Source organism: Paenactinomyces guangxiensis (assembly GCF_016055185.1).
Lineage (GTDB): Bacteria > Bacillota > Bacilli > Thermoactinomycetales > Thermoactinomycetaceae > Paenactinomyces > Paenactinomyces guangxiensis.
On sequence record NZ_JAECVR010000004.1, the window covers coordinates 172,621 to 219,322 of the forward strand.

Sequence of the window (46,702 nt, forward strand, 5' to 3'; positions counted from 1 at the left end):
GTTTTAATATGTCCTGTTAATCAGTGAATAAGTGTCTAAAAAAAATATCTGATTGAATAATTTGTAAAAAATACTCCTTTTCTTCCAGTTGTTGACAGTGTATACTACTAATAATAACAGGGATATTCGAACAAATGTACTCTTTTTTATCCAGGAGAGCGGGTCAGATAAAGGAGGAGGGTCCCCCTTGTGGAGATGGATGTTAAAGGAGAAGATGGAAGCGGTCAGACGGAAAATGGAGGAAGCGGCAAAGGTTTTGGGATTGGGTCACCCAAAAGTATACCAGTTAAGCCGTGAATTGGATCAACTTCATAACCAGTGGGAAAAGGAATGTGCCCGGAGAAAATCAGAGAAAATCTACCGCATTCATCCCCATGCTTCACAGACGAAAGAAAGGGCGCAGATCAAAATGTATAACGTCGGTTGAACAGGCACAGGCCGCTTGTTAACTGCCCGGGTTGTATCCCAAACCTGTTCCCCTGTATACTATATATAGAAAAGGAAGGTGACAGAGGATGATCACAATCACTGAACGGGCAGCTTTAAAAGTAAAGGACATGCTGGCCGAGCAGGATCAACCGGACAAACTATACCTCCGCGTCGGTGTGCAACACGGAGGTTGCAGCGGATTCTCATATAGCATGGGCTTTGATGACGAGAAAAAAGAATCAGATACTGAACTCCATCTTCATGGTGTCAAAGTTCTATTAGATAAAGAAAGCCAGCCATTGTTAAACGGTACGGTCATTGACTATAAGGAGTCCATGATGGGTGGCGGATTCAGCATCGAAAACCCCAACGCAACCGTCACCTGCGGCTGCGGATCTTCCTTCCGAACGGCAACAGCTGCCGGAAAACCGGAAGATTGTTAAGGTTTTTGAGTGATAGATATCAAGAGGTAGCGCAGGGTTCATGATCCTTCGTTTTAACGATTCAACTTGCGATTAGCGGCTAATCCCGCCTCCCGTGGGCTGGTCATCAACCATGGAGGCGGGATTTATTATGTGCAAAACCGGAGTGGGAACTGAAGAAAGATGAACCGGATACAGCTTAAAGCATCCGGGCTTTATTTGAACAACACTTTCACCTTCCGTAAAACTCTAAGGCCGGGCCGACCATGGCTCCACGGTTCCAACAGTATAATGTGATTTACCGGATTCAATTGCCTTTAGAACACCCTGGCTGATTTCTTGATTGGTTAACCAGCGGGATTTGTTATTCTCCAAAATAAATCCTAAAACCACTTCATGATACTGAATGTTGGGGTAAGCTGTAAAACGCGCTCTTCTGTGATTTTCCGTCTTCTGTTGCGAGGGATCAGCCGCCCTGCTGCCAAGCACATGATAGAACCTGCAGGGAGATGTCTTTCTTCCGGCTATCTCTGCGATCAAACAGGGTGCCTCGGGGGAGGTTTGATGAACCCAGACGACAGCTAAATCGATCGGGCCATAAAGCCGGATTGCAGATTCCAGGGAAGAACGCAAATGAGCAAGGTTGTGATAGTCGAGAGAAACGGGATGGATGTTGCAATTGGCAGAGCGGGCAGCTGTGACGAGAGAAACTAACCTCTGCTCATTCCTTGCGACTACAGTTACCGAGTGGCTTCTGTCGGCAAGTGCTAACGATACATCTCGTAACATTCCTGTTCCGCCGATGACCAGAGAGTGATGAAATATTTTGATTTCATCCATAAAATCGCCTCCGCTGTAGAATGGATCTGTAAAAAATAGAGATGCCAAAAGTGACGCGGGAGAAAACCTCATGTTAGTAAATCTATTGGTATGATGGTTCTATGAATTTATTATATATTAACATTATTTTCTAATGTCTTGACTAAACAGTTTGGTTAAAGAGGTACTGGCTATGTTTCGACTCATCCAGACACACAGTGCAACCATCAGGTTATGAGCACCATATTTACTCGCTCTTTGTACAAAGCCCGTCTGTTTTGCCAACTGTTCAAGAGAAGAATTGGATAGATGTCTTTGCAGCTCTTTGGCATACAGATGAAGCTCTTGATGAATGGGGGATACTCACTAAAAATGCCATCCTTTCTTAATGTCTTTATAAAGAATAGCGTTTTTTCTAATGCTGTGAGTATTCTATTTTCTTAATTTGATGGCGATGTACAGTGACCCCAAAGAGGGATGATCGGGATATCCTTCTTCGAATCGTTCCATAAACCTTGGTACGCCCCAGGGTATTCAACCATATACTAACCCGACATCCAGATAACGGGGAGTGATGATCTAAATGTATCCATATGTTTATCATCCATCGATTTGGCATCCTGGACCAATGCGGGCCTATACGTTGGGAAAATGGGGAGACTCTGGGGAAGACCCGGATTTGATCCAAGACATCGCCAAGGCGATCAGCGGTCAATACAACGCTATTGCCTGTTACGAGAAATTGTCCCGGTTGGCTCCCACGAAAGAAGAGCGGCGACAGATCATGGAGATTCGTCAAGACGAGATCAACCATTACCGGGAATTTAATCAGATCTACGTCCGTCTGACCGGGCAGCAACCTCAGATCACGGCGGAACCCTGTCCGGATGACTACAAGGAAGGACTGGAATTCGCCCTGAAAGATGAACAGACAACAGTAGATTTTTATTTAGATATCGCCGACAAAGCCCGGGACCCCGCCATCAAAAAAGCGTTCACCCGAGCCGCCCACGACGAACAAAACCATGCCGTCTGGTTCCTTTATTTCTGGACAAAACATTGCTGCTGCAGGTGAAAGCACACGTAATAAAGAACCTCTGTCGTCCGACAGGGGTTCTTTATTACGTGTGCCCGGCATGGGCGTAGTCTGAAAGTCCCGAATGGTGAAGGTAGCAGTAGCCATTAGCTTAAGGCAAGGGTGTCCGCTTGCGAGGCAGAATGAGCAAATCTAGGTCTGAGGAACACGAACCTCATACGAGGCTAACAGCTATTAATTCTGGCATCTTTAGATAAGGAAACCGGAGAGCTTGATCTAACGTCATTTGATCTGGCTGACCCAATCAAACAGTTCTTATTTATGACAGAATGGCAATGGCGTGAAAAAGACCTGGCTGCTAAAAGCAATGGGTGCAAAAACATATTATTTCTTAAATATTAATATTTTAAACAAAAATTAAACAATTTAGTATTTAGAATATAATTTCTATTATGTATAATGTTAATATACACAATTAAAACAATCCTTGATTGGCCTCATTTTTCGTGCAGGGAGGTGAATCCGTTAAGGGAAACGAATAACTATATGGCAAGATATGGTGTTTGACTATTGCACAAGCGGCAAAACAGTATAGGTTAAAGAGGCAGGATTCTTTAGCTTTTCCAGGGGTTTATCCGTTTTCCGTAACGGTTGATATGGGTACCCATTTACATCGCTTAGCCGTCATCATTTTCTTCACATTTGTTGGGGTCAGAATCCTGGGCAGCGGTGAAGTTTATGCTGCTGATGGAGGCGGTTTTAATGTACCCCGGGTCAACGACGATTTCACCAAGGTTAAAGAAGCTCCGGCACCGAAGGCCTCCAATTCCTCGGGAGGTTGGTGGGAAGACGTTAAGAAATGGGTTTATGAAAATATCGGCGGTGGTTCCGATGAAAAGACACCGGAACATACTTCCATCATTGATGCCGCTTCAAAAGTAAAAGCAGATTCTGAATCGTGGACGTTTTGGGATGCTGTTTGGACCAAAACCTTTGGTGGAGACGACTATATGCATGAATATAAGAGCGATTGGGTCAAAGCAAATAAAGTTGTCATTTTAGAAGCAGCAAAAAAATACGATATACCACCCGAATTGTTGGCAGGTGTTGCATATATTGAAGTGGGTGGGTCGCCATTAGCAGAAGATGATGTAGCTTTTATGTGCCGCAGCATGTTCATCTGCTCAGGGAATAAAGATAAAACCTCTTTTGGCTACATGAGCATTCAAGTAGAAACAGCTGCAAAAGCATTGGGATATGACTATTCAAAACTGAGCAATAATCAGAGGGCTGAAATCATCGATTCTCTAAAAGACCCTAAACAAAGTATTTTTATCGCTGCAAAAGTCTTATCCGATTGGAGAGATCACGATTTTCCGGGTGTAAAGGGATCAGAACTGACAGTGGAACAAATAGAAATGCTGGGTGCAAGATATAATGCCGGCCCAAATGTGAAGGGAGGAAACGAGTTTGAGAGCGGTCCGGGCGGATCATATGGCAAGTATATTTCCGGTCGCATCAATGATTTGCGTCAGATGCTAAAATGATGATTGCTGTTAAATGGGGGATTGCCAGGAGCTCTTCTAAAATGAGCTCCCAGACTTTCTTTTTTGTACAATCGGGAGGAAGGGTAAATGGATAAATCGAGAAGTACTTTAAAATTAAGTATAGTTATACTGCTCGTTGTTTTTTCAATATTTTTCATGTTTTTTAGCTTTGTGGCAAATATATACAAATATGAGTGGGCCCATGATCCTCAGCTGGCAAAAATAGCAGATCCGGATGCTTTAGCATCGGCAAAAATATATGCCATTCTCAGTATGATTGCTATTTTGCTTGCATATATCTTAAATCGGAAATCAAAAGTCTTATTGACTGTTTTTATCGCTTTTACGGCTCTGAATCTTTTCAGAATCATTCAATTGTATTTGCTGTAGTCGTTCTGCAAAACCCGGCGGCCTTTTTAAACATTTGATCTGATCTGCGCGGAAAACTTGAACATTGTGAAGCGTTTATGAAAATAATCAAACCCCCGTCTCTGTACTGTGATTCACGACCTAAAGGAGACGGGTTTATTATGGGGAAAATAAGAACAGTCGTATTTACCCTGAAAAGAAGCTCACCTACATCGCTTGAACCCTCTAAATCCATCGCTGATCAAAGTGTCAGTGAACGATGTCAACCCTCAAACAAACCGTTTGAATTTCTATTAAAATACTTTTTTCAAGAGAGGAGTTCGATACTCGTCAGGGATTTTTCGGTCTTCAAAATTGCCCAGTGCTGAAGAAAGAAAGTCAGGGTTCTCTGCCAGGATTTGTTCTCTTAACAAATCGATGGACTCTTCGAAAGAATTTACGAAGTGGATATAAGGAGTGTTGCTTAATTTTGTTTTTCTTAACAGCTCTTTGGCTTGCCCTTGAGGTAGTACCAGTAAAAGAGGGATTTTACGCTCGTTCAACTTCTCCATCGTTTCCTCGATCGTGTAAAATCCGGACTGATCAATATAAGGAACTCCGCTCATATCCAAAATAATCGCATGCAGCTTTTTTTCTTTTTTATTGCTTACTTCTGAAACCATCTCTTCAAACGAATTGGAAAAGCCGAAGAAGAATGGTCCTGTCAGTCGTTTAATAAGTATACTTCCTTCTTTATTCCATGGAATATAAAATTGGTTCGTCCGGGTGTACTGGGTGATAATATCGCCCATTTTCTTTACAAAGAAAAGAGCGGCCAATACCATCCCCATCGCAACAGCTTGCAACAAATCGATAAATACGGTAAGGGCCAGTACCGTCAATTTCACGATCAGGTCTGAACGTGGGACGTGCAGGAGATCTTTAAATCCGCGGTAATCAATAATGCCAATTCCAACGGTGATCAGAATTCCAGCCAGGACAGGCATAGGAATACGACTGGCATAAGGCCCTAAAGCAAGCAAAATGACCAATAGCGTTAAGGCATGGGTAACACCTGATAGACGGGACCGGCCACCTGCTTGAATATTGACAACTGTTCGCATGGTGGCACCCGCTCCCGGAATCCCGCCGATCAGTGCAGCGACAGCATTTCCGATCCCCTGTCCGATCAACTCCCGATTACTCTGGTGCTTTTCCCGTGTGAGTTTGTCGGCTACCACCGATGTCAGCAAAGAGTCAAGCGACCCCAAAGCAGCAAGCGTCAGCGCGGGAATCAGGATCACATTTAAAAGATCCAATGACAGAGAGGGGATTTGCAATCCTGGGAGACCCGCCGGAATCTCACCGATCAGAGGAACCTTCATATCAAACAGAATACTGATCAAAGTTCCGGTGATCAGGGCCACTAAAGTGGAGGGGATTTGTTTGGTGATTTTGGGAAACAGGTATATGATTGCGATAGTGATACCCGCTAAAATAACGGCCTGTAAATTGGCTTTTGGCAACATTTGCGGGAGACTCATAATCACATCCAAAGCATCCGACGACGTGGGAATCCCCATCGATGGATATAATTGGAGCAAAATGATGATCATTCCGATCCCGCTCATAAAACCGGAAATAACCGGATAAGGGATGTACTTGACATATTGGCCGATACGAAGAAGGCCAAAAGCGATTTGAAACAGGCCGGCCAGTAAAAAAACACTGACGACCAGAGCGAGGTTATTTGTGAAGCTGGCAATTACAGTCGCACTGACAACCGTCATCGGACCTGTCGGACCGCTGATTTGGCTTCTTGTTCCTCCGAATATGGCTGCAAACAACCCAAGTCCGATTGCACCATAAAGCCCGGCCTCCGCGCCAAGCCCGGAAGCAACCCCGAATCCTAATGCCAATGGCAATGCTACAACAGCTGCTGTAATACCAGCCAAAATATCTTTCTGTACTGATTTCCTGTCAAATGCAAGACTGATCATGACATCACCTCAAATATTGTAAAATTGATGAACGACAAGCCCGGTTTCCCTTAGATAAAAAAGTGTCCCGCGGCTCAAAGGGGAAAAGCAGTTACAACGTACACGTGGATGCAACCTTAATATCAAAGTAATTTCAAACAGGAATCTGATACTTTAAGTCCCATTGTTTTTATGGTTCTGCTCCTCTTTTCTCTTTTTGGTTTCCGCAAAACTCTTTCAAATAAAACAAATAAAATATAATCCACCCCCCAATGCTACCGGCAGTATTCATTATCACATCATTGATAACTATTCCACTACCTTATCCCAAGTATGCCGATCATATTAATTATTCAATGGAGTTGTAACAATTTGTCATTGTAATAATAATGTATTACTTTTGTTTTTTATAATTTCTAGTAATAATAAAACGGCTGGACCATTAATTAATGCAAAAAAGCCCGTATAAATAATAGCTTCTCAGCTATTACCATTTTTATGTTTAACTTTTTTAGCCAGATGGCCGAGTATCGTCATCGCCCAAAAGAGCCGTTGCCGGAAATATCATCCTAAGATAACTCCTTTCTTACACCTTAGCCAACTGGCTGAGTATCGTCATCTCCTAAAAGAAGAAATACTGTCCGAAATCCCATCATCAGAGATAACCTCCTTTTGGTTTTTTAATGATTCAAAATACAGCTTTGAATATTTGTTGTAATTGACGTCATCCCTTTGTGATAAACACACCTGAGATAATCCGCAAAGAGCTTGCAAATCGTTTTTTTGATCTGAGTGAAGCTTATAAACCTCTGTAAATGCAGCACGGGCTTCCTCATATTTTGATTGGAGAAGAAGAATCTTTGCGAGATAAAGCAATCCTTGGCTATATTTTGCCACATCATCCTGTTTCTTTGCAATCTTTAAAGCCTTCTGTAATATCTTGCCGGAAAGCTGAAAGTCGTATTTCTCAAAATAAACGATCCCGAGCTTGATATAGGCGTCCAGCACTAAGAATTGTCTCCAAGAGATTTTGTCTTTAAGCATGATCGCTGCCTTTAGGCATTTCTCGGCCCAGTGAAGTTTTCCAGCTTTCCTGTAAGTTTCCCCTAATGTTATGTATAACTCAAGCTGTCTCTCATAGTTAAAGTTGATGGTTGCCAGATTGAGCCCTTTTTTGGCATAATAAACGGCCTCATCGTAGAGGTTAATATCCCGTTTCAGTTTCGCTTGTAAGTCATAAATTCCGATAACAGCTTCAATCTGGATATCCGGGGAATTAAGCGGAATTTGTTCAAGGGTTTTGATTGCTTCCTCCGCCCGGCCCAAACCTCGTAAGTAGATTGCCTTATTTGTTAAAAGGTTTATATAATAATGCTGCCGTTCCCCGTTTATATCAAAACAGTTTAACGCTTCTTTGAAATGCCGATCACTAAACTAGAGTTAAGTTAACAGACAAAGAAAAATACTTTGAAAGGGTTGGGATGTCAATGGTTATACCGTTTACTCCACGGTTGCGTAAACCTGGCGTACTCAGCAAAGATCCAAGACACTCATTTGTATTTTTAAATGTTTTAAATGGAAAACCAATCATCCTTCGCTTGGCAGATGTGAATATCAAAACAAAACATAATCAAACCATCATTTCAGGCCGAAGCACGTGACGGTAATGAAAAAAGGAGGGGAAAACGGGATGGAAAACAAAACGGTAAACTTTGTATCGGAATCTCAGGTGGTCAGTTATGTTGTTTATGTGATGGCGAAACTGGGATATTCCCGAAAAAACATCGCCGAAGTTGTTCAGGAGATGAACAATACTTTTGATGTGAAATCAGATGAATTTATCTTTAAAGCAAGCCTTATCACGGGGCAGGAGGACCGCAAACATTTCCTGCCCACCATCTGCCGTGGCGGGGACGGGAGTATGCAAGGGGAATAAAATATAACTTTGCTACCAACGTTCCGTCTATTGCTCCGCGCTTTAGGCGGAACGTTTTTAACAAAAATCTTTGGGGGGATTTTTTTGGGGTTTGTATCAGAAAGGTATGACCGGGAAATAGAACAAAAACGCCGCAAAGTCGCGGAATGGGACGCGAGCGATAAAACAGAAAACAAAAAGTCTGGCATCGGCTGTCTATGCAAGGCAAATCGAAACCTGGCGCAAGGAAATAGCGGAACACGATGAAAAAAAGAATAACCCATCGGGGTGAGGGGTTTTTTGGGGGAAGCCTGATGTTGTTTTTATTGTTGATTACAATGCAGCATGTCAGCCCGGCCTTGCAGTGATGGAAAGTTTGTCGGTGCTTCTTCTAACATCATTTAGCCAGGAAGATTCAGTTGCCATGAAACGCCGAACCGGTCGACAACCCAGCCAAATTTCTTACTAAAGGAATAATCATCTAACGGCATTAGAACAGTACCGCCCTCAGATAAACTGTTATAAAGCCGGTTAAGTTCCTCTTCCGTATCACAGGTGATAAACAGGGAAAACGAAGGTGTAAACGTAAATTCATGCTTAACCACACTATCAGAGCACATCCATTCCTGCCCCTTTAATGAAAAAACAGCTAGCCTGACACTTCCCTGTTCACCTGCTTGTTTACCTTCATGACGGGAAATGCTTATTATTTCTGAGTCCTCAATCAAAGAAGTGTAATAATTCATGGCTTCTTCGGCCTTTCCCTGGAACATTAAAAATGGTGTGACCTTTTTCATTTTGCACAACTCCCTATTTTCAATTTTTTCTTGTATCAATAGTAACACAAATATATGTTCGGTTTGCAGTTTTTTTTAGTAACCTGTCCATTTAAAGATATGAATATACTTAGAAATAACCTCCAATAACATGTCAAAAGGTACTGCCAAGAGACAACTTGGTGACTTATTATAAAATAGAAATATCTTTTTTGCGCCAAAAGAAAACGGATAAGTATACAATGGTCATCCAGATATACGTAAGGAGAGATACAGATGAGAAAACCCCGGATCGGCATGGTCGGACTTGGCAATATTGCGCAAAAAGCTTATTTGCCTATTTTGTCGGTTGAGAGAGACTGGTCATTTGCCGGTGCTTTTTCACCGACAGAAAGCAAGCGGAAAGAAATTTGCAGACGGTATCGTTTAAAAGAGTTTTCCAGCCTGCCTTCTTTAATGGAAGAGTGTGATGCGGTTTTTGTACATAGCTCAACGGCATCCCATTTTGAAGTTGTGTCTGAGCTGTTAAAAAAAGGGAAGGATGTTTATGTGGATAAGCCATTGGCCGCGACCCTGAGCGAAGCGAAAAGACTGGTTGAACTGAGTGAAAAAACAAAGCGGAAGTTAATGGTGGGGTTTAACAGAAGGTTTGCACCCATGTATGTAAAAGCAAAAAAAGCAGTCAATGAGGTTGCATGGATGCGGATTGAGAAACACAGAACTGATCATGTGGGTCCGGCTTCATTTGAATTTACAATGCTGGATGATTATATTCATCTCGTGGATACCGCACGCTGGCTGGGCGGGCAACCGGTACTGTCATTTAACGGCCATGCAGAGATCAATGACCGGGGCCAACTGGTCTATACGCATCATTGTTATCAATTGTCAAATCAGACTCATCTTTTTTCGGCAATGCACAGAAATGCGGGAACAAATCTTGAGCAGATTGAAATTGTTTCCAGGGATCGCATTGTAAGAGTAAAAAATATGGACAGCATGGAGTTGGAAGAACAGGGGGAAATCAATATCATTACACCTTCTGCATGGGAAACAACCTTGAAAAAAAGGGGATTTGAAGGTGCGGTATCTCATTTCATTGACTCAATCACAGGTGATACTCTCCCGGCTGTCGACGGCCTGGAAGCGCTGAAAACCCAGCAAATCGTCAGCGAGATGATTCAGCAGGGATGATCCGGGTCATAAATCCTGTTGCAAAATAGATCTTCCTTTCAACAGATTTGAAAGGAAGATATTAAGTCAAATAAGCATTTCCCCGATCATATGAACGTCCTGATACCCGCATTGCGGACAGTAGACCTGATGGGGACATTTATGAGTAGCGAGATCAAACCACCCGTCGGTCATTTTTAAATCATCGATGGGACGGTAAGGGCTGTAATCGGCAAAAAAATCGAAAATCCGGCCAAAATCGGCGAGCGGGGCTCCGCAATCCGGGCAATTGGCGAGAAAGTTGTCAAATCCGTTACATACAGGACAAGCATATGATTCTTGTTTGTTCATTTCTCATTCACCTGAAACATCCCCCTTTCCGGTTAGCTTGTTAAATTTGCTATAAATCATTCCATTGGAACATAAGAATCTTTTTACAAAAAACCTCATCCGCCGGGACGGATGAGGTTTTTTTGGACTTATTCGGGAGAAGTTTAAAATTTCATATTGGAACTGTGGCCCGGTTGTAATCTGGCGTTCGGGTCCATATATTGTTTGGCGTTGTTGACGGCTGTTGGGGCTTCACCAAAACCGACGGCGATTAGTTTTACCTTGCCGGGGTAGGTGGCGATATCGCCTGCTGCATAAATACCTGGAATATTTGTTTCCATTTTTGAATTTACTTTAATACCCCCGTTGTCAAGTTCCAGCCCCCATTCTTTAATCGGGCCCAGAGATGAGATAAAGCCGAAGCTGACAATGACTGCATCCACATCCAGATCCTCCGTCAACCCGCTTTTTTTGTCGACAATCGTTACCTTCTCAATGCGTTCCTCGCCGTGCAGAGACTCGATCTCGCGCGGAGTGATCACTTTCACAGTGGAATTCATCATTTTCTCCACACTGTGTTCATGGGCGCGGAACTTATCGCGGCGATGGATAATGGTCACGCTTTTGGCGATGGGTTCCAACATTAATGCCCAGTCAACGGCAGAATCGCCGCCTCCGGCAATCAGAACATCCTGGTTTGCAAACTGCTGTTTGTCCGTTACGAAATAATGTAAATTGCTGGATTCAAATTGCTCTGAACCGGGCAGATCCAGTTTGCGCGGTTCAAAAGCGCCACATCCTGCTGTGATAATGACGGATTTACCCAAGTGGGTCTGCTTTTGCGTCACCACTTCAAAGAGCTGTTCTTCTTTTTTATTTACCCGCAGCACTTTTTCATTTAAAAAATACTCAGGTTTAAATAAGCTGGCTTGTTCTACCAGGTTATCCACCAGTTCTTGTGCGGCCACTTTAGGAAATCCGGCCACATCGTAAATATATTTCTCAGGATAGAGGGCAGAAAGTTGCCCCCCCAATTGTGGCATACTTTCAATTACTTTGACCGAGGCTTTGCGCATTCCAGCATAGAACGCAGCGAACAAACCTGTGGGACCGCCGCCGATCACTATAATGTCTGATACTGAGTTGTTATGAATGTGTTCAGCTGTCAATAATCGCACCTCCGGAATATTCGAAAAATGAAAGATATCATTAAAAAGTAAATTTAATATCTATATCATACCCTAATTAAGCAAAAAAGGCGAAAAGGGTTAAAAAATTACCAGCCATCATACACAAAGAAAAAAGGATATGTTGGAAAGAATAGGTTACAATGTGAACAAAAAGTTCTTGCCAAAAGTTCGTGAAAATCATATCATAAACATTGGCATGATACAACAAGGACGTTGGGACTCGGTTGGCTGAGTTTGTGAGATTGTAATCATATTTTGTAACTTTGTAGATGGATGTGATGAAGCATGAGTGTACCGAAAATTGTTATCCTGGGCGCGGGATATGGCGGTTTGATGACAGCAAAAGGCCTGCAAAAAGAGTTGAACTACAACGAAGCCGAAGTCACTCTGGTGAACCAAAACTCGTACCATTACATCACCACCAAACTGCACGAGCCCGCTGCAGGGACTGCTCACCATGATCATGCCCGCATCGCGATCGAAGACGTGATCAACACGAAAAAAATCAAGTTTATCCGGGACCGGGTAACAAGCATCAATTTGCAGCAAAAAGAAGTACAATTGGAAAAAGGCGATGAGCCATTAAAATATGATTATCTGGTGATCGGTTTAGGAAGCGCTCCTGAAACCTTCGGCATTAAGGGATTGCTTGAAAATGCACTGTTCATCCGCAATATTGATAGTGTGCGTATGATTCGCGAGCATATTGAGTACATGTTTGCCCGTTACCCGAGTGAGAAAAAAGAAGAGCTGATTACAATTGTTGTTGGCGGAGCCGGATTTACCGGCATTGAATACGTAGGTGAACTGGTTGACCGCATGCCGGAACTTTGCCGCGAATATGATATCCCGCTGGAAAAGGTACGGATTGTAAACATTGAAGCAGCACCAACAGTCCTTCCCGGCTTTGACAAAGAACTGGTAGACTATGCAGTCAAATATCTGGAAAGCAAGGGAGTTGAGTTCCTCATCAGCACACCGATTGAAGAGTGTACACAAGATGGGGTCATTGTCAAAGGCGGAAAAGAAATAAAAGCATCTACCGTTGTTTGGACCGGCGGTGTGCGTGGAAATAAACTGGTTGAGGATTCCGGTATAGAAACGATGCGCGGCCGTGTGAAAGTAGACGAGTTTCTGCGGGCTCCCGGTTATGACAATGTGTTTGTACTGGGGGACAGCTCGCTGGTCTTCAATGAGGATGGGGAACGCCCTTATCCCCCAACGGCACAAATCGCCACCCAGCAAGGGCAATGCCTGGGGAAAAACCTGGCAGCCCTGATTCGCGGCGGAGAGATGAAGCCGTTTAAATACGAGCCGAAAGGAACGGTTGCTTCTCTCGGTCGCAAGGAAGCAATCGGCGTGGTTGGTAACAAAAAAATGGCTGGCGGAATGGCAGCCTTCATGAAAAAAGTGATCGATCTTCGCTGGCTGTTCTTGCTCGGCGGTGTTTCACTCGTATTACGCAAAGGAAAACTTTAAACGGATCACCCTAAAGGCTCTTCTGTCACAGAAGGGCCTTTTCTTTTGAGTTTTTTATTTTTCGCGATTCTATAATAATAGGAGGATAATAACGATGTTATCGCTTACATCAGTGGAGAAATTGAAATATGAATAAATTGCTTGTTTTTCTAATTAAATGTTTTTATGTATAATAGTCAGAAAATATATATAATAAAGGAGAGACCGACATGTCGATGAGCAGATATCATAAGCAGCTGAAATGCAGTTACTGTAATGGAGACGGCTATGTACAACTGTTACTGGGCGGCTCGGAAACGTGTCATGCGTGTAAGGGAACGGGCAAGAAAGAAATGGAAGAGGATCAAAAATAGATAAAATATTCGTAATTTTATTATAAGTCCCGTGCAAAACGGGACTTACGCTTTACAAGGTGTTTAATGCATCCATGATTTCCGGATGGGAGACACAGGTAAACATTGGAACATCGCGCAGGGTATAGCGGCTTGCTTCTGTTTCACGCAATTCCTGAACCAGGTTTAAGAAATCTTTAGGATCATCAGTTTCAAAAGCAACTACAAATTCCTGGTCATCAATGCCGAAACTGTAGGTGGTGTTTAATTTGACCGAAGGATACTTGCTGCCCACCTGGATATGTTCGTCCATCATCCCCTGGCGTGCCGGGAAAGAAAGCTGATACCAGTCGCGAGTTTTGACAAATGGATAGACAAATAAGTATTTACTGCGGCCCGGAATAATATGTGTACGGGGATTCTGGTGTTCCGGGTCCATTTTATCCACATAGATACTGCGCTTTGTTAAAGACAGGTAGGAGTAAGTGATTTGCAAGTATTTACCAAGCCCTGTTTTCAGCAACTGGCTGGTCATGGCCTGGAAAATTTCCAGCTCGTTTGCAATTCGCCACAACATAAGTTCTGCATCTGCGCGAATCCCTACCAGAGAATAAGAGAGGACAAACATGCCCGGACGGTTCTGGTACTCTTTCACTACGGCGGCAAACTCTTGCTTCCCTTTTTCTTGTTCTGCTTCGCTTAAACGGCGCCAGGCCGGATCTACCTTAAAAAAGGAAAAATTGACAAATTGAGTGGGCAGACTGGGGCGGGGTGCGCTTTCAGCACCGGACTGTGTTCCGGGTCTGCCAAATGGCGGTCTACCTTGTGGACGCATAAAAGTTCCTCCTTTGTTTCAATCCAACCCTTATTTTACCGAAACTGCGAGCCGGGAGGCAAATGACAGACCGGATTGTCGTAAAATTGACTTGAACCAGACAATGTTCACTGTTTTGTAGTTCTTTATCCGTTGACCCGGTGAGGGATTTTCAGTAAAATGAATGTCGGATTTAGAAGAAACCGGAGGCGATGACCCATGAGTCAGCCCCTAATCGTTGCAGCTGTTACGGAGATCAGTCTCCCGCAGTTGATCATTTCCATACCGCTCTTTTTTGTTTTAACGTTTGGGATTGGTTTTATCCTGAATATGATACTTAAAACGACATGGTTGCCGCTTATTTTATATTTTGGCATTGTGATATACTTATTGTTCAGTTTGACTTCTCCTCATGTGACCGATATCACGGTTCTTTTGTCCGGTCTGGCCGGAGCCGTTGGCGGCGGATGGACAATCAAAACGCTTCGGGCAAAAGGTTATCGCATGTTTTAAGATTTTAATGGTGATGTAGTTCACCGGAAAGGAGCCCCTTCGTCTGAAGGGGCTAAACGTATCACTGCAGGAGAAATGGATCGCCCTTAACTGCCTAATCGGCAGTTTTTTTTATGATTGTATTTTGAAACGGCCGGTCAGGATCAGGAGCTCGAAAAATAGAGGGATAGAGAAGGTGGGCTAAAAACTTGATTCCTGTCAGCAAACGGGGTGAGGGGCGGCAATACCATCCTTCTTCAAGGATATGGACACTGGAGTCCCGCGCAAAAGGCTTCCCTTCCCACTCCGGACGCGAAGTGATCAGCTCTTTTTTGACGCGGCGGAGGGGGACACCTGTCCATACAATAAGTGCAAGATCGGGATTTCTGGCTGCCACTTCTCCCCAGTCGGATTGCACGCTCTTCCGCTCCATATCTTCAAAGATATTGACTGCCCCGACGATCCGGCTTACATCTGTCAGCCAATTTTTCCGTCCGGGAGTAAATACCGGCTTGGGCCACCACTCCCAGTAAAGGCGAACGGGCGGGGCTCCGCTGGGAATATGAGCTTGAATCTGTCGCAATTCATCAGTGAACTGCTGAGCGACCCGGCGGGCGTGCTCTTTAAGTCCAAGGGCTTCACCCAGTAACAGGATATCGTCCGCTATTTCCGGGATAGACTTCGGATTTAGGACGATATATTGTAAGCCTGTCTGCTTCAGGCGTTCAATGTTTTTTTCCATCCCTGGAACACTTAAAGAAGCAATGACGAGATCCGGCCGCAAAGATTTGACTTTTTCGATATCTATATCCAGATCGGGACCAAGGCGGGGCCGGCCATCCCATTCAGGAGGCCAGTCCGAATAATCGTCCAATCCTACCACCTGCTCGTCCAGACCGAGAAAATATAATAGTTCTGTATTGCTGGGACAGATGGATACAATTCTTTTCATACAAAGCCTCCCCGGAAGTTTTTTAATACCAGAGCCAATACATCACTAAAGCGATCATAATGCCGAACCAGGCACCCGTAAAAACTTCAATTGGTTGATGACCCAGGATTTCCTTTAACTTTACCCTCGTTTTATCCGATTTTTTATCCGTCAGATGACGAAGTTCATTGAGTAAAACAGCAAAATCCTCCACTAACTGGTTTAAAACCTGCGCCTGCATGCCTGCCTGACGTCGAACCCCGGTTGCGTCATACATCACGATAATACCGAAAATGGTGGCAATTGCAAACGATGATGAGTCCCATCCTTTGGTTAGGCCGATGGAGGTTGCCAGTGAGGTTACGGCTGACGTATGACCGCTTGGCATTCCGCCCGAGTTGATCAGCCAGTTCCAGTCCCATTTCTTAGTGATTGTGTAGTTCCACGGGACTTTTGAAAATTGGGCTAAGGTAATCGCAATCAGGGAGGTCCATAACGGAAAATTAGTCAATAGCTCACCCAACATAAACAAAATGCCATCCTTTCATTCCTGCCTCAAGGAGAGAATCTTTTCGGGCCGTGTCCTTGATTATCACTGTTGTTTGCGGATATATGGTCGGCTAATAGTATGGTTGATAACATAGCGATACGCTAAACTATTTTATTATATCTTATTATGAATCTCATGTTAAATTGGAGCAGATTTCTTCTGTTGACAAGCAGATTATATTAGATTATCATCTAATTAGATGAATCTGAAATTAGATGGTGATTGATTTGCAACTGGAACGATTGATTGCTTTTCATAAGGCGCTTGCGGATCCGGTGCGCATTCGCATCCTGTGTCTGCTTTCTTCAGGACCGTTGCATGGGCAGGCGTTGGCCGGCAAGCTGGGAGTTAAGCCCCCTACGATTACCCATCACATGGGCAAATTGCGTGAAGCGGGGCTGGTCAAGGAAAAAAGAGAAAAGAATACGATTTATTTTCACCTGGATATGCATAGTTTAGAGAGGAAATCACAGGCAACTTTACAGACGATCCTTCATCAGACGAAGGGGTATGATCAAATGGATGAAAATAAACAGAAATATCGTAGAGAGGTACTTAAAAATTTCTTTACGGCTGAAGGGAAATTGAAGAATATACCCGCACAGCGGAAGAAAAAGTTAATTGTGTTTGAAGAGATCTGTAAAGGATTAAAAATGGGTGAAAAATACCCGGAAAAAGTAATCAATGAACATATTAAACAGTACTTTGACGATTACGCGACAATCCGGCGTGAATTGATTGTAAATAAGTATATGTATCGGGAAGACGGATTCTATGAGCTGAATCCGAAAGAAATGTGGTCAGTGATTGAATGAGTGCAGGGACAGATAATACTGTCATATAAAGTTGAAGCACCTGGAAAGGGTGCTTTTTATCATTTTATACATATTTGTCGAAAATTGCATTTAAATGGAAATCGGCAGCAGGAATTTACATTTTCAGCTAGAATAAATGTATCGAACAAGTTGTACATTTTTTGATTGTTATATATCAGAATACTTGCTCAAGTCCGAAGTTAGTGATAGAATTCTATTACTCATTCAAATGATGTCCAAGAGGAGCTATGAAATATATGTGGGATCTACATGACCCATTGCCAGTCCTAAACGAACTTCAATGTCCTCAATGCAACGGTCGTTTTAAGTTTACTAAAAATGATAATGTGAATAAAGGGCTTACATGTCCTTATTGTGGAATGGTAAGCGGGTTTTTAGACTGCATCTGTGAAGAAGCGATTATATACGAGCTTACTCTGGCACGAAAAAAAATGGAGGCCGCCTTGCATAAGGCAAAAAAGCAACGTGTAACTTCAGACTTTTTAAAAACAAAAGAGAATGAGGAATAGCCTTCAGGAACAACCCCTGGTTTGGGCTATCGGAGATAGATAAGAGCGCTATATATTTTGTCGTCAAGCACCTTGCCGAAGTGGCATTTCCGGCAGTTGCACACAGGTTAAATCCGTGCTGGATCATTCGTGTCGGGTCCCGTTGCTTAATGAGAATGAACATTTATTTGACGATGATTTGAACGCTGATTTACGTTGATGACGTGAACCGGCGAAATGTTTATATAAGGATTTTCAGTGACGTTACCCGGGGTCATAGGGAACGTTTTTATATGTTACTATCAAAAAAAATTCTTAAAAATGGCTTTCATATAAAGCAAAATAAATTTAACAACATGTCCGGAACATAAACTCCCCGCTTCCGGTACAAGAGACAGAGACTGCAGGCCCTTCCTCAGCCAGCAGTCTCTTTTACCAGTAGCCGGGGGTCTGCTCCGCTGAGTGAAACAGGAAGCAGTTCCTTTTTATCCGGCTCCTCATAAATCACATCCAGGATATGCTTGAGCACAAGATAAGCACAAAATGGCTCTTTTAAATAATTGTCCGTATAAAACAAGCCGGTTTCAGGACACTGGATAAATGCCTTCGACTCTTCCAGCTCCTGGATCCTCTTTTTAATCACTTGCAGAACCTCCGTTTGATCACTCATCAGTTGACCGTCTTTCCATTTCAAAGTAACGTGATCGTACAACCAGCCTTTGATGGTGAACTCCACCTTGGTCTGTTTCACTGACATGATTTCCTCCTCAAAATACAGGTTCTGAAGTAAACAGGTTCCCTGTGATTTGCTTTTAATTAAGTACGTCATGTTCCTTAGTTTATCCTTCTATTGTTTGAAAATAAAAACTTGAATGTTATGATTAAATCTATAAATGTCGACACTTCATGGAAAAATTCGAGAAAGATTCCGTGGATTTTTCTGAACATGTTTTTGAGGTTTGTGTACAGGCATTTTGGCAAAAAATTTAGTTTACAGCATCCGGTGGATGGAAGAAGCTTACTCCTAAGATTTGGTATATAATATCAGCAAGGGAGGTGTTTTTCATGAAAGTCCCGACTTTTAAACCCAATACAAAATACTCTTATGATGATTATCTGAAGTGGAATGATGACCAAAGATGGGAACTGATTAGCGGAATCCCGTATAATATGGCTCCAGCACCTTCCTCCAGGCATCAGGAAATTTTAGGTAACATCTTCGGTTTATTTTTTAATTATTTAAAGGGAAAAACATGCAAAGCTTATCTGGCACCTTTTGAAGTGCGATTGTCTGAAAACGACTCCGACAGGGAAACCTTTAATGTCGTGCAACCAGATCTGTCGATTATTTGTGACCGGAAAAAAATTGACGAACGGGGCTGCAAGGGACCCCCTGATTTAATCGTGGAAGTTCTCTCCCCCGGTTTATCGGCGAAAAGAGATAAAATATATAAATACGACCTGTATGAAAACTATAAGGTGAAAGAGTACTGGATTGTTGATCCCTATAATGAAAATATTGAAGTGTATATATTGGGAGTAGACCAATTTGATGAAAGACAGGTTTATGCCAGGGGAGATCAATTTAAGGTAAGTATTTTTAAGGATTTAGAAGTAAATTTGGATGATGTGTTCGGGGATGAGCCTTTCGATTTGATTTAATGAGAAAGTCGCAAGTTTGTGGACGGTCCGGGGTGGGAATGGTTAGACTTAAGTAAGCGATATCCTAAAAAAGGAGCTCTGCATCGATGATCAAAAACTTTTTTGCCTCCATGGGATTAGGAGCAGCAAAAGTGGATCTTTTGCTGGATCAACCCGCGATTACAATGGGAGAAAAAGTGACCGGAACAATCGTATTAAAAGGCGGGAGCGCCGAACAGCGGGTGGAAGGATTATCTGTCGATTTCTATTTGGGATCACACTATACGGTTGCGGGCAATCGTGTCGGGGTAAAAGAAAAAATCAAAACAATCCCCATTACGTCTGAGACCTTTACGATAGAGCCGGGGCAGGTTCGGGAATATCCTTTTGTATTTACCTGCCCCAAGTATCTGCCCGTCTCATCGGTTTCTACCCGCTATTATTTTGAAACCCATTTAGAGCTTAAATATGGAGCTGACGCCGAGGACGTTGATTATGTCGATGTTTTGCCGGTGGGACTCTTAAAAAACTTTTTGGATGCACTTCGTGAGCTGGGTCTGGTACACCAGAAAGAAGAATATACGGGTGGAATTGATAAAGAGCAACGCATCAAGTTTCATGCAACCGGCTGGTTAAAAGGGGAGTACGATGAAATCTGGTTTGCTTATCAGCCAGCCCTGATCACTGACGATTTTTTGGAAGTGGAGTATGAGTTGGACAGACGCACCTCATTAGCGGCTCAACCGGATCTGGCTGAGAGAAAAGTATTCCACTGTTTTTTCTATATTGATAATATACTGAAAATGATCTTATGGAAAAAGGCCCGAAGAAGTCACGATAGAAACTCAGACAGAAAAAATATGGCAGTCGTTCAAATAGGCAATTCCGTTGAACCCATTGATCCGAATACCTTTGGGCAGCTGTTTGACATGTTCATGACTGGAGATAAATCGCATTCAAAACATGGGTCCGGAATTGGTCTGGCAATTGTGAAACGAATTGTAGAATTACATCGGGAAAAGATTGAAGCGATTCAAAGGGATGGTTCCATCATCTTCCGACATCATCTGCCTTTGGCAGCAGCCGACAACTTGCGTCATCGTGTTCCGTATGTCGATGGAAACGGGTTTGGAGCTTGGAAAATGTGCAAGATGTAGTGAGGAAGAATGGATATGCCATGTGAAAGGGGGTTGATTTAAGTAACTGGATATTATAGAATGAATTAAATGCTTGAATAACCAGGAATGAATGAAGCGAGTTTTATTTTCGAATGCTGGATTCACATTGGCGGCCGTTGGAGCCATACGGTGAAAGAGAGGCAGGGCTTTCAATGTTTCAGGTTTTCAAAAGTTTAACGCAGCTGTCATTTTGATTCTAAGTTCTTAATTTCATATTTGAAGTACATAATTCACATATCATAAAGAATTATCACTTCATACTAAGGTATTTCTTTATGGTATGTGAAATTTATTTGCTTCGGTAAATATGACAAGCATATTTAGAATGAATATTGGAGGGTATTTTATGACAACGACTGGAACAGTCAAATGGTTTAATCCCGAAAAAGGATTCGGGTTTATTGAGGTAGAAGGCGGAAGCGATGTTTTTGTCCATTTTAGTGCGATCCAGGGGGAAGGGTTCAAATCCCTGGATGAAGGGCAACGCGTTCAGTTTAATGTGGTTCAGGGAAACAGGGGCCCTCAGGCAGAAAATGTAATTAAACTATAATTTTCCGCAAAAAAACTGCTCGTCATCGGGCAGTTTTTTTGTGTCATCGGATTATTTTTAAATATGTTTACTGCAAAAAAAGAGAATAAACAGTTAATACTCATAAAAAGGTTGGTGATGCTATTTGGCGAAAATATATAACTTTTCTAAGCATAAGGAGATTAAAATGGGTAAGACAACAGTTTTTCATGTTGCCAACAATTTTACAAAGAAAGCATCATGTTTTCTTTTCGTTTCTTTGAAAGAACAAATGAAAAATTTAATTGTGGCGGTGAAGATGAAACTTGGTTTAATCGGACTTATTGATCGTCTAACAGATCTTTCTAAGCAAACGAGAACACAGTTGTGGCATTTTTAAATATGTTTATTACTGGAAAGGGAGGAAATCATTTCCGTAGTTCCCTCCCTTTGTTATGCTGTCAGGCATACGGAGTCAGCCCGGTGAACAAGGTGTTCAAAGGGCTAAGATAAAGCTCTGAAAAATCGCTGTACCGTAATTCCATGGTTACAAGACTTGACAGAACCTCCATTTAAACCGGAAACAGTTATTTGCGCAGTACCCTTAGGGCTGCAGCTGCTTTTCTGGCAAAGATGATCGGATTTTCTACCGATTCAAAATGGATATACATCAGTCGCGGTTGTTCAAACAACCAGTGATTATGAAGAGAGGTTACTATAATTCCGCCCCTTCTTAGTGCAGAAATAAAGGGATTGATTTCCTGTTGTAAGATTACTGTTTCACCCAGGTTTAGGGCACGTCCCCGGCGATCGATGGACTCAAATGTGAAAAATGTAGGCAGTACCAGCGGGGATCGGGTACGCTGTCCCAATATGGTAGCACGAATGGGCCGAAATTTTTGAATGAAACAAACCCCGTTGAAGATACTGGGTTGACCATCTACAATCCGGGCAAATTGGTTGCAGAGCCGCTCCAATGCATTCAGTTTAGATAACCTCCTTTCTGTCAATTGCTAAAGATTATGACAGAAAAGAAGTCTTCGGAAATGTATTTGTCCAAGTTAAAAAAATTGTGCTCTGTTTCTTTGAAAAAATCATCAATGGAAAAACTGCTCCGTCAGATGAAAATACCGATGATTCCGTATATTCTATTCTAAAATTTAAAAAGCATATTAATCAGTATCCTACTTCATATTAATGATGAATATGAACATGAAGAGAAGGGGACAGGATGAGTAAACGAAAAATATATGTTTTTATGCTTATTATATTATTATTCTTATTTGTTTGGTCAGCTATTCATCCTGTTAATCGCATGGTCTGGTTTTATGAAATCATTCCGGGTGTTTTATTGACAATTGTACTTGTGGTAACTTACCGTACATTCCCCTTTACTCCCATAACCTATTTTTTTGCTTTTATCGGGATCATTATTATTTTTGCAGGAGCACATTACACGTACGGGAATTTCCCTTTATTTAATGATCTTCGGGATGCCTGGCACTTATCAAGGAATCACTATGACCGGTTGGGCCATTTTTTTCAAGGGGTGGTCCCAACTATTTTCTTCAGGGAAATCATGATTAGAAAAAATGTAGTCCAAAAAAGAGGATGGTTATCATTCATCCTGATCAGCATCAGTTTATCCATCAGTGCGGGATATGAGCTGTTTGAGGTTTCTTATGCTCATATCATGGAAGAAGATATAGATTCATTTTTGGGAACACAAGGTGATCAGTGGGATTCACACTGGGATATGTTATGCGCCTTATTGGGATCATTATTTATTGTAATTTTTTTTAGCAAGTGGCATGATCATTTGATTCAAAAAAGGTCATATCGATTTTAAAAAATAAGATCGAGAAAAATAAATGATTTCTTTAAGACGGACAAGACAAGAACTTACAATTTGATATTTGGCATCGTCCTGCGGCAAACTTTCAAACAACAACAATCCCTCCGCCTTTGGGAATCAGGGGAGGGATTGTTTTATTTACAATAAAAGCTGCAATTATATAGAAAATTATTTTTGTTGATTAGACCGATAGGCACGGAAGAGAAAATAGGCTAATCCGCCCCAGAGCAAAACTGCTCCCAGGAACAACATGATCCATGCACCGACACTCATCTTTTATGCCCCTTTCTGTTTGGACACTTTTTCTTGTGGTTCCATCCCCCGCCAGCTGCCGGCTTGAAGGACAAATCCGGCAAGTATCAATAAGATGACAAGCCCATAGCCAAAAGTAGCCAGAGAGCCCACAGGATAACCGCCATACGGTTTTGTCAGTTCGTCTATAATATTTTGAATCATTACGCCCCCGAGTACCACCGGAACGATAAACCGAAGTGTAATCACCCACCAGGAACCGATCCGGATATCAGATACACTGTTGATATGGCTTTGCAGCGAAGGCAGCTGTTTGGCAAACCAGCCAACTAAGATGACGGATACAAGTGCACTTAACAAGATACCGTAACTGTTGATAAAATGATCCACAATGTCCAGCACGGACAGGCCGCTCTGTGTCGTATACACAACACTGACCAGGAAGCCGCCCCCGCAAACCCAGTTGATAGCCGCTTTACGGCTGAGGCGGAATTTTTGCTGGAAGGCCGAGATGCCGGGCTCCAACAAGGAAATGGCTGACGTAAATCCGGCAAAAATCAGGGAACCAAAGAATAAGGCACCAAATAGCGAATTTAGTCCCGGAAAGGCATTGATAATATTTGGAAATACCACAAATGCCAAAATAATACCGTTAGATACCACTTCCTCAACAGCTACCCCCTGTTGTTGGGCCAAAAATCCGAGGGTCCCAAAAACAGCAATGGCTGCCAGAAACTCAAACCCGCTGTTGGAAAAAGCGGCAATCAAGCCACTATTGGACAAATCGCTGTCTTTTTTCAAGTAGGAAGCATAAGTGATCATAATTGCAAAACCGATGCTTAAAGAGAAGAAAACCTGTCCATATGCCGCAATCCATACAGCAGGGTCCAGGATTTTGCTGAAATCGGGAGTTAAAAGCACATTTAACCCTTTGGCTGCACCGGGCAAGGTGATGGCCCGTAGTGTAATCAAGATCAACATAATAACAAGAACCGGAATCAAAATGCGGTTAGCCATTTCAATTCCTTTTTTGATCCCGCGCCGCATAACCAGGTAAGCCAGAGCCCAAATAATGGCAACCGGGATTAATACTTTCCACTGAATTCCGCCAAAACTCCAGAAATTATCGCTTGTATTAAGATATTGTTTCAAAAAGAATGCTTCTGTATCTTTTCCCCACTGAGTCCCAAAGGAAAAATAGGTATAACTGGTTGCCCAACCAATAATAACCATATAATAAGTGACGATGAAAAAGGCTACAAGAACTTGCCACCAGCCAATCCATTCTAATTTATTTGACAATTTGTGCAATGACCACGGAGCTGAACCCCTGCTTTTATGTCCCATCGCATATTCAAACAGCAATATGGGAATAGCGGCTGTAAAGAGGGCCACCAGGTAAGGGATCAGAAATGCTCCCCCTCCGTTTTCATAGGCGACGTAAGGATAACGCCATATATTTCCGAGACCGACCGCCGAACCGACGGCTGCCAGGATAAAGCCCGCTCTGGACCCCCATTGATCCTTTTGTACCATAAATGTTCCTCCTTGGGTTTATTTGAGGGATAAATTAAAAAAATCTGAACAAATGGGCTTGGCCCATTTGTTTTCTATCATCGAATTATAACAAATTATAAATGACTTTTGTACTACAGGTCCATTCCTTGTCCGGATTAATAGGTATTTGACCGCTACACTCACTGTCCAAGCGGAGGGGTGTGGATTTTTTTGAAGAGTGGTAATTTATTATTAAGAAAGGGGGAGGTTGTATGAGGAAGCCAGTTATGGTTTTGGTTGTGAGTGTAATGTTGTTAGTCATCGGACTGGGAACACTTTTTATTCAGGAGAAAGAGGAGCCGGCAGCCGAAAAACCGGTAAAATCCCGGCTGGATCAAATATTGGAACGGGGTAAAATACGGATTGGAACAACCGGAGATTACAAGCCGTTCACCTACTGGAATCCTGAAACCAAACAGTATGAAGGTTATGATATTGATGCAGCGAAGATGCTGGCAAAGGATCTGGGAGTCAAGGTACAATTTGTGCGAACATCCTGGACGACTTTAATGAAAGATCTTCAGACAGATCAATTTGATATTGCGATGGGAGGGATCACCAGAAATCTGGAACGTCAGAAGACCGCTTATTTAACGGCTCCATATATACGGGATGGGAAATCTCCATTGATACGGAAGGAAGATAAAGAACGATTTCAAAGCCTGAATGACATTGATCAGCCTTCAGTCAAAATTGGAGTAAACCCCGGCGGAACCAACGAGAAGTTTGTAAAGGAGAACATCAAAAAAGCCAGGGTAACTGTGGTGGAAAATAATCTGAATATCCCTCAGATGGTCGCAGAAGGGAAATTTGATGTCATGATTACAGACAGTGTTGAGGCCAGATTTTATGCGAAACAAGATGAGCGTTTGTATGCCGCGCTGGCTGATCAGCCCTTTACAATCCATGAAAAAGGATATCTCATGCACCAGGGAGATTTAGATTTTCAAAACTGGGTTAATCTCTGGGTGGAGGAGATGAAGTTACAAGGAAAATTTAAGGAACTGGAACGGAAATGGATTAAATAGTCCAGACCGGAAAAGAAGTTTTAGAGGTATATGAATGGGGAATCCGGGCAAGAACTCCCCGTTCAACGGTCCACCGCAGCAGTAAAGCCGGATAGCAAGTGTTAGAAAGGCAAGACAAGATCCGTATCCGGCGGGGTATAGCCGAGATGTCTGCTTATCGATACCATTTGCCCCTTATGGTGTTGTTCATGCGTGATCGTGTGTGTATAGAGCCAGAGCGGAGTTAGATCCACGTTTCCTTCTTTCCAGGAGACAGTGCCGCTAGCAGGATGGTCCCACCGATTCCTGAACTGATGGAAAAATTCCTCAACCAGGCTGTCCGTTTGCGAGAAAAGCCGGCGCATTTCTTGCACATCCTTAACCGTTTCCGGTTCTATTCTTGCAAGGGGCTTTTTGAGAGCAAAGTTTCCCAGCCAGAATCGATAACAATCGGCAATGTGTACATGAAGGTTTCGGATCGATCCGCCCCCGAAACTTTCAAGTTCCTTCACATAATCATCGGGGGACAGGGTCTCGCAATAGCAGAACAATACCTCTCTTGTCCGTCGAATCCAGTCGTATTGCTGTATGAGTATATCCATTCTTTCCGGCTCTCCTTATACTTGTATTATATAGAGATCGGTTAAACATCCATCCCCGTATCATCCTTATCGGAGGACAGGTAATGATAGGCAAGGAACCCCAGTGCGATCATTAAACACAGAGCGACTAAAGGCCATAGTTTTTCGTTGATGGTATAATTGAAGATAATTGAAAAAATAAGCATGATACTTGAAAATATAAAGCCTAAAATTGGTTTGTTTCTGGATTTTTTTGTTGTTTCAGGCGTTTGATCCGGTTTTATTCCATTTTCAGAATCTGCTATAGAGATTTTTATTTCTTTGTTATCTTCATTGAGGTTTGAACTCCCATTCTCTTTTGGCGATGGGCCTTCGGCACCAAGGGATTTTTGAGCGTAGTGATCTGCAATGGTTTTTAACATTTTCTGTTCAATGATCCCGCTTTTTCTCAGAAATTGCCTGGCTCTCTCTTTTACTTGCGGGGCAATGGATTCAACATCTTCTCCCAGCACCTCAAAAAACTCCCTAATCGCCTCTTCTTCCAAAGCGAATTTTACCAATTTCTCCAATTCCGTTTCTGTCCGGGGGAGAGTGTTGTTGCTCATTTCCATTCCCCCTCGTGTTCACGCAGGAAACGGGCGATATTTTTAGCTTCAGCCCGGATGTAAGCATCAAGGGGAATGATTTCTTTCTGTTGCTTCCGGTTTTCTCTGTCTTTTTCCAGTAAATGGCGGGCATTGGAACGCGCTTCAGCTGAATATTTTCCATGACTGACACTGATGAGCACAGACCCGTTTATTTTTTTATTTAATGCTATTCCCAGACGACTCACCTTTTTGGCTTCATCCCCAAGATACTTGCTTCGTATTTCATAGGTTTCTTCATCCAGCTGGGTGACCTCTCCATTGGTGATTTGAATCATTTCATTGATGAAATTGTTGATACAAATGCGATTATAGGCACATTGGTAGGGGGTATCTGGATCATTTAGCAATGCCTGCAGGTGTTGAATTTGAACGAGAACGATGCTTGATGTGAGCGAGTCCCCTTTGCCGGACGCTTTTTCTGAATTCAAAAATGAAGGCCTTTCGACGATCGTAGCACTGGATGCGGGATTTGCCCGGCTTAGTGCAGCAGTATCCCGAGAGAAAAGCTCGATCACCTGGAAGTTTGTCCCGATGATATATTCTGCTGTGAAAACAAATTTCTCAATAAGCTCCGGCTCTGCCAAACTACGGTATTGTTCCATCTTTTTCATCATTTTTCTAAGAAGTTTATGGTTCGGATGATCATAATTTAAACTTTTTTCCACCTCGGCGATCAAAGCAATCAGTTCCTGTTTTTCTTCTTCTGGTAAATCCACGGCTTCCATAGTTTTATTGAACTCTTGCAGATACAGGATTGCTTTTGTTTTGATTGTTTTGTCAGGACTATATGATTCAGGGATACTGTCTCTGGTCTCTTCACTAATATTGACCTGATTTGCATCTCCGCTCAGATCAAACTGGGATTCCTCAGACTCTTTGTCTTTCTTTGGTTTATCGTTGATTTGAATCACCGCCAATAATTATGAAATATTTATATCATTTTAACATATTGCTTAGTCTCAAATAAAAATATTAGAATGATTTGTACATATTAGTTATATCATGAAGGATATTTTGAATGTTCCTTTTGTTTTTTCCGATTAGTATAAACGGTCAATTAAACCATTCGGCAAATGGAGATGGATCGGGAGGAGGGGTGCGGATGAAACAAATATTCCCACTAGTAAAAAATTTATATATAAACTTAAGGATCAAATACAAAATGTTTATTTTAATTTCACTCATTGTAATCATTTCGTTCTCCTCAACGCAAATTATTCTGCAATATGCGTACAACATCTATGATGAACAAATTTATGAGAAATCTGCCCAGGTGTTGTCTCTGTCTTCAACCGTGATCGAAAGCGAACTTAAAAAAATTGAGAAACTGTCTTTTAATATCATTGCTGATGAACGCATTCAAAGTGATCTGAAGAAATTGAACGGGGATTTATCAGAATATGAGAGATTCCGAATACGGACAAAGCTTCTGGAAAAATTGTTCGGATACGCCGGTTCAGAAAAGAATATTTTATCCATCCATCTATTCGGCTTGAAAGGCGAAGAGTATTCGGCAGGTGTTAAAACGATTTCGACTCCAGCTGGAAAGAGGGAACAAATCATTGCTGATTCGGCAAAGGGAAGGGGCACAATTCGTTGGATATACCCGGATGACACCGATTTTTCCCTGATTGCGGCAAGGGAGGTAAGATCTTTTACAAATTTGAGTTTGGATAAGCTGGGAACGTTGATCATTCGAATTGACATAGAGAAAATCGTGAAGGATCACGCGAAAGGATCAGAGAAACTGCATGGGGGGCTGATTGTTGCGTCCGGAAAGGAGATCATCTTCCCGCAAAATCCCTTCCTGAGCGAGGCTCAAATATCACTGTTATCGAAGTTTCCACAGGGTTATCGAACCGAAGAAATCAACGGGGAACAATACTTTATCGCGCATATTCAATCCGATAATACAAACTGGACCTATTTGAATGTGTTCCCGTTTAGACAAATCTTTGAAAGAATATTAGTTATGAAGAACTTCGTGATTTTGGTGTTCATTATGATTTTTGCAGTGGTAAGCGCGTGGGGAATGAACTTTGCGAAGAGTCTTACTGACCCGATCGAACATTTAATTTCTAAAATGAGACTGGTGCAAAAAGGGGATTTTCATAAGGCCAGTACAGACTTATTAAGCCCCGCTTCTCTTCAGAAGGATGAAGTCGGGCAACTGTACCGGAATTTCGGAATTATGGTTCAACAGATCAATCATCTGATTTCCGAAAACTATGCAAAGCAGCTTACCATCAAGGAAACAGAGTTTAAAGCACTTCAGGCGCAGATCAATCCCCATTTTTTGTACAATACATTGGAATCAATCAACTGGCTGGCCAAAATGAACCGCCAACCACAAATTTCTCAAATGGTAGAGGCTCTTGGTTTTTTATTAAGAAGTTCGATCAGTCTAAAAGAACCTTTGATCACAGTTGGTGAAGAGATTGAAATCATCCATAATTATATCACCATACAGAAATTCAGGTTTGAGGAGCGGCTTGATTTTCATTTGCAGGTTCCGCAGGAAATCAAAGATAATCAGATTCCGAAACTCACTTTGCAGCCCTTGCTGGAGAATGCCATTCACTACGCTTTGGAACCAATGGTCAGTCCCTGCAAAATTACTATCAGAGCTGAAGATACACCAAAAAATCTCATGTTAATTGTTGAGGATAATGGTCCCGGTATGGACCCCGGCTTCCTGGAAAAAGTGCAACAGGGAGAAGTACGCAGCAAAGGCAACGGGGTAGGTTTGAAGAATATCGATGAACGCATCAAACTTGCATTTGGGGAACCATATGGAATCAGGTTGAGCAGTGAACCGGGCCGGGGAACCAGTGTGAGTGTTGTACTGCCACATCAGAAAGGGTGAACATGTGTATAAGGTATTGCTAGTGGATGATGAGAGAAATATTTTGGAGGGAATTGCAGGCATCATCGATTGGGAGAGTTTGCAGACAGTGTTGGCCGGAACTGCCCGCAATGGCCTGGATGCTTATGAACAAATCACCCGGGATCAGCCGGATATCGTGATCAGCGACATCAAAATGCCGGGTATGGATGGCTTGGAGCTGGTATCGAAAGTTTATGAAGACCATCCCCAAATCCGGTTTATCCTTCTGTCGGGATTTGGTGAATTTGATTATGCAAAGAAGGCCATGCAATACGGGGTAAAACATTACTTGCTAAAGCCCTGCAATGAAAACAAAATCAAGGAAGCGCTACAGGAACTGGTGGGTGAACTTAAGGAGAGGGAACGCAAGGAACAATTTATTAAGAATATGAAGCATCGGTTGAAATTAGCTTTGCCACATGTGAAGGAACAGTTTCTAAAAGAGTTTGTCACCAATAAAACGTATGGAGTCAGAGACTGGGAATACTACCGGAAATTGTTCAATCTCAATTTTGAAAACCGGAAAGTGAGACTGGTTCTGTTCCACCCGGAAGGTTCATTTGAATTTGAACATATTTTTGCGGTGAAAAACATCGCTGAAGAAATCCTGGGAGTCCCCGTGCTGAGTTCCATCGTTGGTGAATATGTATTGATTCTTGTGGAAGACATTGTTGAACCTGAAGAACTTCACGAGCGCATTCATGCTGTTCGGAATGCTTTTTTTGAATACTACAAAATTGATATCACGATTGCATTGAGTGAAGCAGGAGACATTAGCGACGCACGGCGATTGTATACGGAAACGTTGGAATGCCTCAACTACCGGTTTTACCTGGGGGAAGGGAGTCTCATTACAAAGAAGGATATCACGCACTTGAACCAAACTGAAAACGTGGCATTCTCCTTTAACGAGGAACAATTTTACATGTTTGTCAAATCAGGTCGATGGGAAGATGCAAACAGGGAAATGAATGAGTTTTTTGCCAATTTGGCGAATCTGCGGCTTGACATGCATATAACCAAATCTTATGTGATTCAGTTGTTTGTCGCCATGATTCGACTGTGTGAGTCTGAACAGATGAACGGTTATATGGCTAAAATCAGTATGCTGATTGAGATGGAAACTCTTGAGGCGATGCGCTCATTTTTCCGTGAGACCGCCAAAGAAATCACGATGAGCAATTATAAGCGAAACAAAAATAAGCAATCAGCGATTATAAGTAAAGTGGTTGAGATTATTCATGAGCAGCTGGGCAATTCTGAACTTTCGTTAACCTGGGTCGCTAACGAAATGATCTATATGAATGCGGATTATCTTGGAAAGCTGTTTAAGAAAGTAACGGGAGACAGGTTCTCCAGCTATGTTACGAAAGTCAGGATCGAGAAAGCAAAGGAAGTGATTGAACAGTCAGATGATGTGAAGATATTTGAACTGGCGGAAATGTTCGGGTTCAAAAATAATCCTCAATACTTCAGCCAGGTGTTTAAAAAATATGTCGGATGCACTCCTACTGAGTATAGGAAGCACTTTGACACGGATTAACAGGGAGCAGGTCATACGACCTGCTCCCATTCGTTATTATTATTTCAAGATTGTCTGTTTTTTGAACAATTGGATTGGTTTTTTGGATTCAACTTATAACAAACCCAACTAGAATAATAGATATAAACACTCTTCGTAAGCTGTATAAAGGGGAGAAAGCAATGAGAAAGGTTTTATTGGCATTATTGTCGCTGGTAGTGGCATTATCGTTTACCGGGTGCAGCGGCGCGCAGAATGCTGAGTCATCCGATGGAGAATCTGTCACGCTCCGCATAGCCTGGTGGGGTGGTCAGCCCAGGCACGACTACACGCTGAAAGTGATCGAGATGTACGAGAAGCAGAATCCCCATGTGAAAATTGAAGCAGAATATGCCAACTGGGATGATTATTGGAAAAAGCTGGCTCCGATGGCGGCAGCGGGTCAATTGCCGGACATTATCCAAATGGACACCTCATATTTTGCCCAGTATGCCCAAAAGGGACAACTGGCAGATTTGACACAGTACACCAAGAACGGCACCATCGATGTCAGCTCGATCAATGAAAACGCACTTTCCACCGGGATGTATGAAAACAAGTTGCTCGGATTCAACCTGGGAGTTACGGCACTGTCTGTCATCACAGATGACGAAAAGTTGAAACAAGCAGGTTTCGATCCGCCAAAGCCGGATTGGACCTGGGACGACTTCGAGAAGATGGCTCTCGGGGTGAAGAGCAAACTGAATATATACGGTACCAACGGGATGCATCCGCCCGACGTGTTTTTTCCTTACTATTTAAGAACAAAAGGACAGCATATGTACAGTGAGGATGGCACTTCCCTAGGATATAGCGATGATTCCTTGTTTGTTGAGTATTTTAAGCGGCAGTTGAGGCTGGTAGAAGCAGGAGCGTTTCCCACCCCGGATGTAACGGCGCAAATAAAAGGGTTTGAGGATGAAATTATTGTCAGAGGGAAAGCCCCGATGACGTGGAATTGGTCAAACCAGTATGTCGGATATGCCCAATTGGTCAAACAGCCGCTGGAATTGCATTTGCCTCCCGGTCCCGGACAAAAAGAAGGGTTGTTTCTGAAACCCAGCATGTTCTTCTCCGTTGCGAAAAACTCCAAGCATAAGGAAGAAGCAGCAAAATTTATCAACTTTTTTGTAAATGATATTGAGGCCAATAAGTTGATCAAAGGAGACAGAGGGGTCCCTGTTTCCTCCAAAGTTGCGGAGGGGATCAAACCGGTTCTGGCTCCTGAACAAGCCAAAGTGTTTGAGTATGTGGATAAGGTAACAAAAAACAGCAGCCCCCTTAGTCCAATGGATCCGGTAGGCGCTTCGGAAGTTATGAAAGCGCTTAAAGATGTGTCTGATCAGATCCTGTTTAAGAAGATAACGCCAGAAGAAGGGGCTGTTAAGTTCAGACAGCAGGCGAATAAAATCCTGGCAAGGAACAAGAGTTGATGTTGAAAGAATAGAATTCGAGTGTGATAGCCGGCTGATCAGCTATCACACTTTTAACCCCGAATGAGCCGGTTTTGGTGAAGGAGTTGATGAAATGAAATTGCGCTCAGATATAGCGGGTTATATCTTTATCTCCCCGTTTATCATAGGTTTTCTAGTCTTTACACTGATGCCCATTCTGGCATCTTTCTATTTATCGTTTACCGAGTATGATCTGTTTTCCTCTCCCAAATGGATCGGACTTGACAATTACAAAGAAATGTTTTTGGATGACGAGAAGTATTGGAATTCGGTCAAAGTCACGTTTTACTATGTTCTGGCCGGGGTGCCGCTTCGGCTGAGTTTTGCCCTGTTCATAGCGATGCTGTTGAACACCTCTTCCAGGGCTGTCGGGTTGTATAGAACTCTCTTTTATCTTCCTTCCATTATCGGCGGAAGCGTGGCAGTCTCCATCATGTGGCGGAATCTTTTCGGAAATGATGGAGCGATCAATGCATTGCTTTTTTTCCTTGGGGTTGATCAAAAAATTTTCTGGTATCAGGATCCGATCTCTGCGTTGTGGACATTGATCGTCTTATCCACCTGGCAATTCGGTTCTTCGATGCTTATTTTTCTGGCTGGATTGAAAAACATTCCAAAGACTTATTATGAAGCAGCCAGCGTGGACGGTGCCAACAGTGTTCAGCGGTTTTTCAAAATCACCCTGCCGCTGTTAAGCCCCATTATCCTGTTTAATTTGGTCATGCAGACAATTTCCGGTTTTATGACCTTTACCCCTGCTTATATCATCTCGAAAGGAGAAGGAGGGCCGCTGGACGGAACGCTGCTGTACTCCCTGTATTTATTTCAAAAAGCGTTCTCCTTTTTCCAGATGGGCTACGCATCGGCGATGGCCTGGGTCATGCTGGCAGTTGTCGGTTTGCTGACCTTCATTTTGTTTAAGACATCATCTTACTGGGTTCATTATGAGTCGAAGGGAGGCTGATCATGATGCAGGCGATCCGTCTAAAACCAAAAAAAATCATCTACCATCTTTTTGTCGCGGGGCTTGCTGTACTGATGCTTTACCCGGTGTTGTGGTTGTTCATGAGTTCATTTAAGAAAAGTGAGAGTATTTTCGTAACAGCTCATTCCCTCATTCCCGACCCGTGGGTATGGGTCAATTACGTGATTGGATGGGAGGGAATCGGTGGTCACTCATTTGGGACCTTTATTATGAATTCCTTGATTATTGTTGTACTTTCCACGATCGGGGCGGTGCTCTCATCCGCTTTGATCGCCTATGGCTTTGCCCGTCTGCAATTTTTCGGGAAAAGGTTCTGGTTTACCTGTATGATGCTGACGATGATGCTGCCTCACGATGTAGTCATGATCCCCCAATATATTTTGTTTGCGAAGCTTGATTGGCTCAATTCGTTTAAACCGTTAGTGGTACCCCAATATTTTGGGATTCCCTTTTTCGTCTTCCTGATCATGCAGTTTATCCGCACGATCCCGACAGAACTGGATGAAGCGGCCAAGATCGACGGCTGCAGCAAATTCGGCATATTTTTCAGGGTTATTCTGCCCCTGATTACCCCGGCTCTGGCTACCTCTGCGATCTTTTCTTTCTACTGGCGCTGGGAAGACTTAATCAATCCGGTTATTTATCTGAACAAGCCGGAACTGTATCCGGTGTCGATGGCTCTGAAAATGTTTTTAGACTCCGAAACAACCTCCAACTGGGGGGCCATGTTTGCGATGTCCGTTGTTTCACTGATTCCGGTGATTTTAATCTTTTTCTTCTTCCAAAAGTACATTGTCCAGGGGATCAGCACCAGTGGGCTAAAAGGTTAGGCCTCCATGCCGGTAATACGGCACCGTCAGCACGATGAACAGAATAGACAGGAGGAGCATTTCAATGCCAAAACTGATTTTCGATGAAGATGAAATTCGTAAAGTGATTGATCGTGTTGTGCATCGTACATTTCGGATGGATTTTAATTGGGATTGGCCGGCGGGAGTCGCTTTTTATGGCGTAGCCGAAGCCTATGGGGCGACAGGGAGAACGGAATATCTCGATCTCTTGAAAGATTGGGTCGACGAAAAACTGGAGGACGGACTGCCCAGGCTGTCGATCAACGGGGTTGCCATTGGCCATTCTCTTCTATCGTTATATCAGGCAACAGGCGATGAAAAATATATTGATATTGCGACTCAAATGGCAGATTTTTTAAAAAATGACGCTGAACGATTTGCAGATGGTGTATTCCAGCACACCGTCAATTCGGAAACGTATAACTTTCCGGAACAGGCGTGGGTAGATACGATGATGATGGCAGGCTATTTCCTGATTCGGATCGGTTCTTTGCTTGACAGGGAAGATTATTTTGAAGACGGTTTGAAACAGTATCACGGACATGAAAATTTTCTGCAGGATTCGGTCACCAATTTGTATTACCATGGTTGGGACAATATTGCACAAAATCACATGTCCGGCGTCTTCTGGGCACGCGGGAATGCATGGGCAGCTTTGACGATGGCAAAAGCTCTGGATATCGTGCATGTCACGCACCCTTCCTTCATGATCATCGACGGTTCGCTGCGTGATCAACTGGCTGCGCTGGTTCGTCTGCAGTCTGAAACGGGATTATGGCACACAGTGCTAACCGACCCTGCCTCATACCTTGAAACATCAGGATCGGCCGGAATAGCGACAGCCCTGCTCTCCAGGGGTTCTTTATATAACAAATACGTACAAAAATCGATTCAAGGTATATTGGAGCAAATCACAAAAGACGGCACGGTTACACGGGTTTCCGCCGGTACGGCAGTGATGCGCGATGTACAGGGATACAAGGATGTTCCCTGTAAGCGGATTCAGGGCTGGGGACAGGGGCTGACACTGGCATTTTTATCTGCTTTGCTGAACACGGGCAAAAGGGTTTTTGATTAAGGGAGTAAAAGAAATGTTTATCAAATTATGAAGATAACCCGAAAATATACAGGCCATGTGTTTCTGGAAGCCTGCAAACCGGATGGTAACTGTTTGTGGAGGATTGATGGTTTTACCCGGTGGGGAGAGATTAATTCGCCACCGGAACCTCATACTATGGCATACAGGAACAAACCCACTACCAGTGGGATAAGAAACGCTCATACGTTCGATTATACACCCAATTGGAGTGGTAAAACGGATGTTGAAGTCCCGCTGCTCTCCTGGGTGAATCCAACACACCCGGCTGTCTCAAAAAGATATGGGGAGGGTCCCGTACGGGGAGTGGCATTTTGATCGGCGGTCAATACCGGGAGGGGAACGATGAAGAACAAATTATATTACGGTGCTGCGTATTACCCGGAATTATGGAACAGTGAAGTGATCGAGCAGGACATTCAAGAAATGCTCCGTTTAGGGATTAATGTGGTCCGAATTGGGGAATTTGCCTGGTCGAGGATGGAGCCTGAGATGGATCTGATCGATCTTGGCTTTTTTCGCAGAATCCTGGACCGCTTTCATGCAGAGGGTATTGATGTCATTTTTTGTACACCGACACCGACTCCCCCGATTTGGATGACACATGGTCATCCGGAGCGGCTGCATGTCAATGCAGAAGGCAAGCGCATGAGTCACGGCTCCCGCCAGCACTGTTGCATGAATCACCCGTTCTTCCGGGAACGGTGCCGCATCATCGTGGAAAACATCGCAAAAGAATTGGGCAGGCATCCGGCCTTGATCGGATGGCAAATCGACAATGAATTTCACTGTCATGTTGGGGAATGTTTCTGTGACACGTGTAAATCATTGTGGCCTTATTGGCTGCAAGGAAAATATGAAACCATTGAAGCGCTGAATGATGCGTGGGGTACGGATGTATGGAGTGAAAGATATCTTTCATTTGATCAGGTGCCGCAGCCGATTCCAACTCCCTTTTATCATCATGCATCGCTGACAACGGCCTACCAGATGTTTGCAAGGGAGAAAGTGGCTGAATTTTTGGAGGAACAAGCAGATATCATTCGCAAATATTCGGATGCTCCAATCACCCATAATACGAACCGGGCGTTCAAGCTTGACAATGAACGGATGTTTAAACGGCTTGATTTTGCATCGTTCGACGATTATCCGGATTGTGACAGCTATGAAGACATGTTGCTTAACTATGACTTGTTCAGAAACGTCAAACCCGGAGTTCCATTCTGGGTTATGGAAACCAGCACATCTCATAATGGACACCTGCATGGCTATATGAAACCGCATCGAAACGGATTTCTGGAAGTTGAAGCGGTAGCCGCCTATGCATTTGGGGCAGGAGGATTTAACCATTGGCTGTGGCGGCAACAGAGGTCCGGCTGTGAAATGACGCACGGGTCCGTGCTCAGTGCCTGGGGGGAACCGTCTGTCGGTTATCCTGGCGTCCAAGCCGTCAGCAAAGTCAGACAGGCACTTGAACCACTGATCCTGAAAAGTGAACCGCAGCAAGCGGAGGTAGCGATGACCTACTCGGATCGGGCACGTGTCTTCCTGAGCACGGAATCGTTGGACCGTTTGAATTATTTGCAACTTGTCAACCGCTGGCATAGCCAATTGATGTGGGCCGGATTGCACAGAGATCTGATCTTTGAAGAGGCAGTACTTGACGGGTACAAACTATGGCTGACCCCTTTCGTTCCATATTTGCCCCAACATTTGACAGAGAAAGGACTGGCTTTTGCCAAACAGGGGGGAATCTGGATCGTCGGGCCGCTGACAGGTTATCGCACAGGGGAACATACAGTCCCAACGAACGCGGCGCTTGGAGAACTTGAACGCATATGCTCTTTTCATACCCGGGCGGTGTATCCTATCAGCGGTACCAATGCACAGGGAGTCGCTTTTGGCGTTCGTGCCCCGCTCGGTTATTACAGTGCAGTATTCGACGAGACCTCCAACACACGTACAGTCGGATGGGTGGAAGGGGGTGTTACGCCCGGGGCTGCCTTTATTCAGGAAGTACCCTGGGGGGCAGGGAAAATTGTGCTTGTTGGTTCAACGCCGCAAGGAAAAGGAGGGGATGAGATGCTGCGAGCAATGTTCTGCTACTACGCCGATAAGGCGGGAGTGTCGCTTCGCTTTCATTCAACACAGGGAACGGTGGTGGCGCCACGCGTTGGGGAGGGACGTATCATATGGGTTGTCGTAAATATGGACGGAAACGGTGGTTCTTTGGAATTGCCTTGCCCGGCGGACGATTTATTGAACGGGGGAACCGTCCCGGCCGGGCCTGTGCGCTTGGAAACATACGAATATCGGGTATTTGGCTTACACAGCTGACGATGGGTTCGGTGAATGGAAACTAGAGGATCAGTCTGGTTTTCAAACAGATACGAAAATTACAACCAATTTCTGCGATAACTATTTTATAATAATCTTAATAGCAATTGAATCATCTGCCACAGAAGATGATTATTTTTCTGATTGCTTGTTTTTTTCATTTTAAAAAGAATCTTATACCAGGAGGCTGAAAAACATGGAGATTCGTTATGCAACAAACCCTGAACAAACAAAAGCATATTCTACCGATCAACTTCGCAGGGAGTATTTAATGGAAGGCATCATGGTTCCGGGGGAAATCAAGATGGTGTATTCCCATGTGGACCGAATGATTACCGGCGGGGCTGTTCCGGTTCACCAGCCGCTTGAACTGGAAGCGGACCCACAGGAAATGGGAGCAGATTATTTTCTGGAACGGCGGGAAATTGGAATCATTAATGTCGGTTCCAGAGGTTTCATTATAGTTGACGGTGAAGAGTATGTTCTGGAGACAAAGGACTGCTTGTATATCGGGCTGGGTAACCGCGAAGTGTCATTTAGGAGCGAAAATGCCGAAGCGCCTGCCCGTTTTTATTTTAATTCTGCTCCGGCCCATCAATCTTATCCGACAGTAAAGATTGCCATCAGTGAAGCGGAACCAAATCATCTGGGAAGCATCAGTTCATCGAATGAACGTACCATCTATAAATATATTCATCCGGACGGGGTGCAAAGCTGTCAACTGGTAATGGGGATGACTTTGCTAAAGCCTAATAACATGTGGAATACCATGCCTTGCCATACGCACAATCGGCGCTCAGAAGTGTATTTCTATTTTGATATGCCTGAGGATGGGGTTGTCTTCCATTTTATGGGTGAACCGAATGAGACACGCCATCTGGTCGTGCGGAACGAACAGGCGGTTATTTCACCGAGTTGGTCTATTCACAGCGGAGTAGGAACGAGCAACTACACGTTTATCTGGGCGATGGCCGGAGAAAATCAAATATTTGCCGATATGGATTCCGTACCCATGGAAGATTTGCGATAATACACAGCCGGTTTCATTGAGACGGGAAGCTTCCGTTAAACTTTCTGACCCCGGCATCCTTTGTCCACAGACTAACAAAGTAAAGTCCGGGGTCAATCCCGGCAAATTCAGTGGGTTCTTTGTATCAATGAAGAAAGGAGAATGATAAATATGAATTTATTTGATCTTTCCGGGAAAACAGCCATTGTGACCGGGGCTGCCCGCGGATTGGGAAGAGATATGGCCATCGGATTAGCAGAAGCGGGGGCTGATCTTGCTCTGATAACGAACAGCAGTGACGCTGGTGAAACGAAAAGTTCCATAGAGAAGCTGGGCCGGGAAGCGATTGCCATAAAGGCTGATTTAGGTGACGAAACCCAGTTGGCAAATGTGGTTCAGCAAGTGAAAGAACATTTTGGCAAAATTGATATTTTGGTCAACAATGCAGGGATCATCCGGCGAACTCCAGCTGCTGATCATGCAATGGAAGACTGGAATGAAGTGATAAACCTGAATCTGAATTCAGTTTTTTTCCTGTGCCAGCTGGTGGGGAGAGAGATGATTAAAGTTGGCTCCGGAAAAATTATCAACATTGCTTCCATGCTAAGCTTTCAAGGGGGAATTACCGTTCCCGGATATACTGCCAGCAAACACGGTGTAGCCGGTATCACAAAAGCATTGGCAAACGAATGGGCATCAAAGGGAATTCAGGTGAACGCGATTGCTCCGGGTTATATGGTAACCGACAATACAGCTCAAATCAGGGAAGACGAGGAGAGAAGCAGGCAGATTTTGGAGAGAATTCCTGCAAACCGCTGGGGATTCCCGGAAGATCTAAAAGGGCCTGTAATTTTTTTGGCATCTTCAGCCTCAGATTATATGAACGGCCATATTCTTTGCGTAGATGGCGGATGGATGGCCCGATAAGTCACTTTGGAAAATCAAATTTTCGGTATGTTAGATGATCAGGCGACAAATAGCCACAAAAGGATTTTATGATTTAGGCCCTGTGCTGTAAAAATACTTCCACAGGATAAAAATGACTGAAATATTAAAACAAAAATGAACCAATATATTCAAAACAAAATAAACATATGATATGATCATAACAACAAAATCAAATAAAAATAAAAGCAAACAAAAACAGGGAGGCTAAAATGGTTGCAAACCGGTGGAAGATGGAGAAGGCAGCACAAATCAACAGCGGATTGGATGAATTGGTATACCGGTCCAATCTGCTGGGGGCCGACCGCACCGTAGCTAATTGGGGCGGAGGCAATACCTCGATGAAAACAATAGAAACAGACTTCCGCGGCCGGGAAATGGAAGTGATGTGGGTCAAAGGAAGCGGTTCCGACCTGGCTGCGATGAAAGCGAAAAATTTTACAGGATTAAGGTTGGATGATATCCTCCCCCTCTTTGAACGTGACTCGATGTCGGATGAAGAGATGGTTGCTTATCTGCAGCATTGTATGATTGACAGCAAACATCCGCGCCCTTCCATTGAGACACTGCTTCATGCCTTTTTACCTTTCAAACATGTGGACCATACCCATCCGGATGCCATTATAAGCATTTGCTGTGCAGATAATGGAAAGCAGATTGCCAGGGAGATTTTTGGCAATCGTTTTGTCTGGGTCCCGTATGTTCGCCCCGGATTTACACTGTCAAAAATGATTGCCGAAGGTGTGAGGGAGAATCCTGACGCTCAATTGGTTTTAATGGAAAAGCACGGATTGGTGACCTGGGGTGATACATCTGAGGAATGTTATCATAACACGATTGCTATCATACAGGAAGCGGAAAATTATATTCGTTCCCGTGAAGACCCGGAGAGGCTGTTTGGGGGAGCCAAATATACGTCTTTGCCTTTAGACGGACGCCGGGAAATTTTGAGCCGGGTACTCCCGATCATTCGCGGGGCGGTTAGTGAAGACAAGAAAATGATCGTAACTTTTGATGACAGCGAAAATGTTTTGACATTTATCAACAGCTGTGAAGCCCCCCGGTTGTCTCAAGTTGGAGCCGCATGTCCTGATCATCTGGTTCATACCAAACGTGTGCCGCTGTATATAGACTGGGATCCGCAGACTCACCATATCGTAGATTTAATCAAAAAGTTAAAAGCAGGCATCGCTGAATATAAAGAAGAGTACAAACGTTATTTTAAACGGAACAAAAATGAGGGCGACCAATTGGTTGACTCTGCTCCGCGCGTTATTCTGATCCCCGGGATCGGTATGGTGAATACCGGCAAGAGTTGGGAGATGTCCAAAGTAAGCGAAGCACTGTACCATCGTGCGATTGCCGTTATGCGGGGAGCAACGGCGCTGGGATCATTCGTTTCTTTGAACGAAAAAGAATCTTATGATGTGGAATATTGGCCTTTGGAGCTTTACAAGTTAACGCTGGCTCCGCCGGAAGCCGAATTCTCCCGGAAGATCGGATTTGTGACCGGAGGGGCGGGAGGAATTGGAAGTGCTGCCTGCCGACGCCTGGTATCGGAAGGGATTCATGTGGTGATCGCCGATCTTAATTTGGAGGGTGCGCAAAAAATTGCCGAGGAAATCAATCAAACTTATGGAGAAGGAAGAGCGATTCCCGTCAAAATGAATGTGACAAAAGAAGAGGAAGTTCAGGAGGCGTTTAAGCAGGCGATTCTCACATATGGCGGTGTAGATATTGTGGTCAACAACGCGGGTCTGGCTACCTCCAATCCGCTGGACAAAACCACCTTACAGGAATGGAACCTGAATATGGATGTGCTTGCCACAGGATACTTCCTGGTTGCGCGCGAGGCATTCAAAATTTTGAAGAGTCAGTCGATTGGGGGGAATCTGGTATTTGTGGGATCGAAAAACTCTGTTTATGCCGGAAAAAATGCCGCAGCATACAGTACAGCGAAAGCGGCGGAAATTCATTTGGCCCGTTGTATTGCTGCTGAAGGCGGGCAGTATGGAATCCGGGTGAATTCCGTTCTGCCGGATGCGGTTTTGCAAGGATCGGCGATCTGGAACTCCGGCTGGCGTAACGATAGAGCGGCTGCATATGGAATCGAGCCTGATCAGTTGGAAGAATATTATCGGGAGAGAACCACGCTTCTTGTAAATGTTTATCCACAGGATATTGCTGAATCCATCGCATTTTTTGCTTCTTCCAGAGCATCTAAAACAACAGGTTGTATGATTACCGTTGACGGCGGGGTTCCGGCTGCTTTCACCCGTTAACACTTGAAGATGATAAAACTTTGTGGTTGATGTACAAAAAAGCATATAAATGGCGGTGGCTCAAAAGGGAGAGGGTGACCAAAATGAGTGACAAGGCATACCGGGTTTTTGAAGAACAACAGAAAGAGCGCGGCATTGATCTGGAGAAAGTGAAAGCCAAGTTGAAGTCATTCAAGGTTGAAACACCTTCCTGGGGTTATGGTGATTCGGGGACAAGATTTAAAGTATTTAAACAGGCCGGCGTTCCCAGAAACCCTTTTGAAAAAATAGAGGATGCCGCGCAGGTGCATCGTCTGACCGGAATTTGTCCTTCCGTTGCGGTGCATATTCCCTGGGATAAGGTAGATGACTATGAGAAACTTAAACAGCATGCGGCTCAACTGGGTGTTTCCATCGGTGCGGTAAATCCGAATTTATTTCAAGATGATGACTATATGTTCGGAAGTGTATGTAATTCAGACCCCAACATTCGCCGGAAAGCAACGGATCACTTGCTGGAATGTGTGGAGATTGCAAAGGTTACGGGGTCTGATCTCATCAGTCTCTGGTTTGCTGACGGCACCAATTACCCCGGCCAGGCTGATATTCGTAAACGCAAGCACTGGATGCTGGAAGCTCTCACTGAGCTGTATCAGGCAATGACCCCTGATATGAGGATGCTCATCGAATATAAATTTTTTGAACCGGCCTTTTACCATACAGATCTGGCGGATTGGGGAATGGCATTCAATATGGCAACGAAACTGGGAGAACAGGCACAGGTGCTAGTGGATACCGGGCACCATGCTCCAGGGACGAATGTGGAGCATATTGTTGCTTATCTATTGGATGAAAAAAAGCTGGGAGGATTCCATTTCAACAGCCGAAAGTATGCCGATGATGATTTAATTGTCGGGGCCATGAACCCGTATGAGCTGTTTCTTATTTTCTATCAAATGATTGATGCTGCTGCGGACCCGGACCGGGAAGTGCGTCAAACCGCAGAAAACATTGCCTATATGATTGACCAGAGCCACTGTATTGAGCCAAAGATTCCCGCTATGATCCGCTCTGTACTCAATGTACAAACCCAGTATGCAAAAGCGTTGCTGATAGATCTGGAAAAGGTGAGAAAAGCCCAGCGGGACCAGGATGTTCTGGCAGCGGAACATGCAGTGAGAGAAGCGTTTGAATTAGATGTGACCCCACTATTACAAGTGGTGAGAGAGGAGATGGGTGTACCTGTTGATCCCATGAAAGCTTATTTTGCCAGCGGTTATGCGGATCAGATCCTCTCCCGCGGCAAAGGCGGAGCCAGCTGGTGAATATTTTAGCATTTGATCTGGGTGCAAGCAGTGGCAGAGCTGTCGTAGGCCGATTTGATGGTGATACGATCGAGATGAAAGAGATTCACCGCTTTTCCAATGATCCGGTACAGGTGGGCAACCGCCTGTACTGGGATATTTTACGGTTATTTCATGAAGTGAAGCAGGGAATTCTCAAAAGCTGCCATCAAGGGGATAAAAGTCTGAAAAGTATCGCTATTGATTCCTGGGCGGTTGACTTTGGTTTAATAGGGAAACACGGGGAACTGCTGGGTAATCCTTATCACTACCGGGACCACCAAACGAATGGCATGATGGAAGAAGTGTTCAGTCTCATACCTCGGGAAGAGATCTTCTCCCGAACAGGCATTCAATTTATGCCGATTAATACCATTTATCACTTATTTTCCATGAAAAAAGCAGGTTCTCCGATCCTGGAACACGCGGAAACCTTGTTAATGATTCCCGATCTGTTAAGATATTTTCTGACTGGAGAGAAATCAGGCGAATTTACCAACGCGACAACCACACAATTGTTTAACCCGTTAACGAAAAAGTGGGATCACGATCTTCTTAATCAGTTGGGGCTCCCCTCTCATATTTTTGCGGACGTTTTTCATCCCGGTACTGTGGCCGGTTCACTCACTTCGGCTGTCTGCAAGGAATTGGATATTCCTTCTCTTCCCGTGATTGCAGTGGGAGAGCACGATACTGCATCGGCTGTGGCAGCAGTTCCGACTGATCAGCAAGATTTCGCTTATTTAAGCTGTGGCACATGGTCGCTTCTGGGCACGGAAGTACCGCAACCGATATTGAACGAACAGGCGTTGGAATGGAACTTTACCAATGAAGGCGGCATTAATCATACCTTCCGCTTATTGAAAAATATCATGGGCCTGTGGCTGATTCAAGAATGCAAACGGACCTGGGAAAGAGAAAGAAACAGCCTCAGTTATGAACAAATGATACGATTGGCAGACAAGGCAAAAGCATTTCAATCTTTCATCGATCCGGATGATCCAATGTTTTTGCATCCGGAGCATATGCCAAGACAGATCCGGAAATATTGTCATGACACGAATCAATATGTTCCACAGACGGAAGGTGAGATTCTCCGCTGTATTATGGAGAGTTTAGCTTTGAAGTATCGGCTGGTTCTGGAACGGACAGAAAAGCTTGCCGATAAAAAATTCTCCGGTTTGCATATGGTAGGAGGAGGCATTTATAATGTGATGCTATGTCAATTTACGGCCAATGCCATCGCCCGTCCGGTATGGGCAGGACCTGCGGAGGCAACCGCTGTAGGAAACCTTCTGGTTCAATATATAACACTCGGAAAAATAAAAAACATACAAGAAGCAAGGCAAGTGGTAAGAAATTCATTCCCGGTCCAAACCTATGACCCGCAAGATATTCATATGTGGGATGATGCTTATGGAAGGTTCTGTAAGATAACAGGGTGCTAAAGGAAAGTAGGTAAACATGATGCTTGTAGCGGAAAGGCAACAAAAAATCCTCGACCTCGTCAATCAAAGAGGAAGTATTAGGGTTTCGGAGTTGAGTCAAATATTCCAAGTGACAGAAGAAACGATTCGGCGGGACCTGGATCATCTTGAAAAAAGAGGAAAGCTCAGGCGAAGTCACGGCGGGGCAGTAAGCATAAAAAAAGATCAGCCGGAAATTCCCTATTTTGAACGTGAGATTTTAAATGTGCAGGAAAAAAGAGAGATTGCCAAACAAGCACTAAAGTATATCACTTCGGGTGACCGCATTATCCTTGATGCCAGTACAACAGCATGGTATATGGCGAAGATTTTGCCGGATATTCCACTTACTGTGTTAACGAATTCGATTAAAGTGGCGATGGAACTCAGCGGTAAAGAGAAGATTGAGGTGATTTCCACGGGCGGGATCCTGCTTGCCAAATCTCTCTCTTATGTGGGGCCTTTAGCTGAACGTTCACTGGATCTGTATCATGTAAACAAGGCGTTTATTTCCTGCAAGGGGGTACACCCTCAGCATGGGATCAGCGAATCCAATGAGATGCAGTCCCTGGTTAAACAGCGCATGATCAATATTGCCGATCAGACATTTCTGTTGGCCGATTACAGTAAATTTGGGGTGCGGGCATTTGCCCAACTGGCTGCTTTTGATCAGATTTTCGGGGTGATCACCGATTCCAAAACAGATTACAAGTATATTCAACAGCTGGAGGAGCTTTCCGTTGAGGTTATCCAGGTGTAGTGATTCCTGAAAGCTCAAATTTCCAGCATTACCCTGGGATGAACGTTTTATCATGCGGGGAAGCAGGATTCTGGGGAGCGACCTTTTGGCGACCGACCGAGCGGAAAAAACGCCCAAGGGAAAAAGCGAGCAATTCTTCCTTTGATTCGCTTCCCTGCCTAATGCCTACGCCCCTTGTGCAGTTTTTGGAGCGGCCATCAACTTACTTCCTCGCAGGGCACCGATCGGGAGCGAGACAGAATTCTGCCTCCCCCACAGACACATCACTTTCACAGAAAAATATTGAAAAGGTGGATTTTCAGTTGAAAGTCTCTTTATTCATTACCTGTCTCGCCGACCAATTTTTCCCCGATGTGGGTGAGAGCATGGTGAGATTGTTATACCGCCACGGGGCAGAAGTTGATTTTCCCGAGAGCCAGACCTGCTGTGGCCAGCCTGCCTTTAACAGCGGCTATGTAAACGAAGCGCGGCAGGTAGCTTTAACAATGCTTGATGCCTTTGAAGATTCACAATATGTTGTATCCCCCTCCGGGTCCTGTACCGGAATGATTCATCATTATTATCCGGAACTTTTCCGGGATGACCCGGTTAATCTGAACAGAGTAGAGCAGCTGATTAAAAAGACCTTTGAGTTT

Annotated in this window: 49 protein-coding genes and 1 pseudogene; 33 read left to right on the forward strand and 17 right to left on the reverse strand. The window is 43.8% G+C overall.

The window, feature by feature from the left end:
- The first annotated feature begins 187 nt into the window (after window positions 1–187).
- Both I8U27_RS06310 and I8U27_RS06315 read left to right on the forward strand, forming a co-directional pair.
- Complete coding sequence (locus I8U27_RS06310; RefSeq protein ID WP_232345271.1) at window positions 188–427, forward strand: aspartyl-phosphate phosphatase Spo0E family protein; 240 nt, start codon at window positions 188–190, stop codon at window positions 425–427.
- A gap of 88 nt (window positions 428–515) precedes the next feature.
- Window positions 516–872: a HesB/IscA family protein gene (locus tag I8U27_RS06315; RefSeq protein ID WP_181750981.1), complete on the forward strand. Its 357-nt coding sequence runs from the start codon at window positions 516–518 to the stop codon at window positions 870–872.
- 228 nt (window positions 873–1,100) lie between these two features.
- Here I8U27_RS06315 and I8U27_RS06320 read toward each other — a convergent pair whose 3' ends face one another.
- Together I8U27_RS06320 and I8U27_RS20540 are read right to left on the reverse strand one after the other, a co-directional pair.
- The gene (locus I8U27_RS06320; RefSeq protein ID WP_181750983.1) at window positions 1,101–1,691 is read right to left on the reverse strand and encodes a short-chain dehydrogenase; all 591 of its coding nucleotides are present in this window, start codon (window positions 1,689–1,691) and stop codon (window positions 1,101–1,103) included.
- A gap of 138 nt (window positions 1,692–1,829) precedes the next feature.
- Window positions 1,830–2,024 (reverse strand): annotated as a pseudogene (locus I8U27_RS20540) (IS4 family transposase); the annotation flags it as partial.
- 274 nt (window positions 2,025–2,298) lie between these two features.
- Here I8U27_RS20540 and I8U27_RS06325 point away from each other — a divergent pair.
- The 3 genes from I8U27_RS06325 to I8U27_RS06335 all read left to right on the forward strand — a co-directional run bounded on the left by I8U27_RS06325 (window position 2,299) and on the right by I8U27_RS06335 (window position 4,643).
- Complete coding sequence (locus I8U27_RS06325) at window positions 2,299–2,745, forward strand: ferritin-like domain-containing protein (protein ID WP_181751038.1); 447 nt, start codon at window positions 2,299–2,301, stop codon at window positions 2,743–2,745.
- A gap of 524 nt (window positions 2,746–3,269) precedes the next feature.
- Window positions 3,270–4,253, forward strand: coding sequence for a transglycosylase SLT domain-containing protein (locus I8U27_RS06330; protein WP_181750985.1), 984 nt, complete (start codon window positions 3,270–3,272; stop codon window positions 4,251–4,253).
- A gap of 87 nt (window positions 4,254–4,340) precedes the next feature.
- Complete coding sequence (locus I8U27_RS06335; protein WP_181750987.1) at window positions 4,341–4,643, forward strand: hypothetical protein; 303 nt, start codon at window positions 4,341–4,343, stop codon at window positions 4,641–4,643.
- A 272-nt stretch (window positions 4,644–4,915) separates the two neighbouring features.
- Here the strand turns inward: I8U27_RS06335 and I8U27_RS06340 are convergent, their stop codons facing one another.
- The gene (locus tag I8U27_RS06340; protein ID WP_181750989.1) at window positions 4,916–6,601 is read right to left on the reverse strand and encodes a SulP family inorganic anion transporter; all 1,686 of its coding nucleotides are present in this window, start codon (window positions 6,599–6,601) and stop codon (window positions 4,916–4,918) included.
- A 594-nt stretch (window positions 6,602–7,195) separates the two neighbouring features.
- Window positions 7,196–7,906 carry a tetratricopeptide repeat protein gene (locus I8U27_RS06345; protein WP_181750990.1) on the reverse strand — a complete coding sequence of 237 codons (711 nt, stop codon included), beginning with the start codon at window positions 7,904–7,906 and terminating at the stop codon, window positions 7,196–7,198.
- Window positions 7,907–8,270: 364 nt separating this feature from the next.
- Between I8U27_RS06345 and I8U27_RS06350 the strand changes: the two genes are divergently transcribed.
- A complete protein-coding gene (locus tag I8U27_RS06350; RefSeq protein ID WP_181750991.1) occupies window positions 8,271–8,516 on the forward strand; it encodes a hypothetical protein in 246 nt (81 codons plus the stop codon).
- Window positions 8,517–8,600: 84 nt separating this feature from the next.
- Window positions 8,601–8,762 (forward strand): hypothetical protein, encoded by a 162-nt coding sequence (locus tag I8U27_RS06355; protein WP_181750992.1) that lies wholly within the window; start codon window positions 8,601–8,603, stop codon window positions 8,760–8,762.
- A gap of 134 nt (window positions 8,763–8,896) precedes the next feature.
- Here I8U27_RS06355 and I8U27_RS06360 read toward each other — a convergent pair whose 3' ends face one another.
- Window positions 8,897–9,292 (reverse strand): VOC family protein, encoded by a 396-nt coding sequence (locus I8U27_RS06360; protein ID WP_181750993.1) that lies wholly within the window; start codon window positions 9,290–9,292, stop codon window positions 8,897–8,899.
- Between the two features lie 255 nt (window positions 9,293–9,547).
- Between I8U27_RS06360 and I8U27_RS06365 the strand changes: the two genes are divergently transcribed.
- Complete coding sequence (locus I8U27_RS06365) at window positions 9,548–10,465, forward strand: Gfo/Idh/MocA family protein (RefSeq protein WP_181750994.1); 918 nt, start codon at window positions 9,548–9,550, stop codon at window positions 10,463–10,465.
- 66 nt (window positions 10,466–10,531) lie between these two features.
- Here the strand turns inward: I8U27_RS06365 and I8U27_RS06370 are convergent, their stop codons facing one another.
- Window positions 10,532–10,795, reverse strand: coding sequence for a hypothetical protein (locus tag I8U27_RS06370; RefSeq protein ID WP_181750995.1), 264 nt, complete (start codon window positions 10,793–10,795; stop codon window positions 10,532–10,534).
- A 143-nt stretch (window positions 10,796–10,938) separates the two neighbouring features.
- Complete coding sequence (locus I8U27_RS06375) at window positions 10,939–11,943, reverse strand: NAD(P)/FAD-dependent oxidoreductase (protein WP_181750996.1); 1,005 nt, start codon at window positions 11,941–11,943, stop codon at window positions 10,939–10,941.
- Between the two features lie 306 nt (window positions 11,944–12,249).
- Between I8U27_RS06375 and I8U27_RS06380 the strand changes: the two genes are divergently transcribed.
- Together I8U27_RS06380 and I8U27_RS06385 are read left to right on the forward strand one after the other, a co-directional pair.
- Window positions 12,250–13,443, forward strand: a complete 1,194-nt coding sequence (locus I8U27_RS06380) for an NAD(P)/FAD-dependent oxidoreductase (RefSeq protein WP_181750997.1) — start codon at window positions 12,250–12,252, stop codon at window positions 13,441–13,443.
- Between the two features lie 215 nt (window positions 13,444–13,658).
- Window positions 13,659–13,796: a YuiA family protein gene (locus tag I8U27_RS06385; RefSeq protein WP_232345287.1), complete on the forward strand. Its 138-nt coding sequence runs from the start codon at window positions 13,659–13,661 to the stop codon at window positions 13,794–13,796.
- A 52-nt stretch (window positions 13,797–13,848) separates the two neighbouring features.
- On the opposite strand, the gene I8U27_RS06390 is transcribed toward I8U27_RS06385, so the two are convergent.
- Window positions 13,849–14,610, reverse strand: coding sequence for a chlorite dismutase family protein (locus I8U27_RS06390; RefSeq protein WP_181750999.1), 762 nt, complete (start codon window positions 14,608–14,610; stop codon window positions 13,849–13,851).
- A gap of 198 nt (window positions 14,611–14,808) precedes the next feature.
- Here I8U27_RS06390 and I8U27_RS06395 point away from each other — a divergent pair, with 198 nt between their 5' ends.
- On the forward strand, window positions 14,809–15,102 hold the full coding sequence (locus I8U27_RS06395; RefSeq protein WP_220185878.1) for a YuiB family protein: 294 nt from the start codon (window positions 14,809–14,811) through the stop codon (window positions 15,100–15,102).
- 94 nt (window positions 15,103–15,196) lie between these two features.
- On the opposite strand, the gene I8U27_RS06400 is transcribed toward I8U27_RS06395, so the two are convergent.
- The gene (locus I8U27_RS06400; protein ID WP_181751000.1) at window positions 15,197–16,033 is read right to left on the reverse strand and encodes a cobalamin-binding protein; all 837 of its coding nucleotides are present in this window, start codon (window positions 16,031–16,033) and stop codon (window positions 15,197–15,199) included.
- Window positions 16,034–16,055: 22 nt separating this feature from the next.
- Window positions 16,056–16,538 (reverse strand): divergent PAP2 family protein, encoded by a 483-nt coding sequence (locus I8U27_RS06405; protein ID WP_181751001.1) that lies wholly within the window; start codon window positions 16,536–16,538, stop codon window positions 16,056–16,058.
- 251 nt (window positions 16,539–16,789) lie between these two features.
- On the opposite strand from I8U27_RS06405, the gene I8U27_RS06410 reads away from it, so the two are divergent.
- Window positions 16,790–17,377, forward strand: a complete 588-nt coding sequence (locus I8U27_RS06410; protein WP_181751002.1) for a DUF2087 domain-containing protein — start codon at window positions 16,790–16,792, stop codon at window positions 17,375–17,377.
- Between the two features lie 257 nt (window positions 17,378–17,634).
- Window positions 17,635–17,907 carry a hypothetical protein gene (locus I8U27_RS06415; protein ID WP_181751003.1) on the forward strand — a complete coding sequence of 91 codons (273 nt, stop codon included), beginning with the start codon at window positions 17,635–17,637 and terminating at the stop codon, window positions 17,905–17,907.
- Window positions 17,908–18,301: 394 nt separating this feature from the next.
- On the opposite strand, the gene I8U27_RS06420 is transcribed toward I8U27_RS06415, so the two are convergent.
- The gene (locus I8U27_RS06420; RefSeq protein WP_181751004.1) at window positions 18,302–18,643 is read right to left on the reverse strand and encodes a hypothetical protein; all 342 of its coding nucleotides are present in this window, start codon (window positions 18,641–18,643) and stop codon (window positions 18,302–18,304) included.
- 308 nt (window positions 18,644–18,951) lie between these two features.
- Between I8U27_RS06420 and I8U27_RS06425 the strand changes: the two genes are divergently transcribed.
- The 4 genes from I8U27_RS06425 to I8U27_RS06440 all read left to right on the forward strand — a co-directional run bounded on the left by I8U27_RS06425 (window position 18,952) and on the right by I8U27_RS06440 (window position 21,613).
- Window positions 18,952–19,548 carry a Uma2 family endonuclease gene (locus I8U27_RS06425; protein ID WP_181751005.1) on the forward strand — a complete coding sequence of 199 codons (597 nt, stop codon included), beginning with the start codon at window positions 18,952–18,954 and terminating at the stop codon, window positions 19,546–19,548.
- An 86-nt stretch (window positions 19,549–19,634) separates the two neighbouring features.
- The gene (locus I8U27_RS06430) at window positions 19,635–20,684 is read left to right on the forward strand and encodes a sporulation protein (protein ID WP_181751006.1); all 1,050 of its coding nucleotides are present in this window, start codon (window positions 19,635–19,637) and stop codon (window positions 20,682–20,684) included.
- Between the two features lie 367 nt (window positions 20,685–21,051).
- Window positions 21,052–21,255 (forward strand): cold-shock protein, encoded by a 204-nt coding sequence (locus I8U27_RS06435; RefSeq protein WP_181751007.1) that lies wholly within the window; start codon window positions 21,052–21,054, stop codon window positions 21,253–21,255.
- Window positions 21,256–21,421: 166 nt separating this feature from the next.
- Complete coding sequence (locus I8U27_RS06440; RefSeq protein WP_181751008.1) at window positions 21,422–21,613, forward strand: hypothetical protein; 192 nt, start codon at window positions 21,422–21,424, stop codon at window positions 21,611–21,613.
- Window positions 21,614–21,800: 187 nt separating this feature from the next.
- Here the strand turns inward: I8U27_RS06440 and I8U27_RS06445 are convergent, their stop codons facing one another.
- On the reverse strand, window positions 21,801–22,223 hold the full coding sequence (locus I8U27_RS06445; RefSeq protein ID WP_232345272.1) for a DUF1259 domain-containing protein: 423 nt from the start codon (window positions 22,221–22,223) through the stop codon (window positions 21,801–21,803).
- Between the two features lie 221 nt (window positions 22,224–22,444).
- On the opposite strand from I8U27_RS06445, the gene I8U27_RS06450 reads away from it, so the two are divergent.
- Entirely contained in the window at window positions 22,445–23,062 is a 618-nt protein-coding gene (locus I8U27_RS06450; RefSeq protein WP_181751009.1) for a DUF2238 domain-containing protein, read from the forward strand.
- A 174-nt stretch (window positions 23,063–23,236) separates the two neighbouring features.
- On the opposite strand, the gene I8U27_RS06455 is transcribed toward I8U27_RS06450, so the two are convergent.
- Both I8U27_RS06455 and I8U27_RS06460 read right to left on the reverse strand, forming a co-directional pair.
- Window positions 23,237–23,341, reverse strand: a complete 105-nt coding sequence (locus I8U27_RS06455; RefSeq protein ID WP_181751010.1) for a MetS family NSS transporter small subunit — start codon at window positions 23,339–23,341, stop codon at window positions 23,237–23,239.
- 3 nt (window positions 23,342–23,344) lie between these two features.
- Window positions 23,345–24,856, reverse strand: a complete 1,512-nt coding sequence (locus I8U27_RS06460) for a sodium-dependent transporter (protein ID WP_181751011.1) — start codon at window positions 24,854–24,856, stop codon at window positions 23,345–23,347.
- A gap of 233 nt (window positions 24,857–25,089) precedes the next feature.
- Between I8U27_RS06460 and I8U27_RS06465 the strand changes: the two genes are divergently transcribed.
- Entirely contained in the window at window positions 25,090–25,905 is an 816-nt protein-coding gene (locus I8U27_RS06465) for a transporter substrate-binding domain-containing protein (RefSeq protein ID WP_181751012.1), read from the forward strand.
- A gap of 101 nt (window positions 25,906–26,006) precedes the next feature.
- Here I8U27_RS06465 and I8U27_RS06470 read toward each other — a convergent pair whose 3' ends face one another.
- Genes I8U27_RS06470 through I8U27_RS06480 form a run of 3 tightly spaced genes read right to left on the reverse strand, consistent with a single transcriptional unit; the run spans window position 26,007 to window position 28,023 of the window.
- The gene (locus tag I8U27_RS06470) at window positions 26,007–26,486 is read right to left on the reverse strand and encodes a DinB family protein (RefSeq protein ID WP_181751013.1); all 480 of its coding nucleotides are present in this window, start codon (window positions 26,484–26,486) and stop codon (window positions 26,007–26,009) included.
- A gap of 41 nt (window positions 26,487–26,527) precedes the next feature.
- Entirely contained in the window at window positions 26,528–27,010 is a 483-nt protein-coding gene (locus I8U27_RS06475; protein WP_181751014.1) for a hypothetical protein, read from the reverse strand.
- Window positions 27,011–27,066: 56 nt separating this feature from the next.
- Window positions 27,067–28,023: a hypothetical protein gene (locus tag I8U27_RS06480; protein WP_181751015.1), complete on the reverse strand. Its 957-nt coding sequence runs from the start codon at window positions 28,021–28,023 to the stop codon at window positions 27,067–27,069.
- Window positions 28,024–28,214: 191 nt separating this feature from the next.
- Between I8U27_RS06480 and I8U27_RS06485 the strand changes: the two genes are divergently transcribed.
- The 14 genes from I8U27_RS06485 to I8U27_RS06550 form a co-directional block, all read left to right on the forward strand.
- On the forward strand, window positions 28,215–29,978 hold the full coding sequence (locus I8U27_RS06485; RefSeq protein ID WP_181751016.1) for a cache domain-containing sensor histidine kinase: 1,764 nt from the start codon (window positions 28,215–28,217) through the stop codon (window positions 29,976–29,978).
- Window positions 29,979–29,982: 4 nt separating this feature from the next.
- Window positions 29,983–31,542: a response regulator transcription factor gene (locus I8U27_RS06490; RefSeq protein ID WP_181751017.1), complete on the forward strand. Its 1,560-nt coding sequence runs from the start codon at window positions 29,983–29,985 to the stop codon at window positions 31,540–31,542.
- A gap of 161 nt (window positions 31,543–31,703) precedes the next feature.
- Window positions 31,704–32,993, forward strand: a complete 1,290-nt coding sequence (locus I8U27_RS06495) for an ABC transporter substrate-binding protein (protein ID WP_181751018.1) — start codon at window positions 31,704–31,706, stop codon at window positions 32,991–32,993.
- A 94-nt stretch (window positions 32,994–33,087) separates the two neighbouring features.
- On the forward strand, window positions 33,088–33,978 hold the full coding sequence (locus tag I8U27_RS06500; protein WP_181751019.1) for a carbohydrate ABC transporter permease: 891 nt from the start codon (window positions 33,088–33,090) through the stop codon (window positions 33,976–33,978).
- Between the two features lie 2 nt (window positions 33,979–33,980).
- Window positions 33,981–34,829 (forward strand): carbohydrate ABC transporter permease, encoded by an 849-nt coding sequence (locus I8U27_RS06505; RefSeq protein WP_374057907.1) that lies wholly within the window; start codon window positions 33,981–33,983, stop codon window positions 34,827–34,829.
- Window positions 34,830–34,893: 64 nt separating this feature from the next.
- Window positions 34,894–35,928 (forward strand): glycoside hydrolase family 88/105 protein, encoded by a 1,035-nt coding sequence (locus I8U27_RS06510; protein ID WP_181751020.1) that lies wholly within the window; start codon window positions 34,894–34,896, stop codon window positions 35,926–35,928.
- A 363-nt stretch (window positions 35,929–36,291) separates the two neighbouring features.
- On the forward strand, window positions 36,292–38,283 hold the full coding sequence (locus tag I8U27_RS06515) for a beta-galactosidase (RefSeq protein ID WP_181751021.1): 1,992 nt from the start codon (window positions 36,292–36,294) through the stop codon (window positions 38,281–38,283).
- 196 nt (window positions 38,284–38,479) lie between these two features.
- Window positions 38,480–39,313 (forward strand): 5-dehydro-4-deoxy-D-glucuronate isomerase, encoded by an 834-nt coding sequence (kduI, locus tag I8U27_RS06520; RefSeq protein WP_181751022.1) that lies wholly within the window; start codon window positions 38,480–38,482, stop codon window positions 39,311–39,313.
- A gap of 150 nt (window positions 39,314–39,463) precedes the next feature.
- Window positions 39,464–40,219 carry a 2-dehydro-3-deoxy-D-gluconate 5-dehydrogenase KduD gene (kduD, locus tag I8U27_RS06525; protein ID WP_181751023.1) on the forward strand — a complete coding sequence of 252 codons (756 nt, stop codon included), beginning with the start codon at window positions 39,464–39,466 and terminating at the stop codon, window positions 40,217–40,219.
- Window positions 40,220–40,419: 200 nt separating this feature from the next.
- Window positions 40,420–42,519 (forward strand): bifunctional aldolase/short-chain dehydrogenase, encoded by a 2,100-nt coding sequence (locus tag I8U27_RS06530; protein WP_309506103.1) that lies wholly within the window; start codon window positions 40,420–40,422, stop codon window positions 42,517–42,519.
- An 83-nt stretch (window positions 42,520–42,602) separates the two neighbouring features.
- Entirely contained in the window at window positions 42,603–43,823 is a 1,221-nt protein-coding gene (rhaI, locus tag I8U27_RS06535; RefSeq protein WP_181751025.1) for an L-rhamnose isomerase, read from the forward strand.
- A complete protein-coding gene (gene rhaB, locus I8U27_RS06540) occupies window positions 43,820–45,289 on the forward strand; it encodes a rhamnulokinase (protein ID WP_181751026.1) in 1,470 nt (489 codons plus the stop codon). The genes rhaI and rhaB overlap by 4 nt, the downstream gene beginning before the upstream one ends.
- A gap of 19 nt (window positions 45,290–45,308) precedes the next feature.
- On the forward strand, window positions 45,309–46,067 hold the full coding sequence (locus I8U27_RS06545; protein ID WP_181751027.1) for a DeoR/GlpR family DNA-binding transcription regulator: 759 nt from the start codon (window positions 45,309–45,311) through the stop codon (window positions 46,065–46,067).
- Between the two features lie 302 nt (window positions 46,068–46,369).
- A partial coding sequence (locus I8U27_RS06550; RefSeq protein ID WP_198065853.1) for a (Fe-S)-binding protein occupies window positions 46,370–46,702 on the forward strand: 333 nt, incomplete at its 3' end.

Coding starts and splice junctions, on each gene's coding strand:
- I8U27_RS06470 (WP_181751013.1), bottom strand. CDS start 26,486: ATGGATATACTCATACAGCAATACGACTGGATTCGACGGACAAGAGAG.
- kduI (WP_181751022.1), top strand. CDS start 38,480: ATGGAGATTCGTTATGCAACAAACCCTGAACAAACAAAAGCATATTCT.
- I8U27_RS06460 (WP_181751011.1), bottom strand. CDS start 24,856: ATGGTACAAAAGGATCAATGGGGGTCCAGAGCGGGCTTTATCCTGGCA.
- I8U27_RS06515 (WP_181751021.1), top strand. CDS start 36,292: ATGAAGAACAAATTATATTACGGTGCTGCGTATTACCCGGAATTATGG.
- I8U27_RS06495 (WP_181751018.1), top strand. CDS start 31,704: ATGAGAAAGGTTTTATTGGCATTATTGTCGCTGGTAGTGGCATTATCG.
- I8U27_RS06365 (WP_181750994.1), top strand. CDS start 9,548: ATGAGAAAACCCCGGATCGGCATGGTCGGACTTGGCAATATTGCGCAA.
- I8U27_RS06420 (WP_181751004.1), bottom strand. CDS start 18,643: ATGTCAGTGAAACAGACCAAGGTGGAGTTCACCATCAAAGGCTGGTTG.
- I8U27_RS06425 (WP_181751005.1), top strand. CDS start 18,952: ATGAAAGTCCCGACTTTTAAACCCAATACAAAATACTCTTATGATGAT.
- I8U27_RS06500 (WP_181751019.1), top strand. CDS start 33,088: ATGAAATTGCGCTCAGATATAGCGGGTTATATCTTTATCTCCCCGTTT.
- I8U27_RS06320 (WP_181750983.1), bottom strand. CDS start 1,691: ATGGATGAAATCAAAATATTTCATCACTCTCTGGTCATCGGCGGAACA.
- I8U27_RS06395 (WP_220185878.1), top strand. CDS start 14,809: ATGAGTCAGCCCCTAATCGTTGCAGCTGTTACGGAGATCAGTCTCCCG.
- I8U27_RS06315 (WP_181750981.1), top strand. CDS start 516: ATGATCACAATCACTGAACGGGCAGCTTTAAAAGTAAAGGACATGCTG.
- I8U27_RS06390 (WP_181750999.1), bottom strand. CDS start 14,610: ATGCGTCCACAAGGTAGACCGCCATTTGGCAGACCCGGAACACAGTCC.
- I8U27_RS06450 (WP_181751009.1), top strand. CDS start 22,445: ATGAGTAAACGAAAAATATATGTTTTTATGCTTATTATATTATTATTC.
- I8U27_RS06400 (WP_181751000.1), bottom strand. CDS start 16,033: ATGAAAAGAATTGTATCCATCTGTCCCAGCAATACAGAACTATTATAT.
- I8U27_RS06435 (WP_181751007.1), top strand. CDS start 21,052: ATGACAACGACTGGAACAGTCAAATGGTTTAATCCCGAAAAAGGATTC.
- I8U27_RS06360 (WP_181750993.1), bottom strand. CDS start 9,292: ATGAAAAAGGTCACACCATTTTTAATGTTCCAGGGAAAGGCCGAAGAA.
- I8U27_RS06415 (WP_181751003.1), top strand. CDS start 17,635: ATGTGGGATCTACATGACCCATTGCCAGTCCTAAACGAACTTCAATGT.
- I8U27_RS06485 (WP_181751016.1), top strand. CDS start 28,215: ATGAAACAAATATTCCCACTAGTAAAAAATTTATATATAAACTTAAGG.
- I8U27_RS06455 (WP_181751010.1), bottom strand. CDS start 23,341: ATGAGTGTCGGTGCATGGATCATGTTGTTCCTGGGAGCAGTTTTGCTC.
- I8U27_RS06385 (WP_232345287.1), top strand. CDS start 13,659: ATGAGCAGATATCATAAGCAGCTGAAATGCAGTTACTGTAATGGAGAC.
- I8U27_RS06370 (WP_181750995.1), bottom strand. CDS start 10,795: ATGAACAAACAAGAATCATATGCTTGTCCTGTATGTAACGGATTTGAC.
- I8U27_RS06545 (WP_181751027.1), top strand. CDS start 45,309: ATGCTTGTAGCGGAAAGGCAACAAAAAATCCTCGACCTCGTCAATCAA.
- I8U27_RS06340 (WP_181750989.1), bottom strand. CDS start 6,601: ATGATCAGTCTTGCATTTGACAGGAAATCAGTACAGAAAGATATTTTG.
- I8U27_RS06335 (WP_181750987.1), top strand. CDS start 4,341: ATGGATAAATCGAGAAGTACTTTAAAATTAAGTATAGTTATACTGCTC.
- I8U27_RS06505 (WP_374057907.1), top strand. CDS start 33,981: ATGATGCAGGCGATCCGTCTAAAACCAAAAAAAATCATCTACCATCTT.
- I8U27_RS06510 (WP_181751020.1), top strand. CDS start 34,894: ATGCCAAAACTGATTTTCGATGAAGATGAAATTCGTAAAGTGATTGAT.
- I8U27_RS06350 (WP_181750991.1), top strand. CDS start 8,271: ATGGAAAACAAAACGGTAAACTTTGTATCGGAATCTCAGGTGGTCAGT.
- I8U27_RS06440 (WP_181751008.1), top strand. CDS start 21,422: ATGGGTAAGACAACAGTTTTTCATGTTGCCAACAATTTTACAAAGAAA.
- I8U27_RS06325 (WP_181751038.1), top strand. CDS start 2,299: ATGCGGGCCTATACGTTGGGAAAATGGGGAGACTCTGGGGAAGACCCG.
- I8U27_RS06380 (WP_181750997.1), top strand. CDS start 12,250: ATGAGTGTACCGAAAATTGTTATCCTGGGCGCGGGATATGGCGGTTTG.
- rhaI (WP_181751025.1), top strand. CDS start 42,603: ATGAGTGACAAGGCATACCGGGTTTTTGAAGAACAACAGAAAGAGCGC.
- I8U27_RS06430 (WP_181751006.1), top strand. CDS start 19,635: ATGATCAAAAACTTTTTTGCCTCCATGGGATTAGGAGCAGCAAAAGTG.
- I8U27_RS06465 (WP_181751012.1), top strand. CDS start 25,090: ATGAGGAAGCCAGTTATGGTTTTGGTTGTGAGTGTAATGTTGTTAGTC.
- I8U27_RS06405 (WP_181751001.1), bottom strand. CDS start 16,538: ATGTTGGGTGAGCTATTGACTAATTTTCCGTTATGGACCTCCCTGATT.
- kduD (WP_181751023.1), top strand. CDS start 39,464: ATGAATTTATTTGATCTTTCCGGGAAAACAGCCATTGTGACCGGGGCT.